50 protein-coding genes (2 of these 50 only partly in view) are annotated in these 57,671 nt (G+C 64.3%); 31 read left to right on the top strand and 19 right to left on the bottom strand.

Features of this window, described 5'->3' with window-relative positions; genetic code table 11:
• The 3 genes in view from art_RS03555 to coaE are tightly spaced (at most 51 nt apart) and all read left to right on the top strand, a layout consistent with a single transcriptional unit that may run on beyond the window.
• Positions 1 to 897: the end of an AAA family ATPase gene (locus tag art_RS03555; protein ID WP_052135960.1), read on the top strand. The gene continues 2,268 nt to the left of window position 1, outside the view; 897 of the gene's 3,165 nt are visible here — the last part of the coding sequence; its start codon lies beyond the left edge, outside the window; it ends in the stop codon at positions 895 to 897.
• A gap of 51 nt (positions 898 to 948) precedes the next feature.
• Complete coding sequence (locus art_RS03550; RefSeq protein WP_052135959.1) at positions 949 to 2,376, top strand: FAD-binding oxidoreductase; 1,428 nt, start codon at positions 949 to 951, stop codon at positions 2,374 to 2,376.
• Positions 2,377 to 2,424: 48 nt separating this feature from the next.
• Positions 2,425 to 3,348: a dephospho-CoA kinase gene (coaE, locus tag art_RS03545; protein ID WP_052135958.1), complete on the top strand. Its 924-nt coding sequence runs from the start codon at positions 2,425 to 2,427 to the stop codon at positions 3,346 to 3,348.
• Positions 3,349 to 3,416: 68 nt separating this feature from the next.
• Here the strand turns inward: coaE and art_RS20790 are convergent, their stop codons facing one another.
• Positions 3,417 to 3,920 carry a hypothetical protein gene (locus tag art_RS20790; RefSeq protein ID WP_052135957.1) on the bottom strand — a complete coding sequence of 168 codons (504 nt, stop codon included), beginning with the start codon at positions 3,918 to 3,920 and terminating at the stop codon, positions 3,417 to 3,419.
• Positions 3,921 to 4,079: 159 nt separating this feature from the next.
• Between art_RS20790 and uvrB the strand changes: the two genes are divergently transcribed.
• Complete coding sequence (gene uvrB, locus art_RS03535; RefSeq protein WP_038462522.1) at positions 4,080 to 6,164, top strand: excinuclease ABC subunit UvrB; 2,085 nt, start codon at positions 4,080 to 4,082, stop codon at positions 6,162 to 6,164.
• 100 nt (positions 6,165 to 6,264) lie between these two features.
• Complete coding sequence (locus art_RS03530) at positions 6,265 to 7,257, top strand: aldo/keto reductase family oxidoreductase (RefSeq protein WP_301537951.1); 993 nt, start codon at positions 6,265 to 6,267, stop codon at positions 7,255 to 7,257.
• A gap of 51 nt (positions 7,258 to 7,308) precedes the next feature.
• On the opposite strand, the gene art_RS03525 is transcribed toward art_RS03530, so the two are convergent.
• The 3 genes from art_RS03525 to art_RS03515 are packed head-to-tail and all read right to left on the bottom strand — an operon-like array spanning position 7,309 to position 11,663.
• Positions 7,309 to 8,592, bottom strand: coding sequence for an alpha/beta fold hydrolase (locus art_RS03525; protein WP_038462520.1), 1,284 nt, complete (start codon positions 8,590 to 8,592; stop codon positions 7,309 to 7,311).
• On the bottom strand, positions 8,589 to 9,101 hold the full coding sequence (locus art_RS03520; protein WP_038462519.1) for a GNAT family N-acetyltransferase: 513 nt from the start codon (positions 9,099 to 9,101) through the stop codon (positions 8,589 to 8,591). Before art_RS03520 ends, art_RS03525 begins: the two co-directional genes overlap by 4 nt.
• A gap of 21 nt (positions 9,102 to 9,122) precedes the next feature.
• Positions 9,123 to 11,663: an RNA helicase gene (locus art_RS03515; RefSeq protein ID WP_038468516.1), complete on the bottom strand. Its 2,541-nt coding sequence runs from the start codon at positions 11,661 to 11,663 to the stop codon at positions 9,123 to 9,125.
• Between the two features lie 62 nt (positions 11,664 to 11,725).
• On the opposite strand from art_RS03515, the gene art_RS03510 reads away from it, so the two are divergent.
• Positions 11,726 to 12,589 (top strand): trans-aconitate 2-methyltransferase, encoded by an 864-nt coding sequence (locus art_RS03510; protein WP_038462518.1) that lies wholly within the window; start codon positions 11,726 to 11,728, stop codon positions 12,587 to 12,589.
• Complete coding sequence (locus art_RS03505) at positions 12,586 to 13,287, top strand: PIG-L deacetylase family protein (protein ID WP_038462517.1); 702 nt, start codon at positions 12,586 to 12,588, stop codon at positions 13,285 to 13,287. Before art_RS03510 ends, art_RS03505 begins: the two co-directional genes overlap by 4 nt.
• On the opposite strand, the gene art_RS03500 is transcribed toward art_RS03505, so the two are convergent.
• The 3 genes from art_RS03500 to art_RS03495 form a co-directional block, all read right to left on the bottom strand.
• Positions 13,278 to 14,072, bottom strand: coding sequence for a HipA domain-containing protein (locus art_RS03500; protein ID WP_052135956.1), 795 nt, complete (start codon positions 14,070 to 14,072; stop codon positions 13,278 to 13,280). The two genes, art_RS03505 and art_RS03500, sit on opposite strands and share 10 nt — an antisense overlap.
• Positions 14,021 to 14,359 carry a HipA N-terminal domain-containing protein gene (locus tag art_RS20785; protein WP_052135955.1) on the bottom strand — a complete coding sequence of 113 codons (339 nt, stop codon included), beginning with the start codon at positions 14,357 to 14,359 and terminating at the stop codon, positions 14,021 to 14,023. Before art_RS20785 ends, art_RS03500 begins: the two co-directional genes overlap by 52 nt.
• A gap of 127 nt (positions 14,360 to 14,486) precedes the next feature.
• On the bottom strand, positions 14,487 to 14,705 hold the full coding sequence (locus art_RS03495; protein ID WP_038462516.1) for a helix-turn-helix domain-containing protein: 219 nt from the start codon (positions 14,703 to 14,705) through the stop codon (positions 14,487 to 14,489).
• 330 nt (positions 14,706 to 15,035) lie between these two features.
• Here art_RS03495 and art_RS03490 point away from each other — a divergent pair, with 330 nt between their 5' ends.
• The 15 genes from art_RS03490 (at position 15,036) to secG (ending at position 33,740) form a co-directional block, all read left to right on the top strand.
• Positions 15,036 to 16,796 carry an ABC transporter ATP-binding protein gene (locus art_RS03490; protein WP_038462515.1) on the top strand — a complete coding sequence of 587 codons (1,761 nt, stop codon included), beginning with the start codon at positions 15,036 to 15,038 and terminating at the stop codon, positions 16,794 to 16,796.
• The gene (locus art_RS03485; RefSeq protein WP_038462514.1) at positions 16,793 to 18,724 is read left to right on the top strand and encodes an ABC transporter ATP-binding protein; all 1,932 of its coding nucleotides are present in this window, start codon (positions 16,793 to 16,795) and stop codon (positions 18,722 to 18,724) included. The genes art_RS03490 and art_RS03485 overlap by 4 nt, the downstream gene beginning before the upstream one ends.
• Positions 18,721 to 19,107, top strand: coding sequence for a GntR family transcriptional regulator (locus art_RS03480; RefSeq protein WP_253901460.1), 387 nt, complete (start codon positions 18,721 to 18,723; stop codon positions 19,105 to 19,107). Before art_RS03485 ends, art_RS03480 begins: the two co-directional genes overlap by 4 nt.
• 140 nt (positions 19,108 to 19,247) lie before the next feature.
• A complete protein-coding gene (gene uvrA, locus art_RS03475) occupies positions 19,248 to 22,124 on the top strand; it encodes an excinuclease ABC subunit UvrA (RefSeq protein WP_038462513.1) in 2,877 nt (958 codons plus the stop codon).
• A 60-nt stretch (positions 22,125 to 22,184) separates the two neighbouring features.
• Entirely contained in the window at positions 22,185 to 22,964 is a 780-nt protein-coding gene (locus tag art_RS03470; RefSeq protein ID WP_253901459.1) for an HAD hydrolase-like protein, read from the top strand.
• Entirely contained in the window at positions 22,951 to 23,619 is a 669-nt protein-coding gene (locus tag art_RS03465; RefSeq protein WP_038462511.1) for a 1-acyl-sn-glycerol-3-phosphate acyltransferase, read from the top strand. Before art_RS03470 ends, art_RS03465 begins: the two co-directional genes overlap by 14 nt.
• 2 nt (positions 23,620 to 23,621) lie before the next feature.
• Positions 23,622 to 25,592, top strand: coding sequence for an excinuclease ABC subunit UvrC (gene uvrC, locus art_RS03460; protein ID WP_038462510.1), 1,971 nt, complete (start codon positions 23,622 to 23,624; stop codon positions 25,590 to 25,592).
• 703 nt (positions 25,593 to 26,295) lie between these two features.
• The gene (gene rapZ, locus art_RS03455) at positions 26,296 to 27,219 is read left to right on the top strand and encodes an RNase adapter RapZ (protein ID WP_038462509.1); all 924 of its coding nucleotides are present in this window, start codon (positions 26,296 to 26,298) and stop codon (positions 27,217 to 27,219) included.
• A gap of 18 nt (positions 27,220 to 27,237) precedes the next feature.
• Positions 27,238 to 28,218 carry a uridine diphosphate-N-acetylglucosamine-binding protein YvcK gene (yvcK, locus tag art_RS03450; protein ID WP_253901572.1) on the top strand — a complete coding sequence of 327 codons (981 nt, stop codon included), beginning with the start codon at positions 27,238 to 27,240 and terminating at the stop codon, positions 28,216 to 28,218.
• 26 nt (positions 28,219 to 28,244) lie between these two features.
• Positions 28,245 to 29,225: a DNA-binding protein WhiA gene (gene whiA / locus art_RS03445; RefSeq protein WP_038462507.1), complete on the top strand. Its 981-nt coding sequence runs from the start codon at positions 28,245 to 28,247 to the stop codon at positions 29,223 to 29,225.
• A 105-nt stretch (positions 29,226 to 29,330) separates the two neighbouring features.
• Entirely contained in the window at positions 29,331 to 29,954 is a 624-nt protein-coding gene (locus art_RS03440) for a superoxide dismutase (protein WP_038462506.1), read from the top strand.
• Between the two features lie 217 nt (positions 29,955 to 30,171).
• Complete coding sequence (gap, locus tag art_RS03435) at positions 30,172 to 31,179, top strand: type I glyceraldehyde-3-phosphate dehydrogenase (protein WP_038462505.1); 1,008 nt, start codon at positions 30,172 to 30,174, stop codon at positions 31,177 to 31,179.
• Between the two features lie 9 nt (positions 31,180 to 31,188).
• Complete coding sequence (gene pgk, locus art_RS03430) at positions 31,189 to 32,427, top strand: phosphoglycerate kinase (RefSeq protein WP_038462504.1); 1,239 nt, start codon at positions 31,189 to 31,191, stop codon at positions 32,425 to 32,427.
• A 108-nt stretch (positions 32,428 to 32,535) separates the two neighbouring features.
• Entirely contained in the window at positions 32,536 to 33,351 is an 816-nt protein-coding gene (gene tpiA / locus art_RS03425) for a triose-phosphate isomerase (RefSeq protein WP_038462503.1), read from the top strand.
• A gap of 134 nt (positions 33,352 to 33,485) precedes the next feature.
• Positions 33,486 to 33,740, top strand: coding sequence for a preprotein translocase subunit SecG (secG, locus tag art_RS03420; protein WP_038468508.1), 255 nt, complete (start codon positions 33,486 to 33,488; stop codon positions 33,738 to 33,740).
• Positions 33,741 to 33,876: 136 nt separating this feature from the next.
• Here the strand turns inward: secG and pgl are convergent, their stop codons facing one another.
• The 6 genes from pgl to tkt all read right to left on the bottom strand — a co-directional run bounded on the left by pgl (position 33,877) and on the right by tkt (position 42,202).
• Entirely contained in the window at positions 33,877 to 34,680 is an 804-nt protein-coding gene (gene pgl, locus art_RS03415; RefSeq protein WP_038462502.1) for a 6-phosphogluconolactonase, read from the bottom strand.
• Positions 34,677 to 35,618: a glucose-6-phosphate dehydrogenase assembly protein OpcA gene (locus art_RS03410; RefSeq protein WP_038468505.1), complete on the bottom strand. Its 942-nt coding sequence runs from the start codon at positions 35,616 to 35,618 to the stop codon at positions 34,677 to 34,679. Before art_RS03410 ends, pgl begins: the two co-directional genes overlap by 4 nt.
• On the bottom strand, positions 35,615 to 37,159 hold the full coding sequence (gene zwf, locus art_RS03405) for a glucose-6-phosphate dehydrogenase (RefSeq protein WP_038462501.1): 1,545 nt from the start codon (positions 37,157 to 37,159) through the stop codon (positions 35,615 to 35,617). Before zwf ends, art_RS03410 begins: the two co-directional genes overlap by 4 nt.
• Positions 37,160 to 37,175: 16 nt before the next feature.
• Complete coding sequence (locus tag art_RS03400; RefSeq protein WP_038462500.1) at positions 37,176 to 38,813, bottom strand: glucose-6-phosphate isomerase; 1,638 nt, start codon at positions 38,811 to 38,813, stop codon at positions 37,176 to 37,178.
• A gap of 6 nt (positions 38,814 to 38,819) precedes the next feature.
• The gene (gene tal / locus art_RS03395) at positions 38,820 to 39,941 is read right to left on the bottom strand and encodes a transaldolase (protein WP_038462499.1); all 1,122 of its coding nucleotides are present in this window, start codon (positions 39,939 to 39,941) and stop codon (positions 38,820 to 38,822) included.
• A gap of 134 nt (positions 39,942 to 40,075) precedes the next feature.
• Positions 40,076 to 42,202, bottom strand: coding sequence for a transketolase (tkt, locus tag art_RS03390; protein ID WP_052135954.1), 2,127 nt, complete (start codon positions 42,200 to 42,202; stop codon positions 40,076 to 40,078).
• A gap of 375 nt (positions 42,203 to 42,577) precedes the next feature.
• On the opposite strand from tkt, the gene art_RS03385 reads away from it, so the two are divergent.
• Entirely contained in the window at positions 42,578 to 43,552 is a 975-nt protein-coding gene (locus art_RS03385; RefSeq protein ID WP_157875131.1) for a heme o synthase, read from the top strand.
• A gap of 1,037 nt (positions 43,553 to 44,589) precedes the next feature.
• On the opposite strand, the gene art_RS03380 is transcribed toward art_RS03385, so the two are convergent.
• From art_RS03380 to art_RS03370, 3 genes are read right to left on the bottom strand one after another with little or no spacing between them, the layout of a single operon-like run.
• Positions 44,590 to 45,537 carry a heme A synthase gene (locus art_RS03380; RefSeq protein ID WP_052135953.1) on the bottom strand — a complete coding sequence of 316 codons (948 nt, stop codon included), beginning with the start codon at positions 45,535 to 45,537 and terminating at the stop codon, positions 44,590 to 44,592.
• A 13-nt stretch (positions 45,538 to 45,550) separates the two neighbouring features.
• On the bottom strand, positions 45,551 to 46,321 hold the full coding sequence (locus tag art_RS03375; protein WP_038462497.1) for an ABC transporter permease: 771 nt from the start codon (positions 46,319 to 46,321) through the stop codon (positions 45,551 to 45,553).
• Positions 46,318 to 47,346, bottom strand: a complete 1,029-nt coding sequence (locus tag art_RS03370) for an ABC transporter ATP-binding protein (protein WP_082000076.1) — start codon at positions 47,344 to 47,346, stop codon at positions 46,318 to 46,320. The genes art_RS03375 and art_RS03370 overlap by 4 nt, the downstream gene beginning before the upstream one ends.
• 152 nt (positions 47,347 to 47,498) lie before the next feature.
• On the opposite strand from art_RS03370, the gene art_RS03365 reads away from it, so the two are divergent.
• From art_RS03365 to art_RS03340, 6 genes are read left to right on the top strand one after another with little or no spacing between them, the layout of a single operon-like run.
• Positions 47,499 to 48,272 (top strand): metalloregulator ArsR/SmtB family transcription factor, encoded by a 774-nt coding sequence (locus art_RS03365; RefSeq protein ID WP_052135952.1) that lies wholly within the window; start codon positions 47,499 to 47,501, stop codon positions 48,270 to 48,272.
• The gene (gene sufB, locus art_RS03360) at positions 48,272 to 49,747 is read left to right on the top strand and encodes a Fe-S cluster assembly protein SufB (RefSeq protein WP_038462495.1); all 1,476 of its coding nucleotides are present in this window, start codon (positions 48,272 to 48,274) and stop codon (positions 49,745 to 49,747) included. Before art_RS03365 ends, sufB begins: the two co-directional genes overlap by 1 nt.
• Positions 49,748 to 51,061, top strand: coding sequence for a Fe-S cluster assembly protein SufD (sufD, locus tag art_RS03355; RefSeq protein ID WP_038462494.1), 1,314 nt, complete (start codon positions 49,748 to 49,750; stop codon positions 51,059 to 51,061). It abuts the gene before it with no gap.
• On the top strand, positions 51,058 to 51,414 hold the full coding sequence (locus tag art_RS03350; protein ID WP_038462493.1) for a non-heme iron oxygenase ferredoxin subunit: 357 nt from the start codon (positions 51,058 to 51,060) through the stop codon (positions 51,412 to 51,414). The genes sufD and art_RS03350 overlap by 4 nt, the downstream gene beginning before the upstream one ends.
• A gap of 42 nt (positions 51,415 to 51,456) precedes the next feature.
• Positions 51,457 to 52,224: a Fe-S cluster assembly ATPase SufC gene (gene sufC / locus art_RS03345; protein WP_038462492.1), complete on the top strand. Its 768-nt coding sequence runs from the start codon at positions 51,457 to 51,459 to the stop codon at positions 52,222 to 52,224.
• A 38-nt stretch (positions 52,225 to 52,262) separates the two neighbouring features.
• A complete protein-coding gene (locus tag art_RS03340) occupies positions 52,263 to 52,613 on the top strand; it encodes a metal-sulfur cluster assembly factor (protein WP_038462491.1) in 351 nt (116 codons plus the stop codon).
• A gap of 124 nt (positions 52,614 to 52,737) precedes the next feature.
• Here the strand turns inward: art_RS03340 and art_RS03335 are convergent, their stop codons facing one another.
• Positions 52,738 to 53,643 (bottom strand): neutral zinc metallopeptidase, encoded by a 906-nt coding sequence (locus tag art_RS03335; protein WP_038462490.1) that lies wholly within the window; start codon positions 53,641 to 53,643, stop codon positions 52,738 to 52,740.
• Positions 53,644 to 53,734: 91 nt separating this feature from the next.
• On the opposite strand from art_RS03335, the gene art_RS03330 reads away from it, so the two are divergent.
• Positions 53,735 to 55,180 (top strand): class I adenylate-forming enzyme family protein, encoded by a 1,446-nt coding sequence (locus art_RS03330; RefSeq protein WP_038462489.1) that lies wholly within the window; start codon positions 53,735 to 53,737, stop codon positions 55,178 to 55,180.
• On the top strand, positions 55,161 to 56,396 hold the full coding sequence (locus art_RS03325) for an acetyl-CoA C-acyltransferase (protein WP_367643759.1): 1,236 nt from the start codon (positions 55,161 to 55,163) through the stop codon (positions 56,394 to 56,396). Before art_RS03330 ends, art_RS03325 begins: the two co-directional genes overlap by 20 nt.
• Positions 56,397 to 56,449: 53 nt before the next feature.
• Here art_RS03325 and art_RS03320 read toward each other — a convergent pair whose 3' ends face one another.
• Both art_RS03320 and art_RS03315 read right to left on the bottom strand, forming a co-directional pair.
• Positions 56,450 to 57,139, bottom strand: coding sequence for an energy-coupling factor transporter transmembrane protein EcfT (locus tag art_RS03320; RefSeq protein ID WP_038462488.1), 690 nt, complete (start codon positions 57,137 to 57,139; stop codon positions 56,450 to 56,452).
• Positions 57,139 to 57,671, bottom strand: partial view of an energy-coupling factor ABC transporter ATP-binding protein gene (locus art_RS03315; protein WP_052136880.1) — the 3' portion only. Its footprint extends 157 nt past the window's final position; 533 of the gene's 690 nt are visible here — the last part of the coding sequence; its start codon lies beyond the right edge, outside the window; its stop codon occupies positions 57,139 to 57,141. The genes art_RS03320 and art_RS03315 overlap by 1 nt, the downstream gene beginning before the upstream one ends.

The raw sequence follows: 57,671 nt of genomic DNA, 5'->3' as shown, positions 1-57,671 counted from the left end.
GCCTCCGCCCTCATCGGCCTTTTCGCCGCCGCGTTCGTGCAAGGCCATACGCAGGAGGCCCATATGCTCGCCACCCGGGCACTGGGGCTCGCCCACACCGTCCCCGAGCTCGAGGGACAGGCAAATTTTGCCGTCGCCGGTGCCGCGACAAGCCTGGGTCGCAACGATGAGGCCCTGGTGCATTTCAGGCTCGCGTTTGGCCAGACGCCCGATGGCCAGTCATACATCCTCGGCACCCGCATCGAGGTGCATGCCCGGGCCTGGGCCGCCCATGCGCATTGGCTGGCAGGGGACGACGACCTCGCCCTCGACTGCTCAGCGGAGGCTGTGGATCGCGCCACCAGGGCCGGGCACCCCTACAGCCTGGCAGTGGCGCTTGCCTTCCGGGCCGTGCTGCTGCAGTTGCGCACGGACCGCGGGGACGGTGCGGCAGGGGAGAGGGAGCGCATTGCCATCCTTGCTGCGGAACTCGAGGAGCTGTGCGCGCGCCACAACTTTGCTTACTACGGGCATTGGGGAACCATCCTGCGGGGCTGGGCCATTGGCGGGCGGGAGGGTGTTGATGCGATTCGGGTAGGAATCGGGCGGCTGCAGGCCTCCCAGGCCTTTGCGCGCATGCCGTACTGGCACAGCCTGCTGGCGCAGGCCCTGCTCGAGTGCGGCCGCCGGGAGGAGGCCGTGGCCGTGTTCAACGGTGCCGAATCCGCTGCCATCCAGCGCGACGACCTGTGGTGGCTGCCGGAGATCCTGCGACAGCGCGCGCTGCTGGCAAATCCTGCTGCCGCCAGAATTCTGCTGGACCGGGCAGAGTTGCTGGCCGTGGCACAGCAGAGCCCCATGCTGGCCGCACGAGTGCGCAACACGGCGGCGAACGCGAGGCGAACGCCGCGGTCCTAGCGTTGTTCCCACAGGCGGCAATCCGGCCGCCCCTACTAAGGAGCAGCAACCATGTCACTGAAGGATTATTCGGCCCCTCAACCGCGGGCTGCAGACATTGGCGGGCTGGCCGCCACCCTTGACGGGCCGCTCATCACGGCCGAAGATGCCGGCTACGACGAGGCCCGTGCCGTGTACAACGGCATGATCGACCGGAGGCCCTTCGCCATTGCACGGTGTGCCAACGCAGCCGATGTTGCCGGCTGCATCCGGTTCGCCACCGAAGAGGGCCTGGAGCTTGCCGTGCGCGGCGGCGGCCACAACGCCGGAGGGTTCGGTGTGTGGGACGGCGCGCTCGTCATCGACCTGTCGGCCATGCGCAGCGTCGATGTCGACGCCGAGGCACACACCGTCCGGGTCGACGGCGGCTGCACCTGGGGCGACGTTGACGGAGCCACGGTGCCCTACGGCATGGCCACGCCGTCGGGATTCATGGCCTCAACAGGCGTTGGCGGCTTGGCACTGGGCGGCGGCGTCGGCTACCTGTCGCGGCGGTACGGACTGACCGTGGACAGCCTGCTCAGCGCCGATGTGGTGCTGGCCGACGGCACGCTCGTAACCGCGGACCCCACCAGCCACCCGGACCTGTTCTGGGGATTGCGCGGCGGCGGCGGCAACTTTGGCGTGGTGGTTTCCTTCCGCTTCGCCTGCCACGACGTGGGAGAGCACGGGACGGTGGTGGGCGGGCCCGTGCTGTACGACCTGGCCGATGCACCCGAGGTGATGCGGTGGTACAGGGAACTGCTGCCCACTCTTCCAGAGGAACTCAGCGGCTGGATCGGGCTGCTCACCATTCCTCCCGCCGCGCCGTTCCCCGAGGAGCTGTGGGGGAGGAAGGCGTGCGCCATTGTCTGGTGCTACACCGGTCCGGCGGACAAGGCGGCCGCGGTCATGGCGCCTGTGAGGGACTTCGGTTCGCCGCTGCTTGTTGGGCTGGCCCCCATGCCCTTCTCCGCCCTGCAGCAGGCTTTTGACGGGCTGTACCCGGCCGGGCTGCAGTGGTATTGGAAGGCCGACATGTTCACCGAAATCAGTGACGCCGCCATCGACGTACACGCCAAGTACGGGGCGCTGCTGCCCACGGGGCACTCGACCATGCATCTTTACCCGATTGACGGGGCAGCGATGCGTGTCGATGCCGCCGCCACGGCATTCCCGTACCGCGGCGGCGGCTGGGCGGGGACCATTGTGGGCGTCGACCCCGACCCCGCCAATACCGGCGCCATCACGGAGTGGGCCAAGGCCTACTGGGACGAGCTGCACCCAACCTCGGCAGGGGGAGTGTACGTGAACTTCCTGGGACAGGAGGGCGATGACCGCGTCCGCAGCGCCTACGGAGCCAACTATGACCGCCTGGCCAGGGTGAAGGCACAGTACGACCCGCACAACGTGTTCCACATCAACCAAAATATTCCCCCGGCCGGCACCCCGACCGGCTGACCCACGGATCCAACCGGCACCGGGCCGGGTGCTGGATAGGATGGAGGCATGCTTTCCCTTGGACTGACCGGCGGCATCGCGGCTGGCAAATCACTGTTGGCCGCCCGTTTCCGTGAGCTGGGCGCGGTGCTCATCGACGCTGACCAGCTGGCCCGCGATGTGGTGGCTCCGGGCACGCCCGGGCTTGGCGCCGTTGTGCAGCATTTTGGTGCAGGGGTGCTCCTGCCTGACGGCTCCTTGGACCGCCCCAAACTCGGCGCGATCGTGTTTGGCGACGCCGCTGCCAGGGAGGCACTCAACGGAATCGTCCACCCCTTGGTGCGCGCCGCCGCCCATGATGTGAAGGCTGGCGCCGGCTCCGGCAGTATCGTTGTCCAGGACATTCCGCTCCTCGTCGAAACGGGGCAGGGCGCCAACTTCCACTTCGTGGTGGTGGTGCAGGCGTCAGAGGAAACGCGCCTGGCCCGGATGATGCGGGACAGGGGCATGAGCGAGACGGATGCGCGTGCCCGACTGGCCGCCCAGGCCACGGATGCCGAACGTGCCGCGGCGGCGGACGTGCTCATCATCAACGATGGCACGCCGGAGGAAGCCCTGGCCGAACTGGATGAACTGTGGCACACGCGCCTGCTGCCGTTCGCCGCCAACCTGGCAGCAGGCGTCCCGGCGGCCCGGGCGGCTGCTGATCCCACAAGTCATGGTCGTGAGTGGCAGGCCCAGCCAGCCCGCATCATGGCACGGCTGGCTCGTGCCGCGGGAGATGCCGCCAGCAGCATTGGCGAGGCGGGCGCCGTCGAGCTTCCCGGAGAGCCAACCGGGAGCATCTTGGAGATTCGTTTGAAGGATGCCACCAACCCGTCCACAGTGCTTCCGGGCCTGGCTGAGGCAGGATTTTTCGCAGTTCCCGGGAGCGTGCCGGTGCTGCTGCGGTCGGCCGATCCGGGCCTGGCCGTGAGCGTTCAGCTGCGTTAACCCCAGGCGTTAAACAAAGCAGGCCCGCCCCCTGACGGGAACGGACCAACCCAGTGAAGGCAGTTTACCTACGGTGAGACAGTCGAGCAGGAAAACACTTCACCATTGATGGTGACGGTCTCTGCACCGTTCTGGCAGCCTTCAGCCACCTGGTTCGCCACATCCACGAAGAACACGATCGCGATGATCACGGCGATGATCGTGGCGATAATGGCGACGATGCCGATGATGATACCCACCAGTGCAGGGGTGTTCTTGAAGCCGGCCTTCTTCGACTTCACCTTGCCGATGATGCCCAAGATCAGGCCCACAAGCCCCAGGCCCACAAACGGCAGGATGACGGAGAGGATGCCCAGGGTCTTGCCCGGGTCAACAGCAGGAGCACCGTACGGCGACTGCTGGCCGTAGGGGGCAGGCTGCTGTCCGTAAGGCGCGGGCGGGCCAGCGGGTGCCTGTGCTTCGTAGGCCGGCGGCTGCTGGCCATAAGGTGCCGGCAGGTCAGTGGGAGCCGAAGCGCCGTAGCTCGGAGGAAGCTGCTGGCCGGACGGGTTCTCGGGAGTGTTCGAGGACATGTATGCCTTTCATAAGGTGTTTCGTGATGCGGTAATGATGTTCGCACACCATCTTGGCATGACTTGGGATAAATCACACTGAGGACGCCGCGACGAAAACACGAAGGGTGACGCAGCCCACGTGCCACTCAGCCGCCCAAGAGAGGTAGCGTTAAGCCCATGAGTCTTGCGCAAGAGATCAACCGTGTTGTGGCCCCCTTTGAAGTCATCAGCGAATTCAAGCCTGCCGGCGACCAGCCGGCCGCCATCAAGGAGCTCACCGAACGCATCAACAACGGCGAAAAGGACGTGGTGCTGCTGGGCGCCACAGGTACGGGAAAATCCGCCACCACCGCCTGGTTGATCGAGCAGGTGCAGCGGCCCACCCTTGTCATGGTGCAAAACAAGACCCTTGCAGCGCAGCTGGCCAACGAGTTCAGGGAACTGCTGCCCAACAACGCCGTTGAGTATTTTGTTTCCTACTATGACTACTACCAGCCCGAGGCTTACGTTCCGCAGTCGGACACCTTCATTGAGAAGGACTCCTCGGTCAACGAAGAAGTTGAACGCCTGCGGCACTCCGCCACGAATGCGCTGCTGACCCGGCGCGACGTCATCGTGGTCGCCACCGTGTCCTGCATCTACGGCCTGGGCACGCCGGAAGAATACGTTGCGGGCATGGTCACCCTGACACGCGGGGACCAGATGAACCGCGATGACCTGCTGCGCAAGTTTGTCAGCATGCAGTACACGCGCAATGACATTGACTTCCACCGTGGGACTTTCCGCGTGCGCGGCGACACCGTGGAAATCATCCCCATGTATGAAGAACAGGCCATCCGGGTCGAGTTCTTTGGCGACGAGATCGAGAACATCTACACCCTGCACCCGCTGACGGGGGAGATCATCCGCGAAGAAAACGAGATGTACGTCTTCCCGGCCTCGCACTACGTGGCAGGGCCGGAGCGCATGGCGCGGGCCGTCAAGCAGATTGAGGACGAGCTGGCCAGCCGCACCAAGGAACTTGAGAGCCAAAACAAGCTGCTTGAGGCCCAGCGGTTGCGCATGCGCACCACCTACGATCTTGAAATGATGGAGCAGATGGGCTTCTGCAACGGTATCGAGAACTACTCTCGGCACATTGACGGCCGCGACCAGGGCAGCGCCCCGCACTGCCTGATCGACTACTTCCCGGACGACTTCCTGCTCGTCATCGACGAGTCCCACGTGACGGTTCCGCAGATCGGCGCCATGTATGAGGGTGACATGTCCCGCAAGCGCACCCTCGTGGACCATGGTTTCCGACTGCCCTCCGCCATGGACAACAGGCCGCTGAAGTGGGATGAGTTCCAGGAGCGCATCGGGCAAACCGTCTACCTCTCGGCAACCCCCGGCAAATATGAACTGGGCGTCTCCGACGGCTACGTGCAGCAGATCATCCGCCCCACCGGGCTGATCGACCCCGAAATCATCGTCAAGCCCTCCCAGGACCAGATCAATGACCTGCTGGGGGAGATCCGCAAGCGCACGGAAAAGAACGAACGTGTCCTCGTCACCACACTGACGAAACGCATGTCGGAGGATCTCACCGACTACCTGCTGGGCAACGGCATCAAGGTCCAGTACCTGCATTCCGACGTGGACACCCTGCGCCGCGTTGAACTGCTGCGGGAACTGCGCATGGGAGTCTTTGACGTGCTCGTGGGCATCAACCTGCTGCGTGAGGGCCTCGACCTGCCGGAAGTGTCTCTCGTGAGCATCCTGGACGCGGACAAGGAAGGCTTCCTGCGTTCCTCGACGTCGCTGATCCAGACGATTGGCCGTGCCGCCCGCAACGTCTCAGGCGAGGTGCACATGTATGCGGACAGGGTTACCGCGTCCATGCAATTCGCCATCGACGAGACGAACCGGCGGCGGGAAATCCAGGTCAGCTACAACAAGGACCACGGCATTGACCCGCAGCCTCTGCGCAAGAAGATCGCCGACATCACCGACCAGTTGGCACGGGAGGACGCCGACACGGCAGCCCTGCTCGAGGAGGCCCGGCTGAGGCGCGAAGGCGCCGCAAAGGGCGGCAAAAAGAAGGCCTCCGCCGGCGCCGTGTCCCGCCCGGCTGCCGAGCTGATCTCACTCATTGAGGAACTCACGGCACAGATGCACGGCGCCGCAGCCGACCTCCACTTTGAGCTGGCGGCACGGCTCCGTGACGAAGTGGGCGACCTGAAGAAGGAACTACGCCAAATGCGCGAAGCCGGCCACGCCTGACGACGGGCATTCCAACGCCGCGAAAAAGGACGCCGCCAAAAGCCCGGCACACCGCCTTCGGATCCCGGCGGCGCCGGGCGCGGGTGGCAGAGTTGAGCCCATGACATCGAACCCCACGGCGATAGCAAATCCTCCAGCGACAACCGGCACACCAGCGTCAGGTCGCCTCATCTACGGCTGCATGGGACTGGGCGGCAGCTGGGACGACGCCCCCTACGGAGCCGCCGAGGTGGACCAGGCCGCCGAGGCCATCGAAGCGGCCCGCCACGCCGGCATCACACTCTTTGACCATGCCGACATCTACCGCAAGGGCAAGTCCGAACAGGTCTTTGGCGATGTCCTCGCCGCCACACCAGGGCTGCGCGAACAACTGCTCATCCAGACCAAGTGCGGCATCCGCCAGGCCGGCGACGGGCTCCCCGGCCGCTACGATCTTAGTGCCGGCCACCTCCTTGCCAGTGTCAATGGCAGCCTGCAGCGCCTCCGCACCGACTATGTGGACGTCCTCCTGCTGCACCGCCCCGACCCGCTCATGGACCCTGGAGAAGTTGCCGGCGCTGTCAACCGCCTCATGGGTGAAGGTAAGATTCGTGCCCTGGGCGTGTCCAACATGTCCGCCGCCCAGATCACCCACCTGCAGGACCGCCTGGAAACCCCCGTTGTGGCCAACCAGCTGGACATGAGCCTGGGCAGACGCGCGTGGGTGGAAAGCACGGTGCTCGTCAATCAAGACTCGGAGCACCCCGCCGGCTTCCCGCACGGCACCTTGGAACATGCCGCCGCGCACGGCATCGAACTCCAGGCGTACGGCTCCCTGGCCAAGGGACGCTACTCCGGAAATCCCACGGGCGCCGCGGCCGACAGTGCCACCGCCGGCCTTGTCCAGGCGCTCGCGCAGGGATGGAACACGACGGCGGAAGCCGTGGTGCTGGGTTGGCTCATGCGACACCCGGCGCGCATCTCGCCGGTCATCGGCACCACCAGCCCGGCCCGGATTGCCGCCTGTGCCGACGCCCCGCGCATCGCCGCCGAAATGTCGCGGGAGGCCTGGTATGCGCTGTGGACGCAAGCCCGCGGCGCCGCCCTGCCGTAGCCCGGCTTCGGTGCTGCAGTTTGGGTGTTCAGGCTCGCCGGCACCGGCGGGTCAGGCACGGACCATGTCCAGCAGCTTCGCGAAGATGGCCTCACCGTCGTCGGCAATGCCGTCGTGGTGGAAATCGGCACTCTCCCACACCTGCAGATTTTGGACGGCGGCAGCCGTTGCCAGTGAGATTTCCCGGTCAACATAGATGTCGTCGCTGTAGACCGCGGCGGCCACCGGCACGGTGTTCCGCGACAGCTGCTCCACATCGTAGAGCGCACCCCAACCCTCGGTGCGGGCGGCGATCAGCCCGGCCAGTTCGCGCAGCGGCGCCAGGGCCGGATCCTGCTCGAAATACCAGGGGTACACGGCCTCACCCGTCAGCAGCGGCTCGGCCACGTCGGGGTGGAAGTCCGGGTGCTCGCGCAGCACCCGGGCGGCGGCCCAGTTGCTGGCCTCGCCTTGGACGTAGATGGATTCGTGCATGAGCGCGTACAGCGGGTTGGCCGCCCGGCTGACCTGGGCCGAGACCTGGAACAAGAAGATGTCGGAGAGCCGGTCGCCGTCGGGCGTGGGAACAAAGGCGTCCTCCAGCAGGTAATGCAGGGCGTCAAAGCGGGTGTTGCCGCCCAGAAAGTTGCCCAGCATCTGCACCCGTTCCGGGGTGAGCCGTTCGCCCGTGGGCAGGAACTCGGAGACGGAAACAACATGGCGCATCAGTTTGGTCAGCAGCGCACGGTCACCCGGGTACTTGGCAAAGTACTCGGCGTTGCGCCTGCGCAGACGCTCAAACGTTGCCTGGTACACCTGGTCGGCCGGGCCGGTCAGCGGGCCCAGACCGCCCGTCACCAACGCTTCCTTGACGCCCTCCGGGGCAAAGGACAGGTACGTCAGGGCGCAGAAACCGCCATAGCTCTGACCAAAAAGGCTCCACGGGCCCGCACCCAGCTCGGCCCGAAGCAACTCGGCGTCGGCCACAATGTCATCAGCCCGGAAATGGGCGAGGTAGTCGGCCTGGGCTTCCACGCCACCCACAAGTGGCAGGGTCTGCCGGTTGGCCGGGGTGGAGAGACCCGTGCCGCGCTGATCCAGCATGAGCACCCGGAAGTGCTTGGTGGCCTCCGCCAACCAGCCGCCCAGGCCGGCGGGACGGTTCCCGCGGCCACCCGGTCCGCCCTGCAGGAAGACGAGCCACGGCAGCGAGCCAGCCTCGGTGCGGGCGTCCTCCAGCTCCCGGGCAAAGATTTCAATCGTGGGGCCACCGGGGTTGCCGTGGTCCAGGGGAACGGTGAACCAGTGCTCGCGCATGCGCACGCCGCGGATCACGTAGGAATCTGAGGACCTCATGCCGTTGCCCCCATCTGCGCTTCGGCGGCTGCACCAAATCTCGCCAGCGCGTCACCGTCCAGGCGGTACACGTGCCAGCCGTCCATGGGCTCGGCACCGAACGACTTGTAGAAGTTAATGGACGGCTCATTCCAGTCCAGCACACTCCACTCGAAACGTGCATAACCGCGCTCCACCGCGATCTGTGCCAGTTTCGCCAGCAGCTTCTTGCCATAACCGCCGCCACGGGCTTCGGGCCGCACATACAGGTCTTCAAGGTGGATCCCGTGTGTGCCCTCCCAGGTGGAATAGTTCAGGAACCACAGCGCAAAGCCAACAATGGGCTCGCCGGCAACGGGCGACTCCACCACGTGCGCGAAAATCTGCGGGTTCTCCCCGAAGAGGCCGGCGTGCAGCATCTCCTCGGTGTTCTTGACGGCATCAGGCTCTTTTTCGTAAACAGCAAGGTCGCGGATCATGCCAAGAATGGCGGGGACATCGGCGGGCACGGCGGTGCGAAGCAAACTCATGGAACGAGCTTATCGCGCACCTCACATTCGGCTGAATTCCTTGAAGAGCACGACGGCGGCCCCGGCTTCGTTGGATGCCTCAAGATCCACTGTGGCTGACATATACCAGTCGTGGTTGCCTGCCGGGTCAACGATGGTTTGGCGCACCTCCCACGTTTCCGTGCCGGGGTTGATGTGCAGCAGGGAGGGGCCGCGCGCCGCCGGGCCGGCCTCAATGAATTCATGTTCGTCCCAATACTCATCCAGCGCATCAGCCCAGCGATCGGCATCCCAGCCGTGGTCGCCGTCGAGCATTCCCAAGGCCTCAAAGTCATCATCGGCAGCCAGCTCAACCCGGCGGAACAGCTCATTGCGGACCATGACGCGGAAGGCGCGCGCATTGTCGGTCAGGCGCGGAGGGGCGGGCGGCAGCGCGGTCTCCTCCACGGCCGCGGCGGACTCGTCCCCGGATGTCATCTTCTCCCACTCGTCCAAGAGACTGGAGTCAACCTGGCGGACCAGCTCGCCGAGCCAGGAGATGATGTCCTCGAGGTCCTCTCGCAGCGCATCCTGCGGGACCGTCTGGCGCAGCGCCTTATAGGCGTCGGTCAGGTAGCGCAGCACGATTCCCTCGGAGCGGGCCAGGGAGTAGTACTGGACGTACTCGCCAAAGTTCATGGCCCGCTCGTACATGTCGCGGATGATCGACTTCGGGCTCAGCTCAAAGTCGCCCATCCACGGGGCGGCCTTGCGGTAGACCTCAAAGGCGTCCGAGAGGAGCTCCAGGAGCGGCATGGGGTAGGTGACCTCGTCGAGGATCGCCATGCGCTCGTCATACTCGATGCCTTGCGCCTTCATGTCCGTGATCTTCTCGGTGCGGGCGCGCTTGAGCTGGGCGGAGAGGATCTGGCGCGGCTTTTCCAGGGTCGCCTCGATGACGGAGATGACGTCCAGGGCGTAGCTGGGCGACTCCACATCCAGCAGGTCCAGGGCGGCGAGGGCGAAGGGGGAGAGCGGCTGGTTCAGCGCAAAGTTCATCTGCAGGTGGACCGTGAGTCGGACGGTGCGGCCGTCCGCCTCGAGCTCATTCTCGGGGATGCGCTCCACCACGCCGGCACCCAGCAGCTCCCGGTACATGCCGATGGCCTTGCGGATCAGCGCCCGTTGCTTGGACGGGGATTCGTGGTTTTCGGTCAGCAGCGCCTTGGCCGCCTTGAACGGGTCACCCGGGCGCTCGAGCAGGTTCAGCAGCATGGCGTGGGTGACGGTGAAGCTTGACGTCAGAGGTTCGGGCACGGACTCGGCCAGGCGCGTGAACGTTGGTTCACCCCAGGACACAAAGCCCTGCATGGGTTTCTTCTTGACCACCTGGCGGAGCTTCTTTTGGTCGTCGCCAAACTTCGCCACGGCCTTCGCCATGGACTTGGCGTTTTCAATCACGTGGTCCGGCGCCTGCACAATGACGGTGCCGGCGGTGTCGTAGCCGGCACGGCCCGCACGGCCGGCGATCTGCTGGAACTCGCGCACCTGCAGCACACGGGTGCGGACGCCGTCGTACTTGCTGAGGGCGGTCATGAGGACGGTGCGGATGGGCACGTTGATGCCCACGCCGAGCGTGTCGGTGCCGCAGATGACCTTCAGCAGCCCGGCCTGCGCCAGTTGCTCCACGAGGCGGCGGTACTTGGGCAGCATGCCGGCGTGGTGCACGCCGATGCCGTGGCGGACCAGCCGGTTCAGGGTCTTGCCGAAGCCTGCCGAGAAGCGGAAGCCGGCGATGAGCTCACCAATTTTGTCCTTTTCCTCGCGGCTGCACACGTTGATGCTCATGAGGTTTTGGGCGCGGTCGATGGCCTCGGCCTGGCTGAAGTGCACCACATAGACGGGCACCTGCTTCGTGGCGAGGAGCTCCTCGAGCGTCTCGTGCACGCCCGTCTGCACATAGTAGTAATGCAGCGGGATGGGGCGTTCGCCAGAGGAGACGATGGTGGTGTCCCGATTGGTCAGCTCCGTCAGCTCACGCTCAAAACGGCTGACATCGCCCAACGTGGCGCTCATGAGCAGGAATTGCGATTGCGGCAGTTCCAGCAGCGGCAGCTGCCACGCCCAGCCGCGCTGCGGGTCCGAGTAATAGTGGAACTCGTCCATGATGACGACGCCGACGTCGGCGTGCTCGCCCTCACGCAGCGCAATGTTCGCCAGGATTTCGGCCGTGCAACAGATGATCGGCGCGTCCTGGTTGACGGAGGAGTCGCCGGTGATCATGCCGACGTTTTCGGCACCGAAGATTTCGCACAGGGCAAAGAACTTCTCCGACACGAGCGCCTTGATGGGTGCGGTGTAGTAGCTGGCGGCACCACGGGCCATGGCGTTGAAGTGCGCGGCAATGGCGACGAGGGACTTGCCCGACCCCGTGGGCGTGGACAGGATCACGTTGTTCCCGCCCACCAGCTCGAGGGCGGCTTCCTCCTGCGCCGGATACAACTCCAGCCCCCGGTCAAGGGTCCACTCCAAAAATGCGTCCAAAACGTCGTCGTCGGAGCAGGTTTGCGGATTCAGGGTGGAAAGCTGTTCAAGAAGATTCATGGTCATCCCAGCTTAGGCGCTCAAGGCTGTGGTTGAGGAACGGTGTGTGGCAGGATAACGCCATGGGTGATCAAGCATTTCTCTGGGAACCGGCCAAGTACGTTCAATTCGGTGATTTCCGCAACCGGCCGTTCTTCGACCTGACGTCCCGCATCGGTGCCGCCGCGCCCCGCACCGTGGTGGACCTGGGCTGCGGGCCGGGCAACCTCACGGCCACGCTGGCTGCCAGGTGGCCCTCCGCTGCGGTGCTCGGGATCGACAGTTCGGCGGCCATGGTCGCCGAGGCTGCCCGGCTTTCCTCTCCGCCGCCGCACTCTTCCAAGACGCACGACGCCGAGACGCACGACGCCGGACCTCTCGCGGTTGCCGCACCGCACCAGCCGCCGGGGCTGGCCTTTGCGCTGGCCGACATTGCGGCCTGGGTGCCCGCGCCCGATACCGATGTGGTCATCTCCAACGCAGCGCTGCAATGGGTGCCGGGCCATCGCGAACTCATGGCCGCCTGGTTGGCGGCGCTGCGCCCTGGTGCGTGGCTGGGAGTGCAGGTGCCGGGGAACTTTGGGGCGCCGTCGCACGTCTTGATGCGCGAACTGGCCGAGAGCACCCGGTGGCGCCAGCTGCTGGACGGGGTGCTACGCCATGATGACGCGGTGGGGGAGCCGGCCGATTACCACGAGCTGTTCCTACGCGGCGGGGCACAGGTGGATGTGTGGGAAACCACGTACAGCCAGCTGCTGCCGGGGGAGAACCCGGTGTTGGAATGGGTGCGGGGAACGGGGTTGCGTCCCGTCCTTGCCGCGCTGGGCGGCGGGAGTGCAGAGTTTGAACGCGAGTATTCGGCCCTGCTGGCGGAGGCCTATCCGCGGGGCGACTTTGGCACCATCTTTGAATTTCGACGCATTTTTATGGTGGGAGAAAAACAATGAGTGAGCTTCAGGAATTTCCGCAGGACTGGCAACGAGCGCTCGTTTTGGTGGCGCACCCGGACGACCCCGAGTACGGCATGGCTGCTGCCGTTGCGGAATGGCTCGCGGCGGGGAAGGAGGTCAGCTATGTGCTGGCCACACGGGGCGAGGCCGGGATTGCGGGGTTGGCGCCGGCGGAATCCGCTCCTTTGCGGTCGCAGGAGCAGCGTGACGCCTGTGCCCGTGTGGGCGTCACGGACTTGGTGTTCCTGGACCACCCGGATGGGCGCATTGCGGAGAGTTTGTCCCTGCGGCGCGACTTTGCCCGGGAGATCCGCCGCGTGAAACCGGATCTGGTCCTGACGCTGAACCACCGGGACGAGTGGGGGCCGGGGCGCTGGAACTCCGCCGACCACAGGGCGGTGGGCCGGGCCGTGCTCGACGCCGTGGGCGACGCCGACAACGAATGGATCTTCCCCGAACTGCTCTTGGAAGAAGGGCTGCCGCGGCACAAGACCCGATGGGTGGCTGTCATGTCCCCGCAGCCCACCCACACCCAGACAGTGTCCCCGACCAGCATCGAGCAGGCCGTTGCCTCCTTGGCGGAACACAAGGAATATCTCCGGGCCCTCAGCGATGAGCCCGTGGCGGAGCAGGCCCGGAAGCAAACGGAAATGGTCACGGACGGCGGCAGCGTGGCCTTCGAGCTCTACGGCTGATTCTGGCCGGCACGTGGAGCGTGGTTCCGCGGCATCGCCGATACGGGTTGCCCGTGCTCCAGCGCCACAGGGCCGCCGCTGGAGACTGCTGCGGCTTTCCCGTTGAGCAGGTTTCTGGCCTGATTGGCTACCAGCAGGGGGGGCGCATTGGCAGCCACCCCGGCGGTGTCAATTTCCTCGATGGCGTAGCGGACTTGTTCCAAGGTGTCCTTCAGGACGGCATCGGCCCGGTCCTGGGGGAGCCCCCACGACTGTCCCTCCGCCGCGAGGTCCGCCATGGTCACGGACGGCCGGAAGCGCACCCCATTGACACCTATGGCAAGGTTCTGCCGTCCGTCCGGGGTGAGGACCTGGGGGAGAACGTCGTACAGCGGTGCCAGTTCAATCTGCCCGTTCGGGAGGTGCAGCAGCGAAAAGTTCTTTGCGTGGGCATCCGTGTTACCGACAGCCACATGCAATGCCATGAACGCCAGCAACCGCTCCCGATCATCCTCCCCGCCCCCAAGGACTGTCCGACGTCTGCGGAGCAGTCCGGCAATGTTCGCAAGGGTGGCCCGGAATGGTGGAAAGGATTCGTACTTGGCGTCACCGCCCCACGGCAGACCCAGCGCCTGGGCAGCATCCTCTTGGTGGATCCGGTGGACCGTTCCGGCCGCGTCGACAGATCGGTCGTAGCGTTCAATGACCAACGCCGGGCTGCCGTCGAAATAACGCACGTCGCTGGCAAAGGTTGTCAGCCCGCAGCGGCGGCCAATTTCCAGGCAATATGCTTCAGCATGGAGCATGGCAGCAAATTCTTGCGGGAGCGGCTTGAGGATGTGCGTGGTGGGTGCGCCGTCCACCGCGTCAAACCACTGCCCGCATCGGAGCCCGCCTTGCTGCCCACCTGGAGGGCTCCGGCAACATCCATGCCGGCATACTCGAGCATTTCGTAGAGGTCGGCCGTTCCACACCGGGCCTGCGCCGCCAGATTAACCAGGGCACGGCCCTCGGGGAGCAGTCCGCCAAAGAACGCCGACGCGTCTGCTGCAGTGGAGTGCCTCGGCCCCAGCGGCAGGCTGATGTAAAGCACGGTGGACGCGATCCCAAACCGGGTGTTCCTTCAGTCCCCGATTCAAAAACAACGTCACGGCCCTGGCCCTTCCGCAGCTTCCCCATGAGTGTGCCGTACATGTAAACGGGAAGATGCCCGGCCATTGTCAGCCCACTTCCCGAAAGCTGAGTTCGATGCCCAGATCGGTCAATAACTGGAGGAGCTTGGCGTTGAGAACCTTGGGCCGGCCGGTTTCAAGTTCGGAGAGGTAGCGCTGGCTGACGCCCAGCCGCTGGGCCAGTTCAACCTGGGCGAGGTTGTGGCGTTTGCGCACAGCCATCACCATCAACCCGAGATCGGAAGGGATTTTCATGGTGCCCTGCATGGTCTCCAAATTACCTTTTCGTAGTAGACCGGTGCTTATTACCTTTTCGTAATACTGCCCTCCTTATTCCGTAAACGTAATAGTGGGCTGCCATAACCGCCCCAGCGAGAGTGGTCCGGGCCCATTCTCGCCGCATTTCGACAGGCCAATCCAGCAGCACAAGTCGGGGCGGGTCCGTTCACTGCCCGGGGTGGACAACCGCTGCACAGACCCGCCCGGCCACCCGGCGACTTAGTAAATCCACAGGCGCCAACGCTGCCAAAATAGGGCCGGCGGGGGTACCTTGATAGCTGAACAAACTAATTGTTTCGGGCAACAACAGGAGGCTGTGTGCTGTTTAAACTGATCGCCCGCAATCTGGCGCCGCACAAGGCACCCCTGATTGCCGTGATTGTGCTGCAATTCCTCTCCACGATTGCGTCGCTGTACCTGCCAACGCTCAACGCCGACATCATCGATGACGGCGTCGTCAAGGGCCGGATCGACGTCATCATGAACCTTGGCCTGTGGATGCTGCTCATCACGGCCGGACAGGTGTTGTGCGCCATCACGGCCACCTTCCTTAGCGCCCGGCTGGCCATGGGTGTGGGCCGGTCGATCCGCCGCGACCTGTTCAACAAAGTGGAGACCTTCTCCTCCCAGGAGGTCGGCACCATCGGTGCGCCGTCGCTGATCACCCGCACCACCAACGACGTCCAGCAGGTGCAGATGCTGACCCTGATGTCCTTCACGTTGATGGTCATGGCCCCGATCATGTGCATTGGCGGCATCATTTTGGCCATGGCCCAGGACGTCCCGCTCTCCGGCCTGCTGCTCGTGATCCTGCCCGTCCTCATCGTTGCGATTGGCCTGATTGTGCGAGTCCTGGTCCCCACGTTCCGCAAAGTCCAGCACCAGCTCGACGACATCAACGGCGTGCTGCGCGAGCAAATCACCGGCATCAGCGTCATCCGCGCCTTTGGCCGCAAGGACTACGAGGCAGACCGCTTCGCCACCGCCAACGGCGCCTTGACCGCTTCCCAGTTGCGGGCCGGGCGGCTCATGTCACTCATGTTCCCCACCATCTTCTTCGTGGTCAATGTGACCAGCGTTGGCGTGCTCTGGTTTGGCGGCCAGCGCATCGACGCCGGCGACATGCAGATCGGCGCGCTCACAGCGTTCCTGAGCTACATCATGCAAATCCTGATGTCAGTCATGATGGCGATGTTCATGTTCATGATGATCCCGCGCGCCGCCGTCAGCGCCGAACGCATCACCGAGGTCCTGGAGACCGAGGCCAGTGTGGTTGACGCACCCAATGCGGTCTCCGTGGGCAAGCTCGACGGCGTCCTGCGGGTCAGCGGCGCAGCCTTCAGCTATCCCGGTGCCGAGGACCCGGTCCTGTCCGGCGTCACCTTTAGCGCCGGCCCGGGAAGCACGACGGCGATCATCGGCTCCACCGGCAGTGGCAAGTCAACCCTCGTCAACCTCATACCCCGGCTGTTGGACTCCACCGAGGGCACCATCGAGTTGGGCGGGCACAACATCAAGAACCTTGCCCTGTCCGGCCTGCGCGGCTCCATCGGCCTGGTCCCGCAAAAGGCGTACCTCTTTACCGGCACCGTGGCCAGCAACGTCCGCATGGGCAACCCGGCCGCCACCGATGAACAAGTGTGGGAAGCCCTGGAAACAGCGCAGGCGGCCACCTTTGTGCGTGATATGCCCGGCGGGCTGGCAGCAGCCATTGAGCAGGGCGGCTCAAATGTTTCCGGCGGCCAACGCCAGCGCCTGTGCATCGCCCGGGCCATCGCCGCGAAGCCGTCGGTGTACTTGTTTGACGACAGCTTTTCAGCCCTTGACTACGCCACTGACGCGAAACTGCGTGAGGCCCTGAAGCCCGTCACCCGGGACGCCGCCGTCCTTGTCGTGGCCCAGCGGGTGGGCACCATCAAGGACGCCGACAATATTCTTGTCCTGGATGAGGGGCGCATAGTGGGTCAGGGCACGCACGAAGCGTTGCTGGCGAGCTGCCCCACGTACCAAGAAATTGTTACCTCCCAGCTGAGCAGTGATGAACCGCCCAGCGGCGAAGACCAGGAGAACCCGGCATGAGCATGATGAGGGGCCGCGGCGGGCCGCCGCAAAAAGCCATGTCCTTCGGACCAAGCCTGAAACGCATCTTGGGGCTCATCGCCCCCGACAAGTGGCGCATCACAGCAGTCGTCGTCATGGCCACCATCTCCGTGGGCCTGACGGTTGTTGCACCCAAGATCCTCGGCCACGCCACCGACCTCATTTTCAACGGCGTCGTTGGCAAGATGCTGGCCCAGTTTCCGGCCGGCACCACCAAGGACCAGGCAGTGGCCGCCCTGCGGGCCAGTGGCCAGGGTCAGCTGGCCGACATGCTCTCCGGCATGAATGTGGTGCCAGGCCAGGGACTGGATTTGGCCGCACTGGGTGGGGTCCTGACCCTTGTGCTGTGCCTGTACGTGGCAGCATTCTTCTTCAACTGGTCCCAGGGCTACATGACCACCGGCATTGTGCAGCGGGCCATGTACCGGCTGCGTCGCGACATTGAGGAAAAGCTTGACCGGCTGCCCATGGCCCATTTTCAGCAGGAATCCCGCGGAGACCTGCTCTCGCGCGTCACCAACGACATCGACAACTTCTCCCAGACCCTGAACCAGACACTCACGCAGATTCTTATTGCGGTGCTGACGGTGGGCGGCGTGCTCGGCATGATGTTCTCGATCTCCCCGCTGCTGGCAGGCATCTCACTGCTCACCATTCCCCTTATTGCCGCCATGACGGTCATGATCGCCAAGCGTTCCCAGGTGCAATTTGCCGCCCAGTGGAGGAGCACCGGCGAACTCAACGGGCATGTGGAGGAAATGTTCACGGGACACGAAATCATCAAGGCGTTTGGCCAGCAGCAACAGGCCATCGACAAGTTCGCCGAGTCAAACGATGAGCTGTACACCTCGAGCGCCAAAGCCCAGTTCATTTCCGGCATCATCATGCCAGGCACCAACTTTGTCTCCAACCTGAACTACGTGGTCGTGGCCGTGCTCGGCGGCATCCAGGTGGCGCAGGGCGTCCTCACGATCGGCAGCGTCCAGGCGTTCATCCAGTACTCGCGCCAGTTCAGCCAGCCGCTGTCCCAGATTGCCAGCATGATCAACCTGCTGCAGTCGGGCGTGGCCTCGGCGGAACGCGTTTTTGACCTCATTGACGCGCCCGAGCAGAGCCCCGATCATGTCCCCGCGGCCGTCTTGGCCGAGCCTGCCGGCCGTGTGGTCTTTGACCATGTCAGCTTCGGTTACACGCCCGAGACCCCGCTCATCCAGGACCTGTCCTTCACGGCCGAGCCGGGGGAGACCGTCGCGATCGTGGGGCCCACGGGAGCCGGCAAGACCACCCTGGTGAACCTGCTGATGCGCTTCTACGAGATCGACGGCGGCACCATCACGATCGACGGCGTCAACACAGCCCACCTCACCAGGGAGGACCTGCGCAGCCAGTTCGCCATGGTGCTCCAGGACGCCTGGCTGTTTGGCGGCACCATCAGGGAGAACCTGGCCTACGGCAAGCTGGACGCCACCGAGGCCCAAATTATCGAGGCAGCCGAGGCCACCCACGTCGACCACTTTGTCCGCTCACTTCCCGACGGCTACGAGACGGTGCTGACGGATGACGGCGGCGGGCTGAGCCAGGGGCAGCGCCAGCTCATGACAATTGCCAGGGCCTGGGTCGCCAACCCCGGCATCCTGATCCTGGACGAGGCCACCAGTTCGGTGGATACCAGGACCGAGGTCATGATTCGCCAGGCCATGAACAAGTTGCGGGCCAACCGGACGAGCTTTGTCATCGCCCACCGGCTCTCCACGATCCGTGACGCCGATTTGATCCTGGTCATGGACCAGGGCAGCATCATTGAACAGGGCAGCCACAAAGAACTGTTGGCGCGCAAGGGTTTCTACTACGATCTTTATATGAGCCAATTTGGCGACCCCTTGGTGGAAGAAGTCAGTCAGCTATGAATTCCATGGATGTGTTGAAGCGCCGCTGGCGCTTGGAACCGGAATCAAGCGTGCCACCCTTTGAACAGGTCCGCTTGCGAATTTTGGATCTTGCCGCCTCAGGCGAACTTGCGGTGGGCACCAAGCTGCCCTCGGTTCGCGCCCTCGCCACCGAGCTGGGCGTGGCAGCCAACACGGTGGCCCGCGCCTACCGTGAACTTGAACAAGCCGGAGTGGTCGTGACGGCAGGCCGCAGCGGCACCGCCATAGCCTCCGGCGGGGACCGGCTTGCCGCGAAGGTGGCCGACGCTGCTGAGGCCTTTGCCGCCGTCGTGCGTGATCTGGGTGTGCCGCACGCCCAAGCGCTACGCATCGTCACGGCGGCGCTGGAGCGCGGGCAATAGCCGCGCCCTCCCAAAAAGCGGAGTGCGCGTTCGAACGAAGATTCGATTATACTTTTGATTGACGGCAACGCACGGCAGACAGGCGGGCGTGCCGACCACACGCGGACTGCGGTGTGGCGCCAGTGATGTGAAGGAAACTTTTGAACCAGTCTGTATCCACTGAAGTTGTTCGCCCCGACTTGTCACGGCTTGTGGTGAAGGGTGCCCGTGAGCACAACCTGCGCAACGTCGACCTGGACCTGCCCCGTGACGCCATGATCGTGTTCACCGGATTGTCCGGCTCGGGCAAGTCATCGCTGGCCTTTGACACGATTTTTGCGGAGGGCCAGCGCCGCTACGTCGAGTCGCTGTCCGCGTATGCCCGGCAGTTCCTGGGCCAGGTGGACAAGCCCGATGTGGACTTCATCGAGGGCCTCTCACCGGCCGTCTCAATCGACCAAAAGTCCACGTCGAAGAACCCACGGTCCACGGTGGGCACCATCACCGAAATTTATGACTACATGCGCCTGTTGTGGGCCCGTGTCGGCACGGCGCACTGCCCCGTGTGCGGGGAGCCCATTGCGCAGCAGACGCCCCAACAAATTGTTGACCAACTGCTCGAGATGCCCGAAGGCACCCGCTTCCAGATCCTGGCACCGGTGGTGCGCGACCGCAAGGGCGAGTTTGTTGAACTGTTCAGGGAGCTGACCGCCAAGGGTTATTCGCGGGCCAAGGTCGACGGCGAACAAATCCAGCTCAGCGATCCACCCAAACTCAAGAAGACGTTCAAGCACACCATCGAGGTGGTCATTGACCGGCTCGTGGTCAAGGACGGCATTCAGCAACGCCTCACCGACTCGGTGGAAACGGCACTGGGCCTGGCTGAGGGCCGGGTTCTGGCCGAACTGGTTGACCTTGAGGCGGACGACGCCGGTCGCATCCGGTCCTTCTCCGAGAACCTTGCCTGCCCCAACGAACACCCCCTGGCCATTGACGAGATTGAGCCGCGCTCCTTCTCGTTCAACAATCCGTTCGGCGCCTGCACCGCGTGCAGCGGCATCGGCACCAGGCTCGAAGTCGATGAGGAACTCGTCGTCCCCAACCCGTTCCTGTCACTGCGTGAGGGTGCCATCGCCCCCTGGTCCCTGGGCACCGCCACCACGGAGTACTGGAACCGGCTCCTGGAGGGCCTCTCCGCGGAGCTGGACTTCAAGCTGGAAACACCGTGGAACAAGCTCGACACCGACGCGCGCACTGCCATCCTGTACGGCAAGGACCACAAGGTGGTGGTGCAGTACAAGAACCGTTTTGGCCGTGAACGCAAGTACAGCACGGGCTTTGAAGGCGCCGTCCAGTACATCCAGCGCAAGCACATGGAAACCGAGTCTGACTCGGCCCGCGACCGCTATGAAGAATACATGCGCCAGATCCCGTGCCCGTCCTGCGGCGGTGCACGCCTGAACCCGGCCTCACTGTCGGTGCTGATCAACGGCAAGTCCATTGCCGAGGTCTGTGCCCTGTCCATGCGCGACTGCTTTGACTTCCTCACCAACCTGGTCCTGACCGGGCGTGAGGCACAGATCGCCAGCCAGGTTCTGAAGGAAATCCAGGCCCGGCTGAAGTTCCTGCTCGACGTGGGCCTGGAGTACCTGAACCTGGAACGCGCCTCGGCCACCTTGTCCGGCGGCGAGGCACAGCGCATCCGCCTGGCAACCCAGATCGGTTCCGGCCTGGTGGGCGTGCTCTACGTCCTGGATGAGCCGTCCATCGGCCTGCACCAGCGTGACAACCGCCGCCTGATTGAAACCCTGACCCGCCTGCGCGACCTGGGCAACACGCTCATTGTGGTGGAGCACGACGAGGACACCATCAAGGAAGCCGACTGGATCGTTGACGTCGGCCCCGGCGCCGGCGAGCACGGCGGCCAGGTGGTCCACTCGGGTTCCCTCGAAGGGCTGCTGGCCAATACCGAGTCGCTCACAGGTGACTACCTCTCAGGCCGCAAGAGCATCGCCCTGCCGGCCAAGCGCCGCAAGTACGACAAAAAGCGTGAGCTGAATGTTGTTGGGGCTCGCGAAAACAACCTTCACACGATTGACGTGAAGTTCCCGCTGGGTGTGCTGACGGCCGTCACCGGTGTGAGCGGCTCCGGCAAGTCCACCCTGGTCAACGAGATCCTGTACAAGGTTCTGGCCAACAAGCTCAACGGTGCCAAGCAGGTGGCCGGGCGCCACCTGCGCATCGACGGGCTGGAACACCTCGACAAGGTGGTCCACGTTGACCAGAGCCCCATCGGCCGCACCCCGCGATCCAACCCGGCCACCTACACGGGCGTGTTCGACAACATCCGCAAGCTCTTCGCCGAGACGAACGAGTCAAAGATGCGCGGCTACCAGCCCGGGCGTTTCTCCTTCAACGTCAAGGGCGGGCGCTGCGAGGCGTGCACCGGTGACGGCACGCTGAAGATTGAGATGAACTTCCTGCCCGACGTGTACGTGCCCTGCGAGGTGTGCCATGGCGCCCGCTACAACCGCGAAACGCTTGAGGTGCACTACAAGGGCAAGTCCATCGCCGACGTGCTGAACATGCCGATCGAGGAAGGAGCCGATTTCTTTGCCGCCTTCACGCCCATCGCCCGGCACCTGCGCACGCTGGTCGACGTCGGACTTGGTTATGTCAGGCTCGGACAAGCCTCCACCACCCTCTCCGGCGGCGAGGCGCAACGCGTCAAGCTGGCCGCGGAACTGCAGAAACGCTCCAACGGGCGCAGCATCTACGTGCTCGACGAGCCCACCACGGGCCTGCACTTCGAGGACATCCGCAAACTGCTGCTCGTGCTGCAGGGCCTCGTGGACAAGGGCAACACCGTCATCGTCATCGAACACAACCTCGACGTCATCAAGAGCGCCGACTGGATCGTTGATCTGGGGCCCGACGGCGGCACGGGCGGCGGCCGTGTGGTTGCCACCGGCACGCCGGAGAAGGTGGCCAAGAACACTGAGAGCTACACGGCAACCTTCCTCCGCGAAGTTCTCTGAAATATGCCAGTGTCTGCATGGATGACCGCCGGCACGCCGGGGTCGTGAGAAACTAGGGACGTGAGTACTGCAATCCCTGCCACACCTGCGGGCATAAGACGTGACGGCCCGCCCTCTGTGGTCCTTTTTGACCTTGACGGAACACTCGTGGACCCGGCGGGAGGGATCACCGGCGGCCTGCAATATGCCCTTGCCGCCATGGACCTGCCGGTGCCGGGCATCGACGAGCTGAACGCCGTGATCGGCCCCAAGCTGGCCGACGCCCTGCTCAACATGTTGGGGGTGCCGGCCGACAAGGTCGACGCCGTCATCACCGCCTACCGTTCGTGGTACGCGGAGCAGGGCATGGCCATGTCCGTGGTCTACCCCGGCATCGATGGCTTGCTGTCGCAATTAAAGGACGACGGCGTCCACCTCGCTGTCGCCACACAGAAGCCCGAACCGCTGGCCAAGACACTACTGGCCCATCACGGACTGGACGACTACTTCGTCACGATCAAGGGCTCCCATGCGGACGAGAACCTGAGCCCCGGACACCCCGAGTACCGGCCCGGCAAGATGGAAATCATCGCCGCCGCACTGGCCGAAACTTCGGCCCTCGCCGCCCTGCACGTGGTTCCCGGCGCCCGAATTGAGGCCGTCATGGTGGGGGACAGGCACCAGGACGTGCACGGCGCAAGCCATAACGGTCTCGACTGCATTGGCGTCTCGTGGGGCTTTGCCGCCGAGGGTGAGCTGGCAGCGGCAGGAGTTACCGCCGTCGTGCATTCAACCGATGAACTTTTCACAACGCTCAACGCCCAGACCGCAGCAGGGGAGGGTACCCGTGGCGATCTATGACCTGACCCGTGTCCTGACCCGGGGCACCATCAGCGCCCTGTGCCGGCCCACCGTTGAGGGCCTGGAGAACGTGCCCAAGGACGGGCCGTTCATTGTGGCGCCGAACCATCTCTCCTTCTTTGACTCGGTCATTGTGCAGGCGCTGACGCCGCGGCCGGTCTCCTTTTTTGCCAAGGCCGAGTACTTCACAGGCAAGGGCATCAAGGGCAAGCTGATGAAGTCGTTCTTCGAGTCGGTGCACTCCATTCCCGTGGAGCGCGGCGAACAGGCTGCCAGTGTGCAGGCCCTGAAGACGCTGCTGGAAATCCTGGGCCGCGGCGAAGGCGTCGGCATTTATCCTGAAGGGACCCGCTCGCGCGACGGCGTGCTGTACCGCGGGCGGACCGGCGTGGGCTGGCTGGCGCTGACCACCGGCGCCCCCGTGGTCCCCGTGGGCGTCATCGGCACCGAAAAGCTGCAGCCCGCCGGCAAGAAAACGTTCCATCCGGCGCCGTTCACGCTGCGCTTTGGCAAGCCGCTGTACTTTGACAAAACCGGGCCCGATCACTCCCTGCCGGCAAGGCGCGCCACCACCGACACCATCATGGACGCCATCGCCGAGCTGTCGGGACAGGAACGCAGCACCAAATACAACCAAAGTCCGGCCGCCGAATAACCATGGCCGACCCCTCCAGCTACCGGCCGAAGCCGGGCGAAATTCCCACCGACCCGGGCGTCTACCGCTTCCGGGACGAGCATGGGCGCATCATTTACGTGGGCAAGGCCAAGAACCTGCGCTCCCGGCTGAACTCTTATTTCGCGAACCCTGAAACGCTGCTGCCCAAAACCCATGCCATGGTCCACCACGCCGCCAGCGTGCAGTGGACCATCGTGGGCAGCGAGTTGGAGGCTTTGCAGCTCGAGTACACGTGGATCAAGGAATTCGCCCCGCGCTACAACCTGGCGTTCAGGGACGACAAGACGTACCCGTACCTGGCCGTGTCGATGAGTGAGAAGTTCCCGCGTGTGCAGGTCATGCGGGGCGAGCGGCGCAAGGGCACCAAATACTTTGGGCCATACACGGCCGGGGCGATCCGGGAAACCATGGACACCCTGCTGCGGGTCTTCCCCGTGCGCAGTTGCAGCCCCGGCGTGCTGCGCAGGGCCGAACGCAGCGGCCGGCCCTGCCTGTTGGGCTACATCGACAAGTGTGCGGCGCCGTGTGTGGGCCGGATCAGCGAGGAAGACCACAAGGCGCTCGCCCAGGACTTTTGCGACTTCATGGGCGGGGAGGCCAAACGCTTCATCGGCACCCTCGAAAAGCAGATGGGTGAGGCGGTGGCCGAGCTCGACTATGAACAGGCCGCCCGGCTGCGTGATGACGTGATCGCACTGCGCAAGGTCTTTGAACGCAACGCCGTGGTGCTGACGGAAGACACCAATGCCGACATCTTCGCCGTCGAACAAGACGACCTCGAAGCGGCAGTCCAGGTGTTTTTCGTCCGCGGCGGACGCATCAGGGGACAGCGCGGCTGGGTGGTTGAAAAGGTGGAGGACGCCTCCGACGCCGAGCTGTGGGAACACCTCATGCAGCAGGCTTACGGCGGTGAGGAATCGCAGCAGGACAGCATTCCGCGCCAGATCCTGGTCCCCGAACTGCCCACCAACCACGAATACCTGGCCGAATGGCTGGGCGGGCTGCGCCAGGGCAAGGTGTCCATCAAGGTGCCGCAGCGCGGCGAAAAGGCTGCGCTCATGGACACCGTCCACGCGAACGCCCGCCAGGCCATGATGCTCCACAAGTCCCGCCGGGCAGGGGACCTGACCACCCGGTCGCTGGCCCTCGCCGAGCTGCAGGAGGCCCTGGACCTGCCCATGCCGCTGCTGCGCATCGAATGCTACGACATCTCCCATGTGCAGGGCACCAATGTTGTGGCATCCATGGTTGTTGTCGAGGACGGGCTGGCCAAGAAGGGCGAGTACCGGAAGTTCTCCATCACCGGTGACGCCGCCATTGACGACACCGCTTCCATGTACGACGTCATCAGCCGCCGCTTCAAGAACTACCTGGCGGAACAGGAAACCCGCACCCAGTCCGCACCGGCCACGGGGGAGGTGGGTGCTGAGGCATCCGAGCCGGTCCGCAGCAAGTTCGCCTACCCGCCCAATCTGGTGGTGGTCGACGGCGGCGTGCCCCAGGTTAACGCCGCCTCGCGTGCCCTCGCCGACCTCGGCATCAGCGACGTGGCCGTGATTGGCCTGGCCAAACGGCTCGAGGAAGTCTGGGTGCCCGAGAGCGATTTCCCCGTCATCCTGCCGCGCTCGTCTGAGGGCCTGTACCTGCTGCAGCGCATCCGCGACGAGGCCCACCGCTTCGCCATCACCTTCCACCGGGCCAAACGGGGCAAGGCCATGACGGCCTCCATCCTCGACACCGTCCCCGGGCTCGGCCCGGCGAAACAGAAGACGCTGCTGGCGCACTTTGGGTCGCTGAAGAAAATCCGTGCCGCCTCGCTGGAGGAACTGTCCCAGGCCAAGGGCATCGGGCCGGTGCTGGCCGGAACCATCCATGCCACGCTCAGCAACGACAGCGAAAACGCCGCAGCCGCGCCGGCCGTCAACATGACCACGGGCGAGATCCTGGATTAGTGCCGCCCGGCGGGCCGGTTCACACAAACGGGCGGGCCCCGGCAGTGCCACGGCGGCGAGGGATCGCGCGCGAGGACGGGGCCAAGCTGCGCGGCCGCGCGTCCGGTTCGCCGAAGATGTATCCACCCCGCGAGATGGGTGTAACTTTGACGTCGTTTCGCGGGGCCGGCCCATTCTCGGCGAAATGGACGGCGGTGATTGCGGCTTGCACCCATTCTCGCGAGATGTGGGATGACGCCCTGCCGCACCGTGGCAGGTTGGCCCCGTTCTCGTGGCACAGGACCGGGCTGGGGCCCACCACATCGCCACCTCCACGCCGGGTCTCCCAAAGTACGACGGCGGCAGGCACCATGGCCGCCCGGGGAACCTCACGCCGTCGTACTTTGGGAGCAAGTCACACGCGGGCGAGGGGCCAAGCTGCGTGCCCAGCTCTCGGTGGTGCAGGCCCTCGCCAGCGCCCGCCGACCACCCCACAGCTCGCTTCCCACCGCTCGCACACTCGCGGCGGGCCCCTCGCGGCTGTGGGCCCACGTTTGGGGCCCCTGCCAGTAGCGCCCACCGACCACCCCACAACTCGCTTCGCTCGTTTGGGGCCCCTGCCAGTAGCGCCCACCGACCACCCCACAACTCGCTTCGCTCGTTTGGGGCCCCTGCCAGTAGGCTTAGGCATTAGAGGCAAGTGGACAAGTGACAGGGAAGTGCAATGACAGAACAGCAAGAATCAGCCGCAACCGTCGAAGGGGACCTGACTCCTATCAAGCCTGTCGAATCTGAACTGTTGGTTGTCACCGGCATGTCCGGCGCCGGCCGCAGCACGGCCGCCAACGCGCTTGAAGACCACGGCTGGTACGTCATTGAAAACCTGCCCCCGCAGATGCTCGGCACCTTGTCGGAGCTCGTCTCACGCATGCCGGGGGCGCTGCCCAAGCTGGCCGTCGTCGTCGATGTCCGCGGCAAGGCGCTCTTTGCCGACATCCGGGAATCACTGAACGCACTCTCCGCCGCCGGCGTCGCCTATCGCGTCCTGTTCCTTGACGCCAACGACGACACTCTGGTGCGACGCTTTGAGCAGGGCCGCCGCCCTCACCCGCTACAGCAGGACGGCCGCATCCTGGACGGCATCGCCGCCGAACGCGTTTTGCTGGCCGAAATGAAGGACCAGGCGGAGATGGTGCTTGACACCTCCGACCTGAACGTCCACCAGCTTGGTTCGGCCGTGACGGAGCTGTTCTCGGAATCGGGCCCTGTTGTCCTGACACTGACCATCATGAGCTTCGGCTTCAAGTATGGACTCCCGGTGGATGCCAACTATGTTGCCGACGTCCGCTTCATCCCCAACCCGCACTGGATCCCGCAGCTGCGTCCGCTCACGGGCCAAGACGCGGCCGTCAGCAACTTTGTGCTCAACGACAATGGCGCCAGCGATTTCGTGGACCGCTTCGTACACATGCTGGAGCCGGTCTTTGACGGCTACCGCCGCGAAAACAAGCACTACGCCACGATCGCCGTCGGCTGCACGGGCGGCAAGCACCGTTCCGTGGCGGTTGCCATTGAGCTGGCCAAGCGCCTGAGCCAGCTGCCGCGGGTCACTACGAGCATCCGGCACAGAGACCTGGGCCGGGAGTAAGCCGTGTACACGGGAATTCTGCCGATCATTCCATCGGCCGCAAAATTGCCGGGCCCGGATTCAGCCGTTCGCGTTGCCGCCTTGGGTGGTGGCCACGGCCTTGCCGCATCCTTGTCCGCGCTGCGCCTGGTCACGAGCAACATCACCGCGGTCGTGACGGTGGCAGACGACGGCGGCTCCTCCGGCCGCCTGCGCGACGAGTTGGGTGTGCTGCCCCCAGGCGACCTGCGCATGGCCCTGTCAGCCCTGTGTGACGACACCGATTGGGGCCGTACCTGGCGCGATGTCATGCAGCACCGGTTTACCTCCCGTGAAGGTGTCAGCGGCTCGCTCGACAACCATGCCCTGGGAAACCTGCTCATCGTCACCCTGTGGGAACTGTTGGGCGATCCGGTGGCCGGCCTGCGCTGGGCGGGGGCCCTGCTGGGCGCCCGCGGCGAAGTGCTTCCCATGGCCAGCGTGCCGCTGACCATTGAAGGCCGGGTGAAGGACAACGGTGTCACCGGACCGTTGATCACCGGCCAGTCCCTGCTGGCCAAGGCCGGCGAGGTGGACAATGTACGCCTTGTTCCGCAGGACGCACCCGCCTGTGTTGAAGCTGTTGAAGCCATCCACAATGCCGACTGGGTGGTGTTGGGCCCAGGCTCCTGGTACACGTCAGTGCTGCCGCACCTACTGCTGCCACAAATGCGTGAGGCACTGTGCACAACCACGGCAAAGCGACTGCTCACCATGAACCTCGACGTCAATGATGCCGAGGCGGCCGGCATGACTGCAGCCGACCACCTGCACGTCATTTCCCGCTACGCACCGGAGTTTTCGGTTGATGTGGTGCTCGCCGATCCACGCTCCATTGCGGACGTGGACGAGTTCAAGCAGGCGGCAGCCATGCTCGGTGCCGACGTTGTGTTCGGTATGGTTGAAAGTTCTGCAGGCAACGCCATCCACGACCCGTTGAGGCTGGCGGCGTCGTACAGGGATATTTTTGGGGACCACTAGATGTATGTGAAAGTGAAGGCTGAACCATGGCGCTGACAGCGGCGGTAAAAGAGGAACTCTCCCGCTTGGAGATTAAGAAATCCTCAGTGCGCAAGGCGGAAGTGTCTGCCTTGTTGCGCTTTGCCGGTGGATTGCACATCATCTCCGGGCGCATTGTGATTGAAGCCGAAGTGGACACGGCAGCCACGGCCCGCCGCCTCCGCCTGGCAATTGCCGAAATGTACGGGCACCAGAGCGAAATTGTTGTGGTCTCCGGCGGCGGCCTGCGCCGCGGCAGCCGCTACGTGGTGCGAGTGGTGCGTGACGGTGAGGCGCTGGCCCGCCAAAGCGGTTTGCTCGACGGTCGGGGACGGCCCGTGCGGGGGCTGCCGTCCGCCGTCGTCAATGGTTCGACGGCGGATGCGGAGGCGGTCTGGCGCGGGGCCTTCCTGGCCCACGGTTCCCTGACGGAGCCCGGGCGTTCCTCCGCCCTTGAGGTCACCTGCCCCGGCCCCGAAGCGGCACTTGCCTTGGTGGGCGCCGCCCGCCGCCTCGACATTGCCGCGAAAGCCCGCGACGTGCGCGGTGTTGACCGGGTCGTCATCCGAGACGGCGACACCATTGCCGAACTGCTGGTGCGCATGGGCGCCCATGACACGTTCCTCGTCTGGGAGGAGCGGCGCATGCGCAAGGAAGTGCGCGCCACAGCGAATCGCCTGGCCAACTTTGACGACGCCAACCTGCGCCGTTCAGCCCAGGCCGCCGTCGCAGCAGGTGCCCGGGTGGAGCGTGCCCTGGAAATATTGGGCGACGACGTTCCCGACCACCTGCAGTATGCCGGCGCCCTGCGCGTGGCCCACAAACAGGCCAGCCTGGATGAGCTGGGACGGCTGGCAGACCCGCCGCTGACGAAGGATGCCATCGCCGGGCGAATCCGCCGCCTGCTGGCCATGGCGGACAAGAAGGCGACGGATCTCGGCATCCCGGGCACTGAGTCGAATGTCACCTATGACATGCTCGATGGCTAACGTGCCTAGTATGGAAGAGTAGAGAAGTGGACCGGCCTGAAAAGGCCGTTCAGCTGCCCGGCCTTGTTTGGCCGGCAACCCGAGAATAAACGCAATGGAGGAACCGTGACTAAGTACACACTTCCAGAACTCAGCTATGACTATGCTGCTCTGGAGCCCAATATTTCCGCCCGCATCATGGAACTGCACCACAGCAAGCACCACGCGGCGTACGTTGCAGGTGCCAACCTGGCCCTCGAGCAGCTGGCCGAAGCCCGCGACAGCAACAACTTCGCCAACGTTGCCAAGTACTCCAAGGACCTGGCCTTCAACCTTGGCGGACACACCAACCACTCCATTTTCTGGAACAACATGTCACCGGACGGCGGCGACAAGCCCGAGGGTGAGTTGGCAGCAGCCATCGACGACGCCTTCGGCTCCTTTGACGCGTTCCGTGCACACTTCACGGCCGCAGCCATGGGCATCCAGGGCTCCGGCTGGGCACTGCTGTCCTTCGAGGGACTGGGTGGCAACATGGTCATCGAGCAGCTCTTCGACCAGCAGGGCAACGTCCCCGTGGCAACCACGCCGCTGCTCATGCTGGACATGTGGGAGCACGCCTTCTACCTGGACTACGTCAACGTCAAGGCTGACTATGTCAAGGCCTTCTGGAACCTCGTCAACTGGGCCGATGTGTCCAAGCGCTTCGAGGCTGCACGGAAGAACGCCAGCTCGCTGATCCTGCCGTAGGGCAACTCTGCAGCTTCGGCTGTTTGTTTGACCAATATATGGACGCCCGCTCCGTAAGATTAACGGAGCGGGCCCCATAGAACGTAATATGGATCACGGTGCCTGTTTATTTGCAGCGCCAGAAAAAATCTCTGCCCAACGGCGTGCGGGAAACAGTGGTTGAAGGTGAACTTCAACCTGTCTACGTGTGTTCAATAGAGCACCAAGGAGAGAACAAGTGACTACTCGTATTGGTATCAACGGGTTCGGCCGCATCGGCCGCAACTACTTCCGCGCCGCCCTTGCCCAGGGTGCAGACATTGAGATTGTGGCGGTTAACGACCTCACAAGCCCCGAGGCCTTGGCGCACCTGCTCAAGTACGACTCCGTGAACGGTCGCCTGCCCGTTTCCGTTGCAGTTGTGGACGGCCACCTTGTCGTTGACGGCAAGACCATCACCGTGCTCGCTGAGCGCGATCCCGCAAACCTTCCCTGGGGCGAACTGGGCGTTGACATTGTCATCGAGTCCACGGGTTTCTTCACCAAGGCTGCCGACGCACAGAAGCACATCGATGCCGGCGCCAAGAAGGTCCTCATCTCCGCTCCGGCGTCCAATGAAGACATCACCATTGTTTTGGGCGTGAACGACGATCTTTACGATTCCGCTGCACACCACATCATCTCGAATGCATCATGCACCACCAACTGCCTGGGCCCGCTGGCCAAGGTCCTGAACGACAACTTCGGTTTGGAGCGTGGCCTGATGACCACCATCCACGCCTACACCGCCGATCAGAACCTGCAGGATGGCCCGCACAGCGACCTCCGCCGTGCACGCGCAGCAGCCGTGAACATGATCCCGACCTCCACGGGTGCCGCCAAGGCCATCGGCCTGGTTCTGCCGGAGCTCAAGGGCAAGCTGGATGGCTACGCCATCCGCGTACCCGTCCCCACAGGTTCAGCCACCGACCTGACCGCAACCGTCAGCCGCGAAGTGACCGTTGAGGAAGTCAACGCCGCTTACAAGGCTGCCGCTGCAGAAGGCAAGCTCGCCGGCTACCTGACCTACACCGAAGACCCGATCGTGTCCTCGGACATCGTTGGCGACCCGGCGTCGTCCATCTTCGACTCGGGCCTGACCAAGGTCATCGGCAACCAGGTCAAGGTTGTCTCCTGGTACGACAACGAGTGGGGCTACTCCAACCGCCTGGTCGATCTGACCGAGCTCGTAGCTTCCAAGCTCTAAGGAACATCCATGACACTGCACACCCTCAGCGAACTCATCGATGAAGGTGTCCGCGGGCGGTACGTTCTTATCCGTAGTGATTTGAACGTGCCGCTCGACGGCTCTCACGTCAGTGATGATGGTCGCATCAAGGCTTCCCTTCCCGTGATCAAGGCATTGGCCGACGCCGGTGCCCGGGTTTTGGTCAGCGCCCACCTGGGCCGTCCCAAGGGTGCACCGGAAGCCAAGTACTCTCTGGCTCCCGCCGTGGCACGGCTCGCCGAGCTTGCTCCGGAGCTCAACGCCACCCTGGCCGCTGACACCACAGGTCCCGGCGCACAGGCTGCTGCTGCAGCTTTGGCTGACGGTTCCGTTTTGGTGCTGGAGAACGTCCGCTTTGATGCTCGTGAAACTTCCAAGGACGACGCCGAGCGCGCGGCATTTGCCGCCGAGCTGGCTGCGTTGACGGGAGAGAACGGTGCCTATGTTGATGATGCTTTTGGTGCTGTGCACCGCAAGCATGCCAGCGTCTACGACATTGCCAAGGCACTGCCGTCCTACCAGGGCGACCTGGTGCGAACGGAGTTGGAGGTGCTGCGTAAGCTCACCACCGAATCCGAACGCCCCTATGTGGTTGTTTTGGGCGGGTCCAAGGTGTCCGACAAGCTGGCGGTCATCGACAACCTGATCGGCAAGGCTGACTCCATCCTGGTGGGCGGCGGCATGCTGTTCACCTTCCTGGCAGCCCAGGGCCACAAGGTGGGGGCCTCCCTCCTTGAGGTAGACCAGATCCCCGTGGTCCAGGACTACCTGTCACGTGCGGCCGCCGCCGGAACCACGTTCGTGCTGCCGACGGACGTTGTGGTTGCCGGTGCATTTGCCGCCGATGCGGCCAACGAGGTTGTGCCTGCCGTCTCCATGGAGGACAGCTCCTTCGGTGCCGCCGGGCTTGGCCTGGACATCGGCCCCGAGACAGGTGCGGCGTTTGCCACGGCCATTGCCGGGGCAAAGACCGTCTTCTGGAACGGGCCCATGGGCGTGTTTGAGTTTGCTGCCTTTGCCGAGGGAACCCGCGCAGTTGCCGGGGCCCTGAGCAAGAACACCAGCAACGGCGGCTTCACCGTTGTTGGCGGCGGCGACTCCGCCTCCGCTGTTCGCTCGCTGGGTTTTGCCGATGAGGCCTTCGGGCACATCTCCACCGGCGGCGGCGCAAGCCTGGAATACCTTGAGGGCAAGGAACTGCCTGGTTTGATCGCACTGGAACGCTAAGTGCATGAAGGTGGTGGCGGGGTTTCCCGCCACCACCTTTTGCCGAATGCCCTTCGGCCTTATTTGAAACAAGTTTTACTCTAAGTAACGCAAGAAACGAGAGAAGCGATGACTACTTCAACGAACGGCAATTTTGACCGGACACCGCTGATTGCAGGCAACTGGAAGATGAACATGGACCATGTCCAGGGCATCACCCTGCTGCAGAAGCTGGCCTGGACACTCTCCGATGCCCGCCATGACTTTGCCCGGGTGGAAGTTGCAGTCTTCCCTCCCTTCACCGATCTGCGCGGCGTGCAGACCCTGGTCCAGGGTGACAAGCTCAAGCTTGCCTACGGCGGCCAGGACCTGTCCGACCAGGATGCCGGCGCATACACCGGTGACATCTCCGGCGCATTCCTGAACAAGCTTGGCTGCGCCTACGTTTTGGTGGGCCACAGCGAACGCCGCGAAATCCATGGTGAAGGCGACGAACTGCTCAACGCCAAGGTCAAGGCAGCCTTCCGCAACGAGATCACCCCCGTACTCTGTGCAGGCGAAGGCCTCGAGATCCGCAAGGCAGGCACCCATGTTGAGCACACGCTCGCACAGGTCCGCGGCGGTGTTGCTGGTTTGTCCGCAGAAGAGGCAGCCAAGCTCGTCATCGCCTACGAACCTGTCTGGGCCATCGGCACCGGCGAGGTTGCCGGCCCGGAGGATGCACAGGAAATGTGTGCCGCCATCCGCGCGGAACTGGTGGAACTGTTTGACGCCGACACAGCGGCCAAGACCCGCCTGCTCTACGGCGGCTCCGTCAAGGCCAACAACGTTGGCTCGATCATGGCCGAGCGCGACGTGGACGGTGTCCTGGTCGGCGGCGCCAGCCTCGACGCCGGCGAATTCGCCAGCATCGCCCGCTTTGAAAACCACCTGGTAACCAAATAACGTCCCACCCGTCATGAGCCGCATCCATTCACAACGTGTTTATTCACGGATCTGGGGTGGACACGGCTAGACTTGACTGCGGTGCAACCACCAAAGTCTTGCGTTACCTCAACACCATGCTGAAAGGCCCCTTCGTGGAAGCTCTACAAATCGCCCTGCAAATCCTTTTGGGTGTCACCAGCTTGCTGCTGACCTTGTTGATTCTGCTGCACAAGGGCCGCGGCGGCGGTCTCTCCGACATGTTCGGCGGCGGCATGAGCTCCAACCTCGGCTCCTCAGGTGTGGCCGAGCGCAACCTGAACCGTTTTACCGTGGTTCTGGGTATTGTCTGGGGCGTGGTCATCATTGGTCTCGGCCTGATCATGTCCTACGGCAACATCGGCGTCTAGCCCAGAGACGCACAAAAGGGAAGGTCCCCACCGGCAGATGCTGGTGGGGACCTTCCCTTTTCACTTCCCCCTCCGTCGAGGTGTGAGATGACGCCCGCTCCGACGAAGGAGGCAGGGCGTCATCTCACACCTCGACTTAGACGTCGCGGCGCATGAGTGCTGCTGGAACCTTCGCCGCTGCCGCCTCGTCGAGGAGCCAGAGGGTTTTGTTCACACCGAGTGCACCCGATGCGGGGACCTGGACTTCGCTGGCACCTGCCAGGCCGAGGCCCACCGCGGCGGCCTTGTCGGCACCGGCAGCGACGATCCAGATTTCGTGGGCCGTGTTGATGGCCTCCAGGGTCAAGGAAACACGCGACGGCGGCGGCTTGGGCGAGTTCCTTACACCCACCACGGGGGTGCCCTTCGTGCGGATGCCGGCCATTTCGGGGAACAGCGAGGCAATGTGCGCGTCCGGGCCAAGGCCCAGCAGCAGCACGTCGAAGCGGGGGACGGCGGGCGGCTCGGCCGGGGACTCGTCGTCGTTCTCCCACTCGGTGCGGGCCGCTGCGGCAAGTTCGGCAACATACTGCGCCGTGGCCTCATCCAGGTCGGCAACCTTGTCCGAGGGCGCCATGGCGTGCACGCGTGCAGGATCCACGGGGATGTGGTCCAGCAGAGCCTCGGACGCCTGGCGGAAGTTGCGGTCGGGGGAGCCCGCCTCCACGAACCTGTCATCGCCGAACCAGAAGTTGACCTTGCTCCAGTCGACGGCAAGGCGTGCGGGGGATTCGGCAATGGCTGCCAGGGTGGCGATGCCGACACTGCCTCCGGTCAAGACGACTGTGGCCTCGCCGCGTTCGCCTTGCACGTCGAGGAGACGGGTGATGAGCCGGGCAGCCGTGGTGGCAGCCAGCACATCAAAGGAAGGGTGCGGTGTGACGCGGACATTCGAACTCATAGCTGAACAACCTCTTCTTCTGCCAACAGCTCTTTCAAGCCTTCGGTGACGACCTCGCCAAACACGTCGTCAGGATCAAGTCGACGCAGCTCCTCGGCCAGGCAGTCCTGCAGCGAACGCCTGGGCAGGGAGACTTGTTGCTGTGGTTGGCCGGGCTGGCTCAAGATCGCCTCGAGGGTGCCTGGCCGGGTCAGTTCCACATTTCCCTTGGAACGCTTGATGATGACCTGGCGGATGCCGGTGCCGCGCGGATCCTCGCTGACGGTGATGGGAACCTGCAGCGCCCGGTGCAGCCACGCCGCCAGCAACAAGGTGCTGGGGGAGTCGCTGGCGCCCTCCACCGACAATCCGGTGATGGGGTCGGAGCCGTCGTACTGGTCCAGTGCGGCGGCCAATTGGATGCGCCAGTTGGTCAGGCGCGTCCAGGCCAGGTCTGTGTCACCCGCCGCATACGTCAGGGCAATGTGCTTGAGCGCGTCACGGGGATCGTCCGCATTGGCCGAGTCCGTGATCCGGCGGTGCGCTATCCGGCCCACAGGTGACTTGCTTGGCACCTGCGGGGCCTCGTTGGGCCACCAAGCCACGATGGGGGCGTCCGGCAGGAGCAGCGCTGAAACGATGGATTCGTTTTCAACGGCCAGCTCGCCGTAGCCGCGCAGGACGATGACCTCGGAGGCTCCGGCGTCCCCGCCCACCCTGATCTGGCCGTCCAGGCGGGTGGCCTCGTCGGGTGAGCCCGTGGCCAGGACGATGATCCGGCAGGGGTGTTCGCGGCTGGCCAGGTTGGCAGCCTTGATGGCTTCCTCTTCCAGCCCGCTCTGGGTGATGACCACCAGGGTCAGGACACGGCCGAGGGCGACAACGCCGCCCTGTTCCCGCAGCTTGACGATCTCCTTGGTGATCTTGGAGGTGGTTGTGTCCGGCAGTTCAACGATCATGGTCGCCGCCACGTCCTTCCATCTCGCTTCAGGAGCTCGTCGGCTGAGGCTGGTCCCCAGCTGCCCGGCTCATAGCTTTCGGGCTGAATGCCCTCGGCTGCCCAGAATTCCTCGAACGGGTCAAGGATCTTCCAGGACAGCTCAACTTCTTCATGCCGGGGGAACAGTGGCGGCTCGCCCAGTAACACATCCAGGATGAGGCGTTCATACGCCTCGGGGCTGGACTCGGTGAACGCGTGCCCGTAACCAAAGTCCATGGTGACGTCGCGAACTTCCATCTGCGTGCCCGGCACCTTGGAGCCGAAGCGGATGGTGACACCCTCGTCCGGCTGAACGCGGATGACGACGGCGTTTTGGCCAAAGTCATCCTCGGCATGGTCGGTGAACAGCAGGTTGGGTGCACGCTTGAACACGACCGCGATTTCGGTGACGCGCCGGCCCAGGCGCTTGCCGGCGCGCAGGTAGAACGGCACCCCTGCCCAGCGCCGGGTGTGGATGTCCAGGCGCACGGCGGCATAAGTTTCGGTGGTGGAGTTGGCGGGTATGCCCTCCTCCTCCAAGTAGCCCTGGACCTGCTCGCCGCCCTGCCAGCCGCCGGCAAATTGGCCGCGCGCCGAGTGGGTTGAGAGGTCCTCGGGAAGCTTGACGGCGGCCAGCACCTTTTCCTTTTCGGCCCGCAGGTGGTCCGCGTTGAAGGAAATGGGCTCCTCCATCGCCGTCAGTGCCAGCAGCTGGAGCAGGTGGTTTTGTAGGACGTCGCGGGCAGCACCCACGCCGTCGTAATAGCCTGCACGTCCTCCCGTGCCAATATCCTCTGCCATGGTGATCTGCACGTGGTCCACATAATTGGCGTTCCACAGCGGTTCAAAGAACTGGTTGGCAAAGCGCAGGGCCAGAATGTTCTGGACCGTTTCCTTGCCGAGGTAGTGGTCAATCCTAAAGACGGCATCCGCAGGGAACACGGATTCCACAATGTCGTTCAGGGCGCGTGCCGACTCAAGGTTGTGGCCAAACGGCTTTTCAATGACGACGCGGCGCCAGCTCTCATCCTCCGTCTGTGCCAGCCCGTGCTCGGAAAGCTGGCGGCACACCAACTCAAAAGCCTTGGGCGGGATGGACAGGTAGAAGGCATGGTTGCCGCGGGTGCCGCGGCCCTCATCCAGCTCGGCGAGAGTTGACTTGAGCCGCTCAAACGCAGCGTGGTCATCAAACTCGCCCTGGACAAAGCGGATGCCTTCACAGAGCTGGTTCCAGACCGACTCATCGAAGGGCGTGCGGCAGTGTGCCTCCACGGAGGCCTTGACCTCTGCGGCAAACTGCGCATCGGACCAGTCCCTGCGGCCGAAACCCACCAACGCAAAACTGGGGGGCAACAGGCCGCGGTTGGCCAAGTCGTAAACGGCGGGCATGAGCTTCTTGCGCGCCAGGTCCCCGGTCACTCCAAAGAGCACCAGGGACGACGGGCCCGCAACCCGGGACAGCCGGCGGTCGCGGCTGTCCCGGAGCGGGTTTTCACTATGTGTTGTGGCAGAAGTGGACATCTGTTGGGAAGCAGCCTTATGCGTCTAGGTGGCGGCCGGGAAGTGCGGTCACCGCAGTCTTAAGTTGTGCGACACCGGCAGCCGTGTCCGTCAGGTGAAGGCGCAGGACCGGGCGACCATGGTCGGCCAGCACTGCAGCGTCGCCAGCGGCCTGGGCTGCAATCAGCTCCCCAAAGCTAAACGGACGATCCGGAATAGCCAAATCCTCCGTGGCCGTGCCCGTAACCTGCAGGAATACACCCACGGCAGGGCCACCCTTGTGGAACTGTCCGGTGGAGTGCAGGAACCGCGGTCCCCAACCAAACGTGACGGGGCGTGAGGTGGCCGAGGCCAGCTCGTTGCGGATCTCCTCCAGCGGTGCGTACGCCAGACGGTCAAGGTAGACCTGCACACTGAGGTAGCCATCAGCACCCAGCGTCCCGGCCAAGGCGGCCAGCGCCTCGGTGACGGTGGAGGCGCCAGCCAGCCATCCGGCGTCGTCGTTGGCAGTGCGCACCTCAATGGCACCGTCGGTGAATAGCGCCGGCGTAGTTGCCGGGGTGGCGTCGAGCAGGCCGCGGGCTGCGGTCTTGGCTGCCTCCACATCGGGCTGGTCAAACGGGTTGATGCCCAGCAGGCGGCCAGCGACGGCCGTGGCGAATTCCCACACCATCAGCTGCGCGCCAAGGTCCCCGGCGATGCTGACCTCGTTCTCACGAAGCTCGACGTCGGCGTCCCCGGCAACCAGCCGGACCACCAGGACGTCGGCGGCACCGGAGGTGACCTCGGGGGAGTCCGCATCGGCAACGACGGGCAGGACACCCGTGCCCAGCTTGCCCGTGGACTCGGCGATGAGCTGTTCGGCCCAGTCGGCAAAACCAACCATGCCCGAACCCTCGTCGACGATCACGATCTTGTTGCGCAGCGGCGACGTGCCGCCCAGGGCGGCAGCCAGGCGCAGGCCGACGTTGTCGACGTCGTCATCACGCAGCATCTCGGCGGCTTCCTCGGCAGAGTCAAGCAGTGCAGCCAGGTCCACGCCGGCCAGGCCGGAGGGAACCAGGCCAAACGCGGTCAGGCCGGAGTAGCGCCCGCCAACGTTGGGGTCTGCGTTGAAGACCTTGCGGTAGCCGGCCTCGCGGGCGGAGCCGTCCAACGGTGAGCCGGGGTCCGTCACGATGATGATGCGCGACTTCGCGTCCAAGCCTGCGGCGGTGAACTCCTGCTCGAAGATGCGGCGCTGCGAATCGGTTTCCAGCGTGGAACCCGACTTCGAGGAGACCACGATGGCCGTGGTGGCGAGACGGTCGCTGATCGCGGCCCGGACCTGGTCCGGATCGGTGCTGTCAAGGACGGTGAGCTCGACGCCGGACGTGGCCGTGATGACCTCGGGTGCCAGTGACGAACCGCCCATGCCGCACAGCACAATGTGGTTGACGCCTTCGCTGCGCAGTTCATCGCGCAGGGCGGTGATCTCCTCCAGCAGGGGGGCGGAAACCTCGGGGGCTTCCACCCAGCCGAGCCGGATGGCCGACTCGGCTTCCGCGTCGGCGCCCCACAAGGTGGCGTCCTTCGCGAAAATGCGTGAGGCGACCTGGTCTGCCACAAGCGTCATGAGGTGGGTTGCCCCGGCCTCTTGGGCGGCACCCGTGGCCGCAAATGCCAGTGATGTCATTGGTCTCTAGCCTTCCGCGCCTGCTGCGTCGAGGGCTTCCTGCACATGGTTGAGCAGGTCCTTCCAGCTGGCCACGAACTTGTCCAGGCCTTCGGTCTCGAGCAGGTTGACGACCTCGTTGTAGGAGATGCCCAGGCCTTCGAGCTGGTTCAGCAGGGCGTTGGAGGCCTCGTAGTTGCCGGTGATGGTGTCGCCGGTGACAACGCCGTGGTCAAACGCGGCGTCGAGGGTCTTCTCCGGCATGGTGTTGACAACGTTGGCGGCGACCAGTTCGGTCACGTACAGGGTGTCGGGGTAGGCCGGGTTCTTCACTCCGGTGGAGGCCCACAGGGGACGCTGGGGGAGGGCGCCGGCGTCGGCCAGCAGTGCCCAGCGCTCGGAGGAGAAAACTTCTTCGAAGGCCTGGTAGGCGAGGCGGGCGTTGGCCAGTCCGGCCTTGCCCTTCAGGGAGGCGGCTTCCTCGGTGCCGATGGCGTCGAGGCGGGCATCGATCTCCAAGTCCACGCGGGAGACGAAGAAGGAGGCGACGGAGTGGATGTCTGCCAGGTTGTGGCCGTTGGCCTTGGCCAGCTCGAGGCCGCTGAGGAACGCGTTCATGACGGCGCGGTAGCGGTCGAGGGAGAAGATCAGGGTCACGTTGACGCTGATACCCTCACCCAGTGTTGAGGTGATGGCTTCCAGGCCTTCAAGCGTGGCGGGAATCTTGATGTAAACATTCTTCTTGTTGACCTTCGCATACAGGCGCTTGGCCTCGGCGAACGTGCCGTCGGTGTCCCACGCCTTGCGGGGATCAACCTCGATGGAGACGCGGCCGTCAACACCCTTGGTGGCTGCGGCGATGGGCGCGAACAGGTCGCAGCCGTCGGCAACGTCGGACGTGGTGATTTCAAAGACTGCATCTTCGGCGTTGATGCCCGCGGCGGAGAACTTCTTCAGCTCCGGCTTGTAAAGGTCGCTCTTGGTGATGGCTGCTTCAAAGATGCTGGGGTTGGTGGTCACGCCAACAACGTTCTTCTCTTCGATGAGCTTGGCCAGGCTGCCGCTGTTCAGGCGTTCGCGGGAGAGGTCATCAAGCCAGATTGAAACACCAGCGGCGGAGAGTGCGGCGGTGGGAGTTACATTGCTCATTATGCGTTCTTCCTTAGGATGTCCTGGGGATGGTGGTCCCTGCTTGTATAAGCACTGCAGGTGACGTGTTCTATTCCTGCTGCCGCCCGCCGCCGTGACGGCGACCGGCGGCAGCAGGGAAAAACTGGGTGCTGCTAGGAGTTGGCGTCGGCCAGGGAGTCCTTGGCAGCTGCCGTGACAGCCTCTGTGGTGATGCCGAATTCGTTGAACAACACCTTGTAGTCGGCTGAGGCACCAAAGTGCTCGAGGGAGATGGAGCGGCCTGCGTCACCCACAAATTCGCGCCAGCCCAAGGCCAGTCCGGCCTCAACCGAGACGCGGGCCTTGACGGCCTTCGGCAGGACCTGCTCGCGGTAGTCGGCCGGCTGGGCGTTGAACCACTCAACACACGGCATGGACACGACGCGGGCGGCGATGCCTTCGGCGGCGAGGGCCTCGCGCGCATCAACAGCCAACTGGACCTCTGAGCCTGTGGCGATCAGGATGACCGCAGGGGTGACGATTGCGCCGTCGGACACTGCTTCAGCCAGGACGTAACCGCCCTTTTCCACCAGCTCAGCCGTTGCGAACTCGGTGGCCGTGGCGGCACCGGTGCCGCGGGCGTAGGTGGGGATGTTCTGGCGGGTCAGCACGATGCCGGCCGGGTTGTCCTTGGTTTCCAGGATCTTCTTCCAGGACGCCGAGACCTCGTTGGCGTCGCCGGGGCGGACAACGTCCAGGCCCGGGATGGCGCGCAGGCTGGCGAGCTGCTCCACCGGCTGATGGGTGGGGCCGTCCTCGCCGAGGCCAATGGAGTCGTGCGTCCACACGTAGATGGACGGGACACCCATCAGTGCCGAGAGACGCACGGCCGGGCGCTGGTAGTCGCTGAAGATCAAGAACGTGCCGGAGAAGGCCCGCGTGGGTCCGCTCAGGTGGATGCCGTTGACGATCGAGGCGGCAGCGTGCTCGCGGATGCCGAAGTGCAGGACACGGCCGTACGGGCCACCGGACCAGGTGTCGGTCTGTTTGGAGGCTGGCACGAAGGAGCCGCCGCCCTCAATGGTGGTGTTGTTGGACCCGGCGAGGTCGCAGGAGCCGCCCCACAGTTCAGGGAGCACGCCGCCAATGGCGTTCAGCACCTTGCCGGAGGCCGCACGGGTGGAGACATCCTTGCCGCCTTCGAAGGCGGGCAGGTTTTCTTCCCAGCCGGCTGGCAGTTCCTTCTTCTCGATGCGCTCAAGGAGTGCCGCGTTCTCGGGGTTGGCGCCCTGCCAGGCGGTGAAGCCGGCGTTCCACTCTTCACGTGCCGCGGCGCCGCGGTCAACAAGCTGGCGTGTGTGATCCAGGACTGCGGGCTCCACGTCGAAGTGCTTTTCCGGGTCGAAGCCCAGTACTTCCTTGACGGCGGCAACCTCCGCAGCACCCAGGGCGGAGCCGTGAATGGCGCCGGTGTTCTGCTTCTTGGGGGCGGGGTAGCCGATGATGGTGCGCAAGGAAATGATGGAGGGCTTGGACGTCTCTGCCTTGGCGGCCGCGAGGGCGCCGTGCAGTTCGGCCACGTCCTCAACGTATTCGCCGGTCTTCGTCCAGTCGACACGCTGCACATGCCAGCCGTAGGCCTCGTAGCGCTTGAGGACATCCTCGGAGTACGCAATGTTGGTGTCATCTTCGATGGAGATGTGGTTGGAGTCGTAGATGACAACCATGTTGCCCAGCTCCTGGTGCCCGGCCAGGCTGGAAGCCTCGCTGGTGACACCTTCCTGGAGGTCGCCGTCGGAGGCGATGACCCACACGGTGTGGTCGAAGGGGCTGGTGCCGGGTGCGGCGTCGGGGTCCATCAGCCCGCGCATGCGGCGCTGGGAGTAGGCGAAGCCGACGGCGGAGGCAAGGCCCTGGCCGAGCGGACCCGTGGTGATTTCCACGCCGGCCGTGTGCTTGTACTCGGGGTGGCCGGGGGTCAGCGAGCCCCAGGTGCGCAGGGCTTCAAGATCGGAAAGTTCCAGGCCATAGCCGGACAGGAACAGCTGCACGTACAGCGTCAGCGACGTGTGGCCGGGTGAGAGGATGAAGCGGTCGCGGCCCAGCCAGTCGGGGTTCTTCGGGTCGATGCGCATGACCTTCTGGAACAGCAGGTATGCGGCGGGAGCCAATGACATGGCAGTGCCCGGGTGGCCGTTGCCAACCTTCTCAACGGCGTCAGCGGCCAAAATTCGGGCAGTGTCCACTGCGCGCTGATCGGTGGCGGTCCAGGTAAACGTTGGCAATTCCAGATGTGACACTGACAGGTCCCTCTCGTTATGGGCAAAAACGTTGCAAATTCAAGGCAAGCACGCGCTGTGGCGAAATTCTCACTGGCGCCCGCACCACGTGCGCTTTCCGGTCTTGCAGCAGTGATCTTAAGAATCAACTCGTGCAGGGATCAGGCGACGTGGCGCGCCTGCGAGCCCGGACACAATCAAAGTTACACGAGTCGGGACGCCAAACGTGATTGGTTTTCATATGTTGAGAACAGCAAGACCGCGCCTTGACATATGAATTTTTTCTGCTGTCACAGAACGGGCGGCTATGATAAGTACTTGGCGCGCAGGAAATCCATCCCGGGACCGGCCCGCTGTACCGCATGAACTTTCTGCGGCGGAACCAACGATGAAAACATGGTGACAACACACGTGAGTGCAACACATACCCCGGCGGCCGAAACCGCAGGGCGGTCGTCGATCGGTTTTTCGGAAAAAGCCAAGGGTTACTTGGCACTGACCAAGCCGAGGGTTGTAGAACTCTTGCTCGTCACCACCCTGCCCACGATGTTTTACGCGCACGGCTTTGCCGGCAAGAGCGGCGTTCCCAGCCTGTGGCTCATGGTCGCCACGATGGTCGGTGGTGCACTGGCCGCCGGCGCATCCGGCGCCTTCAACTGCTACATTGACCGCGACATTGACAAGGTCATGAACCGCACATCCAAGCGGCCGCTGGTCACCGGCGTCATCACGCCCCGCGAAGCCCTCGTGTTCTCCTGGGTTCTGACGGTCCTCGCGGTGGCGCTGCTCTGGAGCGTCAACCCGCTGACAGGCATGCTGGGCATCGGTGCCATCTTCGTGTACGTCGTGGTGTACTCGCTCATCCTCAAACGCCGCACGAGCCAGAACATCGTTTGGGGCGGCGCCGCAGGCTGCTTCCCCGTCCTCATTGCCTGGGCGGCCGTCACCAACACCATCCAGTGGCCCGCCGTCATCTTGTTCATGATCATTTTCCTGTGGACGCCCCCACACTACTGGCCGCTGTCCATGCGCTACAGCGACGACTACAACGCCGTCAACGTCCCCATGCTTGGCGCTATTGCGGGTTCACGCACGGTCGCCGTGCAGGTTGTTTTGTACACCTGGGCCATGGTGGTTTGCTCGCTGCTGATGATCCCGCTCGGTGGTGCCGGCATTGTTTACACCGTCACGGCCGCGGCCGCAGGTGCCTGGTTCCTGTACGAGGCCCACGTCCTGTACAGCAACTCCAAGAAGGACCTCGTGACGAAGAAGAACGCCATGAAAGTTTTTCACGCCTCCATCACGTACCTGACGCTGGTTTTCCTGTCCCTCGCCGTGGATCCCTTTGTGGGTTCCGCCCTGATGGGCTAGTTTTTCTACCGCGCGCCGGTCACGGCGCACCCTCCTTTGAGGCACGACGGCGGCCGGCAACTCCCACACGGAAGTTGCCGGCCGCTGTTGCTTAAGTAGGGTTGCTGCGCCCGGAAGTCCGCAAGGACACGGTATTCCAGCTTGGAACTCAAAAGGGACCGTGTTTGCGCAAAAAGACGGCCGTCCACCACCGCCCGTTTACGCAAGCACCGTCCCTTTTAGCACGCGGCGGACCTTTCAGCACACGCCGTCCATCTTCAGGTTCCCTGTCAGCGCCCCTTCTCGGCGTCCTTCACAGTCCGTATCCACCGGCATGGCCACGTGCCGGAAGGAATTCACACCGATCCCGCAAAATGACACCGGGAATCCCGGGATCAGAAGGCGGGATCGGCATCATTTTCAGTCAGTGGAGCCCAGTGGATTCCAGTGGAGCCGGGTGGCGCCGTGCGGGGTCCCAAGGAGTCCAGGCGGGGCAGGCATCTCGAGGAACCTGGGCACCGCCCCGGTTCCTCCCGTACGGGGGCAGACAATATCATTCGCCACCTGTCCACCGGCGGCGAATCATATTTCCTGCCCCCGGAGCGCCCTGACGGACTTGTTTATTGGGTGCTGAATGTAAACGGAAACAAAAGGGACCGTGTTTGCGCAAAAAGACGGCCGTCCACCACCGGCCGTTTACGCAAGCACCGTCCCTTTCAGCACGCGGCGGACCTTTCAGCACACGCCGCCCATCTTCAGGGTCCCTATAAGCGCCCCTTGTCGGCGTCCTTCACAGTCCGTAACCACCTGCATTGCACGTGGCGGAAGGAAATGACACCGATCCCGCAAAATGACACCGATCCCGGGCTCAGAAGGCGGGATCGGCATCATTTTCGCTCAGTGGAGCCCAGTGGAGTCCAGCAGCGGCCCAGGCGGCGCCGTGCGGGGTCCCAGGGACTCCTGTACAGGCGTATGAAGCACAAAAGCGGCCGGCGGCCCCCGTGTGGGAGTCGCCGGCCGCCGTCGTGCGTGAATTAAACCGTGAGTGCCGCCACTAACTACTTGGCGGGCACAGCATCCTTGCCGCGGCGCAAGGCCACGTCGACCATGTTGGTGGCGACGGACAGCATGAGCGAGGCTCCGAACATGTGCACAATGACCAGCAGGATGGGGATGCCGGTGAAGTACTGCCAGTAGCCGATGACGCCCTGGAACAGGACCGAGACGAATAGCAGGAGGGCCGCGTTACGCAGGATGTCGCCCCTGCCGTTGCGCCACAGCAGGATGACCAGCAGCAGGGCCGCGGCGACCAGCACGTACGCGGGGATGGCGTGGAGGCGGGTGGCCAGGTAGCCGTCCAGTTCCATGCGCGGCGAGGTGGAATCGCCTGAGTGCGGGCCGGATCCCGTCACCAGCGTGCCAAGGACCACAGCAAGGTAGCTCGTGACGGCGGCAACCACACTGAGCTGGCGGATGAGCGGTCGCGGCCGGGGAAGCGCCGGAGCTGTGGCCCCTGTGCGCCCGTAAGCCCTGTTCACCAGGAGCATCGAGACCACCACCAGGGCCGCCGAGACGAGGAAGTGCAGGCTCACAACGTACGGATTCAGGCCCGTCAGAACGGTGATGCCGCCAATGACTGCCTGGGCCGGAATGACGGCCAGCAGGCAGAGCGCCAGGCCGAACAGGTCCTTGCGTTCCTTGCGCAGGTTCCACAGCATGACCAGCAGGACCAGCCCGACGGCGGCCAGCGCAAAGGTCAGCGTGCGGTTGGCGAATTCAATGACGCCGTGGATGCCCATCGCGGGCGTGTTGGTCAAGGAGTCGGCCGTGCACTTGGGCCAGGTGGGGCAGCCAAGTCCGGAACCCGTCACACGCACCACACCGCCGGAGACGATCAGCACGCCCTGGCCGATTAGGGATGCCACGCTCAGCCGCTTGATGGCGGGGGTGACGGTCGTGGGCAGTTTCTCGATAAAGTTCCGCACTGCCGTGTTGTTTTGACTCACGCTGTGACGCCTTTCAATTCCATTTGAACCACTTGAGTGCTGCGACGGAGGCAACCAGGCCCCACGCCAGCAAAATTAGAAGACTCCAGACATCCAGGCGGGCGTCAATGAGTGCCGCACGCATCAGGTTTCCCAACGCGCCGGAGGGCAGCCACTGCACAATGCCGTCGAGCGTGCCGGAGAATTTGCCCACCGGAAGCACGATCCCGCCCACGGCTGCAAACAAGATCCAGCCCAGGTTGGTGATGGCCAGGGTGGCCTCGGGCCGGACGGTGCCGGCGATCAGCAAGCCGAGGGCCGTGAACGCGCCGGCACCCAGGATCAGCAGCGGGATGCCCAACAGCACACCTGCCAGCGGCGGACGCCAGCCCATGAACGCGGCAACTGTGGAGATCAGCACCACCTGCAGCGACAGGGCAACCAGCACGGCAATGACCTTGCCGGCGATCAGCCCGCCCTTGCCCAGCGGCGTCGTCGACAGGAAACGCAGCACCCCGTAGCGCCGGTCAAATCCGGTGGCAATGCCCTGCCCGGTGAACGCCGTTGAGAGCGCGCATAACGCGAGAATTCCCGGCGCTGCCATGGCGACCCGCGACGGGCCCATGCCGTCCAGCAGGGGAGTGGCCACAAGCGCCACGAGTCCCAGCAGTGGCATGACGACCATGAGCACCAGTTGTTCGCCGTTGCGCAGCATCGTGGCCGCCTCATACTTGCCCTGCGCCAGAATCCGCCGGGCCAGTGTGGCCGGACGCCCCGTCGGGGCCGTATCAAAGAGCGTGCTCATGAAATACCCATGGCCTTCCGGTTTGCTTCCCTGTCGTTGATGGACGACGGCGTGTTCCCGCCGTCGGCGTCCCCGGCACCTTCCTGGGAGATCGCCAGGAAGACGTCCTCCAGGGATTGGGATGCCAGGTGCAATGAGGTGGGCATGAGCTGGCGCTGTGCGCACCAGGCGCCGAACCGCTCCAGGTCTCCCGGCTCAAGGTTGCCCCTGAGTCGGTAGAAGCCCGGCCTGGTTTCGGCGCAGTCCAAGCCTGGGCGCAGCAGCGGTGCCAGGTCAAGGTTCGGGGCTGTTTCGAACGTCATTTCCCGTTGTTTCAGGGCGGCCGTTGACTGTTCCAGAAGCTCCGGGACGGTGCCCTGGGCCACCGTTGCCCCTTTGTCCACGATGTATACGTAGTCGGCGAGGCGCTGTGCATCGTCGAGCAGGTGGGTTGTGAGGATGATGGCCTTGCCGGCGTCGCGCAGTTCCCGGATTAGTTCAAAGACCATGAGGCGCGACTGCGGGTCCAGGCCTGCACTGGGCTCGTCCAGGAACAGCACCTCGGGATTGCCCAGAATGCTGGCGGCCAGGGCCACCCGCTGCTTTTGTCCGCCGGAGAGCCGGCGGATGGTGGTGTCGGAGAATTCGCCGATGCCCAGCCGCTCCACCAGGGTGTCCACGCTGAGCGGGTTGGAGTAGAGGCCCGCAACATGGCGCAATAGGGCGATGGGTCGCGCGGCGGGCGGCAGTCCGCCGTCCTGCAACATGACGCCCACACGGGCCCGCAGGGCCGCATCGCCGTGTTCCGGGTCCTGCCCGAGCAGTGAAATGGTGCCGCCGGTGCGGGTCTGCAGGCCCTGTGCGCACTCGATCGTGGTGGTCTTTCCGGCGCCGTTGGCGCCCAGCAGTGCGGTGACTGCGCCAAAATGGGCACTCAGACTAATATTGGAAACAATGCGCTTCATGCGGCCGTCCAATGACGGCAGGGGCCCCACGTCCTTGATGAGCCCGGAAATTTCCAGGGCAGGGGAGATTGTGTTTGTCACGCGGCCATTCTACGCGACGTAGATGGGCGGTTTGCCGGGAGGTGGACCTCCGGGCCACGTGGGTAGGCTCACCTTAGTGGCATGGTGGCAGTAATTACGGCATACTTGTGTTGTCTAATGTTGCATGTTATTTCAACTGCGTGGAGGTGTTAATGAGTCAGCCTGTTGCCCCCGCGGTACCCGCCGCCATTGATCCTGACGAACGAACCCGGGACCGTGTCATGACGGCCGTGCTTGAGCACGGCCCCGTCAGTGCCGCCCAGCTTGGTTCGCTGCTCGGGTTAACCCCCGCCGCGGTGCGCCGACACTTGGACACACTGACCCGTGAGGGCCTGATCGAGGTCAAACTCATCAGCAACGCCAAAAGTGGGGCAGGCCGCCCGGCGCGGCGCTATGTTGTCTCCCGGCGCGGGCAAACCGAAATTGGCGACGACTACCTGGAAATCGCCCGGCTGGCCCTGGCTGACATCGCCGCCGTGCTGGGTCAGGAGGGCGTCATTGACTTTGCAGAACGCCGCTTCGCCAAAATGGAGGCCAAGTACCAGCCGATGGTGGACGCCGCCGGAACGGATGTTGCCGCCAGGTCGAAGGCACTTGCCGCGGCGCTGAACGCCGACCGTTTTGTCGCCACCTCCAATTCACTTAACGCCGGAACCGCCATGGCTGCCGAACAGCTGTGCCAGGGCCACTGCCCCATCCAGGAATTGGCGTCCTCCTTCCCCGAATTTTGCGATGCCGAGACCGAGGTTTTCTCCCGGCTCATCGGCGTCGACGTGCGCAGGCTCTCCACCATGGCGTCCGGCGGGCATGTGTGCACCACACACGTTCCCACCGGACGTGCCGTGGTCAGCAAGCGCACCCCCAAGTCACCGGGCCCGCAAGGCCCGTCGAAACCGAATTCCAACCATCAGCAAGAAAGGCCGTGATGACGGATCAATTAGCGCAGGATGTAGGCGCCAACGGTGTGGTGCTCGACGCCACCAACCACGACATCCTCGAAAGAAACCCTGAGCTGGAGGGGCTGGGCAACTACGCGTTCGGCTGGTCCGACTCCAACGCGGCCAGCGACAACGCACGCCGCGGCCTGAGCGAAGAGGTTGTCCGCGACATCTCCGCAAAGAAGAACGAGCCCCAGTGGATGCTGGACATGCGACTGAAGGGCCTGAAGTACTTCGACCGCAAGCCCATGCCCACCTGGGGTGCGGACCTCTCCGGCATTGACTTCGACAACATCAAGTACTTTGTCCGCTCCACCGAGAAGCAGGCAACCACCTGGGAAGAGCTGCCGGAAGACATCCGCAACACCTATGAGAAGCTTGGCATCCCGGAAGCTGAGCGCAACCGCCTGGTTGGCGGTGTCACGGCCCAGTACGAATCAGAGGTTGTGTACCACCAGATCCGCGAGGACCTCGAGGCACAAGGTGTCATTTTCACCGACACCGACACCGCACTGCGGGAATACCCGGAAATCTTCCAGGAATACTTCGGCACCATGATCCCGGTGGGCGACAACAAGTTCGCCTCGCTGAATACAGCAGTCTGGTCCGGCGGCTCCTTCGTGTACGTCCCCAAGGGTGTCCACGTCGAGATCCCGCTGCAGGCGTACTTCCGCATCAACACCGAAAACATGGGCCAGTTTGAGCGCACGCTCATCATCGCCGATGAAGACAGCTACGTGCACTACATCGAAGGTTGCACGGCCCCGATCTACACCTCGGACTCGCTGCACTCCGCCGTCGTTGAGATTGTTGTGAAGAAGAACGCCCGCGTTCGCTACACCACCATCCAGAACTGGTCCAACAACGTTTACAACCTGGTGACCAAGCGCGCCATCGCCCACGAAGGCGCCACCATGGAATGGGTCGACGGCAACATCGGCTCCAAGGTCACCATGAAGTACCCGGCCGTTTACCTGGTCGGCGAGCACGCCAAGGGTGAGACCCTGTCGGTGGCGTTTGCCGGTGAAGGCCAGCACCAGGACACGGGCTCGAAGATGGTCCACATTGCGCCCAACACGCAGTCTTCCATCATCTCCAAGTCCGTGGCCCGCGGCGGCGGCCGATCCGCCTACCGCGGCCTGGTCCAGATCCGTGAAGGCGCACACAACTCCGCGAACACCGTCCGCTGTGACGCGCTGCTGGTTGACAACTTCTCCCGCTCGGACACCTACCCCTACGTTGATGTTCGTGAAGACGACGTCTCCATGGGCCACGAGGCAACCGTCTCACGGGTCAGCGAAGAGCAGCTGTTCTACCTGCAGTCCCGCGGCATGCCCGAGGACGAGGCCATGGCCATGATTGTGCGCGGCTTCATTGAGCCGATCGCCAAGGAACTGCCCATGGAGTACGCACTTGAACTGAACCGCTTGATTGAACTGCAGATGGAAGGGGCCGTCGGCTAAATGACCGAGCTCACGCAAGAACACGAAACAGATGCAAACGTTTGGACACAGGGCTTCATCAAGGGCATGACTGAGGAAGGCGAAAGCCTCTCCGAAATCAACCCCGAGACGGGCCCGCTTGCCGGCGGTTCGGCCAAGGCGCACAGCCATGGTGACAGCCACGGCGGCGGCGTTGGCGTCCCCGACAGCTCACGTGCAGGCCGTTTGACCTCCTACAAGCTTGCTGACTTCCCGGCCATCACCGGCCGTGAAGAAGACTGGCGCTTCACCCCGCTCAAGCGCCTGCGCGGCCTTGACCGGGTAGGCATCAAGGGCCAGGAACTCAATGGCCCCGCCCCCGTCGTTGAGGTTTCCAAGCCCGACGGCGTGAGTGTTGAGACTGTGGGCCGGGACGATGCTCGCATCGGCTCCGCAGGCATCCCCGAGGACCGCGTGGCGGCTGCCGCGTGGGAGAACTTCGCCGAAGCCACCGTTGTGACGCTGCCGGCAGAGTTTGCCGGCACGGCCGAGAACCTCACCACGCTGACCATCACGGGCCAGGGCAACACGCCTGCCGCATCACACATTGTGGTGCACGCGAAGAAGTTCGCAACGGGTGTCGTGGTCCTTGACCACCGCGGCAGCGCCGTCCTGTCGGAAAACGTTGAGATCCTTGTCGAGGATGGCGCCAACCTCACGGTTGTCAGCATTCAGGACTGGAACGATGACACTGTGCACGCCAGTGCCCAGCACCTGACGGTAGGCCGCGACGCGAAAGTTAAGCACGTCGTCGTCAACCTGGGTGGCAACCTGCTGCGCACCACGCCGTCCGCCCGCTTCACCGGCACCGGTGGCGACGTGGAAATGAACGGCCTGTACTTTGCAGATGCCGGTCAGCACCTGGAGCACCGCTTGTTCGTGGACCACTCCACGAGGAACTGCAAGTCCCGCGTCACCTACAAGGGTGCGTTGCAGGGCGAGGCGGCCCACGCTGTGTGGATTGGTGATGTGCTCATTCGCAAGCAGGCCGAATCGACAGACACCTACGAGCTGAACCGCAACCTGATCCTGACCCAGGGTGCACGCGCCGACTCGGTGCCGAACCTGGAAATTGAGACAGGCCTGATCGAGGGTGCCGGCCACGCCAGCACCACCGGCCGTTTTGATGACGAGCAGCTGTTCTACCTGCAGGCCCGCGGCATTGAGGAAAGCGTTGCCCGCCGCCTGGTGGTTCGCGGCTTCCTGAATGAAGTCATCCAGAGCATCCGGGTCCCTGCCCTCGAGGAGCGCCTGCGCGAATCCGTGGAACGCGAATTGGCGGCGACCCCCCAGTGAGCGATTCCTCCACGCCCGTCGGCGTCGTCGTCTGCCAAGCCGACGACGTCCAGGTGAAAGCTTCCTTGCTGGTTGAGGTTGACGATTACCCGATCGCCATTGTGCGGGACTCCTATGGAGACCTGCACGCCATTGGGGACACCTGCTCACATGCAGAGATTTCCCTGAGCGAAGGCGACGTGGAGGACGGCACCATCGAATGCTGGGCGCACGGCAGCTCGTTCGACCTGACAACAGGCCAACCGCTGACCTTGCCCGCTTTTGAGCCGGTGCCCGTCTTTGCCCTGAGCGTTCATGGCAGCGACGTCTATGTGGACGTCACCAACATTCTTAATGGCGTCAGCACGCAGTAGCGTTGCGGCCGCACACACAAATTTTTTAGGAGAAAAAAGAGTATGTCGACTCTGGAAATCAAGGACCTGCACGTCAGCATTGCCACGGAGCAGGGCGTCAAGCCGATCCTCAAGGGTGTCAGCCTGACCATCAACACCGGCGAAACCCACGCCATCATGGGCCCCAACGGCTCGGGCAAGTCCACCCTGGCAGCCACCATCGCCGGCCATCCGCGCTACACGGTGGACAGCGGTTCCATCACCCTCGACGGAGAAGACGTCCTGGCGATGACCGTTGACCAGCGTGCCCGCGCCGGCCTGTTCCTGGCCATGCAGTACCCGGTTGAAATCCCCGGCGTCACCATGACGAACTTCCTGCGCACCGCCAAGACGGCCATCGACGGCGAAGCCCCCAAGCTGCGCACGTGGACCAAGGACGTCAAGGCAGCCATGGCTGAACTGCGCATCGAGCCCGAGTTCGCCGAGCGCAACGTCAACGAAGGCTTCTCCGGCGGCGAGAAGAAGCGCCACGAGATCCTTCAGCTCGAGCTGCTCAAGCCCAAGTTCGCCATCCTGGATGAGACCGATTCCGGCCTTGACGTTGACGCGTTGAAGGTTGTTTCGGAAGGTGTCAACCGTTCCATCGACGGAGGCGGCCTGGGCACGGTGCTCATCACCCACTACACCCGCATCCTGCGCTATATCAAGCCGCAGTTTGTGCACGTGTTCGTCGATGGTGCCATCGCCGAGCAGGGCGGCGCGGAACTGGCTGACCGGCTGGAAGCTGAAGGCTACGACCGCTACCAGGTTGCTGAGACGGCAACGGCCTAAGCGCCTTTGTCACTGCACCGTAAGTCAACGGAGGAATCATGACTGACATCAGCGAATCAAGCCCAGCCATTGCGGCTGGCCAAACCGATCTCGAGGACGTCGAGGAAGCTCTCAAGGACGTCATTGACCCCGAACTGGGCGTCAATATTGTCGACCTGGGTTTGCTCTACGGTCTGCGTTACGGGGACGACGGCGCCCTGCTGCTGGACATGACGCTGACCACAGCGGCCTGCCCACTGCAGGACGTCATCGAGGAACAAGTGGAGAATTCACTTAGCCCCATCGTTGACGAATGGCGCATCAACTGGGTGTGGATGCCGCCGTGGGGTCCCGACCGGATCACAGACGACGGGCGCGACCAGATGCGGGCCCTCGGCTTCAACATCTAGCACTAACCGACCGGACCCCCTCAAAGGATGTCAGCGTTGAGGATCTGACCCGCAGAAGACGACGAAAATACACGATTTGTACGTGGTTTTCGCCGTATTCTGCGGGTCAGTTCGTTTTTAACGGTTACACCGTCGGGACGGAGAACGTGTCGCAGGCGGCCAGGTCTGCGCTCTGGTACCCCGCGTAGAGCCACTGCTGCCGCTGCTCGCTGGAACCATGGCTCCAGGATTCCGGATTGGTCCGGCCGGTGGCTGCCTGCTGGATCCTGTCGTCACCCACCGAAGACGCTGCGGACAGTGCATCGTTGAGGTCGTTTTGCACCAGCGCCTTCAGGAACGGCTCGTTGCTGCCGGGCGCCGGCTGCGAGGAGGCATAGCGCATCCAGATGCCTGCATAGCAGTCAGCCTGTAGCTCCGTGCGGACGGCGGCCGACTGGGCGCCGCTGGGATCCTGTTGTGCCTTGCCGATGGTTCCGGTCAGATTCTGTATGTGGTGGCCAAATTCATGGGCCACCACATACTCCTGCGCGAGTGGCCCGCCGGAGGACCCAAATTGGGTCTCCAACTGGGAGAAGAAGTCGGGGTCAAAGTAGGCCTTGTTGTCGCCCGGGCAATAGAAGGGCCCGACGGCGGACGAGGCCGGTCCGCAGGCGGTGCTGACGCTGCCGGTGAAGATCACCGTCTTGGGCACCGAGTACTGCACGCCGTATTGGTCGAGGTAGCCGGGCCAGAAGCTGTTCAGCGAATTCGCGGTGCCTAGGATGCGGCAGTCCAGCCGTTCGTTGGCGTCGGCACCTGTCAGGCAACTCTCAATGGCCGAACCACCTGACTGCTCAATGGCAGGCTGGTTGCCGGTGTCGCCCACCAGTGACGACAACAGGTCGGGGTTGATGCCCAGCAAGGCGCCAATCAACACCACAATGCCGCCGCCCAGCCCCAGGCCCACCTTTCCGCCCCGGCCCATTCCTCCTCGGCCACGCTGATCCTCTGCCTGCGACGGATCCAGCCGCGCCCCCTCATTAAAAGTCATGCCTTTAGAATACCGGCTGCCACATTCCAGCAGTGGGAAACTTCAAGGGGCGTGTTGGGCGGCAACACGGGGGTCCTCTAGGATGAAATGAATGCCCTTCATCGACCAGCTCCAGCAGTGGGCCGCCGCCCGCGGGAAGCATCCCGCCGTGATTATTGGCGCCCAACGAATCGACTTCGCCGGGCTGCTGGCCGCGGCATCTGCGCAGCGGAACACCGCAACGTCCCGAGTCGCCATCATCGATGTTCCCACGAGCACCCAGCTGGCCACGCAGTTCTGTGCCGCCCTGCACCAGCACAAGACGGCCATGGTGCTCGACGCCGGATGGCCGGCGGAGTTGCGTAGCGCCCTGGCCCGCGCCGCACAGGAGTGGGACGGCGGCGCCGCACAGGTTTGGGACGGCGACGCCGCGGATCGGCCGTTCCTGCTAGGCCTGTCCTCGGGCACGAGCGGGATCCCCAAGGCGTTCACCCGCAGCACCGCATCCTGGCGTGAATCGTTTATCCGCAGCAGCGAGTATTTCCGTCTCACCCCCAACACCGTCACGCTGGCACCGGGGCCCCTCGCCGCGAGCATGAACCTCTACGCCCTGGGCGAGTCAATCCACGCGGGCGGCACGTTTGTGGCCCTGCCGCATTTCAGCCCCGATGCAGCTCTGACCGCCATGACACAGCGTCACGTGAACCGCCTGGTGCTGGTGCCGACCGTCCTGGAGCTGCTGGCCCGCCGCGGCATGGAAACCGGTCACACCGCCACCGGCCTGACCCACATTGTGTGTGCAGGCTCCGCACTGGGCAGCAGCACCGTCGCGCTGGCCCGCCAGTGGGCGCCGCACGCCACGATCCAGCAATACTATGGTGCCGCCGAGCTTGGTTTCGTTGCCGCCTCCACCCTTGAGCCGGAGACCACCCCTGCTCCCGCCTCCGACTCAGGGCCCGCCTCCAACCAGGGCATGTCCGACGGCGTGGGCCCCGCCTTTCCCGGTGTGCAGCTGAGTGTCCGCGATGTTCACGGAAGGGAAGTTCCCACCGGCGGACTGGGCAGCATCTGCGTCAAAAGCCCCTACCTCTGCAGCGGCTACGCCTGGGGTGACGACGGTCTGGCCTTTTCCCGGCTGGGCAGCACCGGCTGGCACACTGTCCACGACCAGGGCCACATCGACGCCCAAGGCATCCTGCACGTAGTGGGCCGTGCCAGCGACATGATCCTCTGCTCCGGCACCAATGTGTACCCGCACGCGGTGGAACAGGCACTCCGCCGTGGCGCCCCCGACGAAATGAACATCATCGTCACGGCCATCCCTGATCCGGTACGCGGCCAGCGGGTGGTGGCAGCGTTCCACAGCGCCGGCAAGGGTGGCAGTACCACCGATGCCGATGCCTTCCGGAACAGTGCGGCGGCGCTGCCCGCCAGCCACCGGCCATCGCACTACTATGAGCTGGTGGTACTGCCCCTGACGGGAAGCGGGAAGATCAGCAGGGCCCTGCTCTCCCACTGGATCACGGAAGGGGACCCCCGTGTCCAACGCAGACGCTGAAACAGGTATGCCTCCTGCAAACAGCCACGGCAACCCCGACACCACGGCCGTCATCGTGAGCGCCAAACGGCTGCCCACGGCCAAGGCCGGCGGCCCCTATGCATCGTACCGGGCCCATGAGCTGGCCGCTGAGGTCATCAAACACCTGGTTGCTGACACACCCCTCAACCCCCGCCAGTTCAACGATGTCATCTTGGGCAACGCCACCGGCGGCGGGGGAAATGTCGCCCGTCTGGCAGCCTTGAGCGCAGGGCTGCCCGAACAAGTTCCCGGGCTCACGGTGGACAGGCAGTGTGGCTCCGGACTGGAAGCGATAGTCCTTGCCTGCCGTCTGATCCAGGCCGGTGCCGGGGACGTGTACCTGGCCGGCGGAGTGGAGAGCATCAGCACCGCACCGGCCCGTGCCCACCGGGGCGCCGACGGCTCCCTGGAATTCTTCGACAGGGCACAATTTGCTCCGCTCGCAACGGGCGATCCGGACGCAGGGGTGGCTGCGGAGAATGTCGCGACCCATTATGGTATTTCGCGCCAGCGCCAAGACGACTACGCGCTGCACAGCCATGCCAAGGCCATAGCGGCCGGCAACAGCGGACACTTCAGCAACGAACTGCTGCCCTTTGCCGGGCTCTCCGCCGATCAGGGCCCACGCCCCACGCTCACGGCCGGACTCATGGCCCGGTTCCCGCCTGCATTTGTCCCGGGCGGCACCGTCACGGCCGGGAATTCCTGCCCGTTCAGCGACGGTGCGGCCATCGTCGTCGTCACCTCACTGACCCGGGCCCGGCAGCTCATGGCCAGCGGGGCCATGGCGGATCCCGCAAGGAAGGGCCTGTTGTTTCGCAGCAGCGCCGTCGCCGGCAACGACCCCAATTTGCTCGGTGTGGGCGCCGCGCACGCCATGAAACAACTCATGGCTGCCAGCGGCCTGCCGGCAGAGGTGCTGCGGCACTCCCTGATCGAGTTCAACGAGGCCTTCGCCGCGCAGGTGCTTGCCACGGCCGACCTGCTGGAGTTGGACCCGGGCACGTTCAACCTCGACGGCGGGGCACTGGCCCTGGGCCATCCGTACGGTGCGTCCGGCGCCGTTTTGGTGACGCGGCTGCTCGCCCAGGTCCAGCGCGGCGCCGGCGCCGGCCCCGATGCCTTTGCCATGATCAGCATGGCCGGTGGGATGGGCCTGGCCGCCCACTTCCAGGCTGTTGAACTCCGGCGGTAGAGCCACGGCCAGGACCGCCTGCCTGAAACTCTGGTGTGCACCAAGCCCGGCACTTAGGCGGCGTCGGCGCCGTCGTTTGTGGAATCGAGGGGAGCGGGATCAGCGGGCTCGGGATCACCGAGGCCGCGGGCGGCCAGCGCCTCGCCGGTGTTGCGCGCGTAAGCCACCGTGGCGATCACGACGGGCAGGGAGCGTGCCATCAAGTTGCGTTCCAGGCCGCGGGCGCGGGCGGCGTCCCTGACATCGGCAAACGCGCCAATGACAAAGGGAATGCTGCGCAGCATCAGCGCCACGGTGAGCGAAAACCGCTCCGGATCGGCACCGAACCTGCGCAGCGGACGGACCAGTGCGGAGAGGCCGTCCAGCAGTTCATCCATGGGTGTGGTGGCGGTGAGAATGTTCGAGGCCAGGACGGTGGCGACGATCGCGGCGATGACTTGCCACGCCACCACCGGCCCATACTGCCACCACTGGTATGCGGCGATGAGGACGAGGAAAATGAGCATGAGCCGCACGGCCCGCCACAGCTTCTGCCACGGCAGTCCGGCGATGAAATGGGCAAGCGCGACGGCGGCAAGGGTCACCGTGGTGGTCCAGGCGCCCGCCTCCGTGGAGATCAGCGGCGAGGCCAGGGACAGCACTGCCACGGCAAATAGCAGCAGCGCTTTGCGTCCCAGCGGCAGCCGGTGAAAGAACGAGGTGCCCGGAACGTATCCGGCCACCAGGAAGGCATGGCCGCGCATTAGTCCACAAGCTCCCGGTACCGGGCGATGGCCTCGTGCGGGCCGCCGTCGAACGCCACGGCACCGTTGTCGATGACCAGGACGCGCTCGAAGTCGGACACGAGGGAGAGGTCATGCGTTGACATGATGACCTGCTGCGGCAGTGCATTAAGGCGTTCCATGAGCAGCCGGGTGTTGCGTAAATCCAGCATGGTGGAGGGCTCATCCAGGACCAGCACGGAGGGGGCGACGGCCAACACGGTGGCCAAGGCAACGAGCTGGCGTTCACCGCCGGAGAGCTCGTAAATGCTGCTGTTGGCCAGGTGTGCCAGCTGGTAGTCGGCCAGGATGGCCAAGGCAGTCTCGCGGCGCCGAGCCTTCGCCATTTTTGTCCGGCGCAGCGACAGTTCCACGTCTTCCAGGGGCGTGGGCATGACGAGCTGGGAGAGCGGGTCGGTGAAGACAAAGCCCACCGTGGCCCGCACGGCCGAGCCATCACTGTGGGTGCTGCGGCCCCTGACGTGGACACTGCCCGTGGACGGCAGCACCAGCC

The organism is Arthrobacter sp. PAMC 25486 (genome assembly GCF_000785535.1).
GTDB lineage: Bacteria > Actinomycetota > Actinomycetes > Actinomycetales > Micrococcaceae > Specibacter.
Note: the sequence above shows the minus strand (reverse complement) of the source record. Positions and strands in the feature narration are given on the sequence as shown.

What these genes read in the sequence shown, in the direction of transcription:
- art_RS03550 (WP_052135959.1), top strand. Translation starts at nt 949, where the DNA reads ATGTCACTGAAGGATTATTCGGCCCCTCAACCGCGGGCTGCAGACATT.
- coaE (WP_052135958.1), top strand. Translation starts at nt 2,425, where the DNA reads ATGCTTTCCCTTGGACTGACCGGCGGCATCGCGGCTGGCAAATCACTG.
- art_RS20790 (WP_052135957.1), bottom strand. Translation starts at nt 3,920, where the DNA reads ATGTCCTCGAACACTCCCGAGAACCCGTCCGGCCAGCAGCTTCCTCCG.
- uvrB (WP_038462522.1), top strand. Translation starts at nt 4,080, where the DNA reads ATGAGTCTTGCGCAAGAGATCAACCGTGTTGTGGCCCCCTTTGAAGTC.
- art_RS03530 (WP_301537951.1), top strand. Translation starts at nt 6,265, where the DNA reads ATGACATCGAACCCCACGGCGATAGCAAATCCTCCAGCGACAACCGGC.
- art_RS03525 (WP_038462520.1), bottom strand. Translation starts at nt 8,592, where the DNA reads ATGAGGTCCTCAGATTCCTACGTGATCCGCGGCGTGCGCATGCGCGAG.
- art_RS03520 (WP_038462519.1), bottom strand. Translation starts at nt 9,101, where the DNA reads ATGAGTTTGCTTCGCACCGCCGTGCCCGCCGATGTCCCCGCCATTCTT.
- art_RS03515 (WP_038468516.1), bottom strand. Translation starts at nt 11,663, where the DNA reads ATGAATCTTCTTGAACAGCTTTCCACCCTGAATCCGCAAACCTGCTCC.
- art_RS03510 (WP_038462518.1), top strand. Translation starts at nt 11,726, where the DNA reads ATGGGTGATCAAGCATTTCTCTGGGAACCGGCCAAGTACGTTCAATTC.
- art_RS03505 (WP_038462517.1), top strand. Translation starts at nt 12,586, where the DNA reads ATGAGTGAGCTTCAGGAATTTCCGCAGGACTGGCAACGAGCGCTCGTT.
- art_RS03500 (WP_052135956.1), bottom strand. Translation starts at nt 14,072, where the DNA reads ATGCTCCATGCTGAAGCATATTGCCTGGAAATTGGCCGCCGCTGCGGG.
- art_RS03495 (WP_038462516.1), bottom strand. Translation starts at nt 14,705, where the DNA reads ATGCAGGGCACCATGAAAATCCCTTCCGATCTCGGGTTGATGGTGATG.
- art_RS03485 (WP_038462514.1), top strand. Translation starts at nt 16,793, where the DNA reads ATGAGCATGATGAGGGGCCGCGGCGGGCCGCCGCAAAAAGCCATGTCC.
- art_RS03480 (WP_253901460.1), top strand. Translation starts at nt 18,721, where the DNA reads ATGAATTCCATGGATGTGTTGAAGCGCCGCTGGCGCTTGGAACCGGAA.
- uvrC (WP_038462510.1), top strand. Translation starts at nt 23,622, where the DNA reads ATGGCCGACCCCTCCAGCTACCGGCCGAAGCCGGGCGAAATTCCCACC.
- rapZ (WP_038462509.1), top strand. Translation starts at nt 26,296, where the DNA reads ATGACAGAACAGCAAGAATCAGCCGCAACCGTCGAAGGGGACCTGACT.
- whiA (WP_038462507.1), top strand. Translation starts at nt 28,245, where the DNA reads ATGGCGCTGACAGCGGCGGTAAAAGAGGAACTCTCCCGCTTGGAGATT.
- pgk (WP_038462504.1), top strand. Translation starts at nt 31,189, where the DNA reads ATGACACTGCACACCCTCAGCGAACTCATCGATGAAGGTGTCCGCGGG.
- tpiA (WP_038462503.1), top strand. Translation starts at nt 32,536, where the DNA reads ATGACTACTTCAACGAACGGCAATTTTGACCGGACACCGCTGATTGCA.
- pgl (WP_038462502.1), bottom strand. Translation starts at nt 34,680, where the DNA reads ATGAGTTCGAATGTCCGCGTCACACCGCACCCTTCCTTTGATGTGCTG.
- art_RS03410 (WP_038468505.1), bottom strand. Translation starts at nt 35,618, where the DNA reads ATGATCGTTGAACTGCCGGACACAACCACCTCCAAGATCACCAAGGAG.
- zwf (WP_038462501.1), bottom strand. Translation starts at nt 37,159, where the DNA reads ATGTCCACTTCTGCCACAACACATAGTGAAAACCCGCTCCGGGACAGC.
- art_RS03400 (WP_038462500.1), bottom strand. Translation starts at nt 38,813, where the DNA reads ATGACATCACTGGCATTTGCGGCCACGGGTGCCGCCCAAGAGGCCGGG.
- tal (WP_038462499.1), bottom strand. Translation starts at nt 39,941, where the DNA reads ATGAGCAATGTAACTCCCACCGCCGCACTCTCCGCCGCTGGTGTTTCA.
- art_RS03385 (WP_157875131.1), top strand. Translation starts at nt 42,578, where the DNA reads ATGGTGACAACACACGTGAGTGCAACACATACCCCGGCGGCCGAAACC.
- art_RS03375 (WP_038462497.1), bottom strand. Translation starts at nt 46,321, where the DNA reads ATGAGCACGCTCTTTGATACGGCCCCGACGGGGCGTCCGGCCACACTG.
- art_RS03365 (WP_052135952.1), top strand. Translation starts at nt 47,499, where the DNA reads ATGAGTCAGCCTGTTGCCCCCGCGGTACCCGCCGCCATTGATCCTGAC.
- sufB (WP_038462495.1), top strand. Translation starts at nt 48,272, where the DNA reads ATGACGGATCAATTAGCGCAGGATGTAGGCGCCAACGGTGTGGTGCTC.
- sufD (WP_038462494.1), top strand. Translation starts at nt 49,748, where the DNA reads ATGACCGAGCTCACGCAAGAACACGAAACAGATGCAAACGTTTGGACA.
- sufC (WP_038462492.1), top strand. Translation starts at nt 51,457, where the DNA reads ATGTCGACTCTGGAAATCAAGGACCTGCACGTCAGCATTGCCACGGAG.
- art_RS03340 (WP_038462491.1), top strand. Translation starts at nt 52,263, where the DNA reads ATGACTGACATCAGCGAATCAAGCCCAGCCATTGCGGCTGGCCAAACC.
- art_RS03335 (WP_038462490.1), bottom strand. Translation starts at nt 53,643, where the DNA reads ATGACTTTTAATGAGGGGGCGCGGCTGGATCCGTCGCAGGCAGAGGAT.
- art_RS03330 (WP_038462489.1), top strand. Translation starts at nt 53,735, where the DNA reads ATGCCCTTCATCGACCAGCTCCAGCAGTGGGCCGCCGCCCGCGGGAAG.
- art_RS03320 (WP_038462488.1), bottom strand. Translation starts at nt 57,139, where the DNA reads ATGCGCGGCCATGCCTTCCTGGTGGCCGGATACGTTCCGGGCACCTCG.